Below are 43,731 nucleotides of genomic sequence, written 5' to 3'. Positions count from 1 at the left end.
GACAACACCGGTCGGTCTCTGGTTGCCGCTGGATGAAAGGCGGGGGTCACGTCACTCCGACAAAGGACCTGCCAATCCTGCACACGCACTTATTCTCGGGATGCCCTTCAAGGACGCGGAGAATGGCGGTTTCGTCGGTATGGTCGCCGCCGATATCCTCGCTCGGAAGGTCGACGCCGCTCACCTGCACGACGCGGTCAAAACCTTGACGCCATCCACTCGATAATTAGGCGGGATTTGGTCTCCTAATGCCGACGCCGACTGCCGCAGTCCGTATTTTCCTCTACCCCTACCCTCGTCTGGGAGGGCGGTGATTTAGTGTGCTGAGGTGCCGAAGGTGCGCTTGGCGGCGACCGCTGCGCGGGAGATTGATGGCAGCTATTGTCGCGGCCAGCCCTGCTAAGGGTAAGTGTCGTCGCAGCGCGAAATCGCCCTGTCCAGCTGCTCGGCGGGCCAACTCGCCGCGAGGCACCGGTTAAGGGGCTTGGTAGCGCAACTGCGTCAGATCAAGCGAGCGAATGAACCCAAAAAACTTAGAAAATATAGCGCGATCGAACGGCACATTATCGCATTAGCTGTGGCGTTTATCCGAAAATAGGGGTGTCACCCTTGTCGAGCGAACCGGGACCCGCGCTCGTCCTCACCATATTGGATTTGTGACGCTGCCCGTCTGTGACCGTATTGTGTTGGTCTCGGCGTTGGCACAACAAGCGACGGTGCATCTGCTGCTGCTCTGCGGCATGATTTACCGGATTATTACCGGAAAGCTCACACCTTCGCCGCTAAGCCATTGAGAAATGGCGCACCCGACAGGATTCGAACCTGTGGCCTCTGCCTTCGGAGGGCTTGCCAATAGTGGAACTGGCGCAGTTTTCCGCCGCTTTGCCCGCGTTGACTGGCGGAACAGGACGTGAATCGACGTTCGTTGCCCGGACATAGCCCGGACGCTTACCGCTCGTGCGCACGTCGAGCTTCTTCCATGTATTCTGGGTGGTGGTGAGCGTAGAGTTGCGTGGTACGCGCATCGGAGTGCCCAAGCCATCCGCCGATCTGGTGCAACGGCACGCCCTTCTGCGCCATCCACGTCCCGCAGGTATGCCGCAGGGTGTGCGGCGACACCTTCGCCAGCCCCGCGCGCTTTACCGCGCCGCCAAAGCTGCCGTTGTTGCTATCGCCTATGTCGAGGATTGGACGGCCCTTGTCGTGGATGACATGCCCGAGGTCGCTACCACGCCGACGTGCCAGGCGCAGGAAAGTCAGCAGCCCGCGCGGGATCGGCTGGCGAGCGCGGCGCTTCCCCGTCTGTGTCTCGCCTTCACGCGCAAAGTTAATGCGCCCACGCACTAGGTCGATCTGAGGCCAGCGGAGCGAAAGGATCGCTTCCTTGCGCGCCCCTGTGTAAAGCCCGATCAGGATGAACAGCGGCAGGTACAAACGCACGTCCGCCCGTCCGGTGCGGGCAGCGTTCAACAGCGCAGACGCTTCCGATCGCGTGAGCCATCGCTCTTTGCCGTCTGGCTTCTCGGGTAGTTGGACGTGCGGTGCGGACGTGAGCCGTTTTTCCTCCACGTACAGATTGAGCGCGGCGCGTAAGGTCGTCAGCTCACGGCGAATCGTTGCGGGTGCCCGGCCGCGTTCTTTCGCATAGGCCCGGCACGTGCTTTTGGTGATGTCGCTTACCGGCCGCTCACCCCAGTAGGGTAGGAGGGCGGCGATGGCGTACCCGATGCGCGCCGGGTCTTTGGTTTCGGGTGCGTGTTCCTCGCCGTAGAAGTCGAGAACGTCCGCGATCAGGACTTTATCGGGATCACGCGGCCGGTCTGGTCGCTCGATCCGGCGCCGTTCGCGCAGGAAGTCCGCGAGAGCTTCTTCAGCTTGGATGCGGTCTGTTGTGCCAGTCGAACGGACACGCTCGGCCCCCGCCTCGTACCAGACGATGTAGTACGCCTTACGCTTGGCGACCCATTTGAGTGACGGTCCTCGGTTGGCGCGGGGCATGTCGTTACCTTGGCGTTTCTGATGTGCTGCTCCACGTCAGCAGCTTCGAACAGGAAGGCTTTGCCGATGCGCACGGCAGGAAGCCCATTGGCGCGCATGGTGCGCAGGGTGCGAGCGGACGGCAACCCGTATTCAGTCGCTACCTCTTCGGCTGTCAGAAGCTTCATCGGGCCTGCTCCTTGAGGATGCGATCGGCATTGGCCAGTTCGAGCAGCACGTCGGCGTGGCAGGGCTTGCCGTCATCCCGACACCAGCAAGCGAGATTGGAGCCGCGGAGACGCGGCAAATCGCGCATCACGGCGGCTCGATGCTCCAGCTGACGGGCGACGCTCACCTTCGAGGTGAGGCAGACGCGCCCGTCCAGCAAGTGGCGGTAAAGAAACACGCACTGCTCTCGCGTGCCATCCTCTCCGACGACAAACGGGTTGCCGAGCAGTAAAGGACGCGCGACCGACACGGTGTTCGCCGGCATCCGCCACCCCTTCTTGCGGGACAGCTGCACCCGGCGCGGACGCTCGTCATCTACCATGTCATGTATCCCTGATACGGAGGATGGAGGAGTCATGCGGCGAGGCTTTCGGCCGACAGTTGCTCGACCTTGTCAATCCGCTCACCAATCCAGCGCATCACCGGCACTGCCATGCTGTTGCCGAGGGCCTTGTAGCGCGGGCCGTCTGCCATCGGCTTTCCACGGTGCGGCACCAGCGTGTAGTCGTCGGGGAAGCCTTGGAGGCGTTCGCACTCGCGCGGGGTAAGGCGACGGACTGCGGATGTGGCAATATACGTCTGTTGCTTCATGCCGGGTTCTGCCGCCAGTGCGCCCGCGACGTGCATGGTTCGCACCTCGTCACGCTGATTCTGCGCGAAAGCGATAGCTGGCATAATACCCGCGTTGGCGTGACTGCCGCTGTGGCCACCAGCGCGGAGGGTCGGTGCGATCTCGCCAGCGTCTGCGCCATAGTCCTTAGCGGAAAAGCAAACCGCCTGGACCTCCGCCCGCGCCTCTAGCGTGTAAGCGCAGTCCCGTTGAACCCCGATACCATCCGGGCCGCTGTTGATGTTCTCTCGAAGTGCGCCAGCCTGAATAGCGTGCACCGGCACGAGCGGCGTTCCGCGTCCCGTACCATCTTCCGACGCATCAAACCCCTCACCTCGCAGCGCATGGGCTAAGACAGGCTGGAGATACCCTGCTGCCGCTTCATCGGTTCCTGCTCCCGGTCCTCCCCCACCGCCGCTAGCGCGGCTTGTAAGGACACCGGCAACGTCTTGCCCCGCTTTTCGGCGCGGCGCAGGATGCCCCGACAGGCTGTGGCGCTCAGAAAGTACCGCTGCGGCACCTCGCCAGTTTCCAGCACATCCGACAACGAACACGCGTCGGCGTCGCTGTGGAACTCCGAAGAACTGAGCGTCCAGAACTCGGTAGGCGAACCCATACCCGAGTTCCCCCAGCCCCCCGAGGATGGCTCCAAATGCCCTCCCTCCGTCAATTGACAGGACGCCGGGGACGTTCTCCCAGACCACCCAGCGGGGCCGTGTGCGATCAGCAAGCCGGAGAAACTCAAGCGAGAGGTTGCCACGGTCGCCATCCAGTCCAGCTCGGAGGCCGGCGACGCTGAAATCCTGGCAGGGGGTTCCGCCCACGAGAAGGTCGATTGCTCCATATTCATCGCCTCGGATGGTTGTGAAGTCGCCATGCAGCGGCGTATCGGGATAGTGGTGCGCGAGGACGGCGCGGGGTGCTGCCTCAATCTCGCTGTAGGCAGCGGCGATCCAGCCGAGCGGCTTCCACGCGACCGTGCTGGCGCTGATGCCCGCGCACACGTCCAGGTAGCGCAAACCGCTCACTCTTCACCCCCATCCTGATCGCCCTGCTCGATAGAGAGGCGGCGGATGGCGGATGGCTTCCACATGCCGAAGGTCAGGACACGCAGCCCAAGGCGCTTGGCATCCCGCCACGCTTCTACGACGCTGGCGATCTCGGCCGCGTCTTCCTCCACCGCTGTATTATCGAGTGCGGGCGAGAGGGCTTCAGCCGCCTCGGACAGCAACCGTCTGACCTGCATCGGCATGTACTGATAGGTGACGGCCGCGCGGATGCGTTCAGCCAGATCGCCGCTGTTCCGCGCCCCCTCGTTTCCTACAGAGGTGGGGATAGGGGATGCAGGGGCAGCGGAGAGCATGGCGGACCAGATGCGCCGACGCTTAGCGAATAGCGGGCATTCCTCGGTGTCGCCCTCACGCCCTGGCAGGGGCGTCGTCTCCTGCATGGGTCTGCCGGGCCGATGCTTCTCGCACGCGCCTTGCAGCATCGCCTCTGTCGGCTCACGCGGCACCATCACCATGTCCCCGAGAGTAGGGGTGGTGGATGTCAGGTGGTGACGAGCGAAGGCGACCATCGCGTCGAGGCAGACCTGCCCGCCATCCCGGTGCGATATGCGCCCCTCGCGCACCGCCGCAGCTTGGACGACGAACCCGTTCTTCTCACACTCAACGGCGAAGAACTCGCGCGCCTCGTCCAGCAGGTCGGGTTGAATATCGGTGGTTGAGGATGCCGGGCACGCGTTCGTGCTTTCGGGTAGGTTATCCACGGTCGGCCTCCCCGGTGAAGGTTTCGCCGTAGTCCTCGTCGGGGCGCCCGAACGGCACGTCATCGCTGATCGTCGCGACCTCGTCCGCCACTCGGCACAGCGCCTGAATTTCGTCCATGATCGGCCGCACGACCGGGCGCACCGCCTTGCCGTCGTCGCTGTTCCACCACGCCGTGAACGCCTCGGTGCCCTCGCGCGCCTTGTCGCGGGCGCCATCCATAATGGCCTTCTGCTCCTGCGCTTCGCTCTGCCCCCGCGCCCACTTCGCCATCGCAGCGCCGGTGTACTCACCCATCGGCCGGCGCGGGTCGAACAGGCCCTTGAACTGATCCGCGACCTTGATCTGGTGGACCGGGCAGCCCGGCGCCGACGGGTCGAGGATCACCATCGCGGTCATCTCGAACATCAGGTCGCCGTCGCTCGCGGGATCCCAGGGCACGTCCTCGCGGCGCGTCTTCGTCGGGCGCGCGTTCTTCGCCTTCGCGCCAAACCCGGCCTGCATCACCGGCTTGGCGCGGGTGCAGATGATGATGTTGGTCTTCGCGCGCACGATGCGGTCAATCAGGCGGCGGTAGCGCGGCTTCACCTCCGCCCAGGCGAGCTGGCTGTATTTGGCCGGGTCGACCGGCGAAGTGTTGTTGTACCGTGCGTTCTGCGCCTCCTTGTCGCGCACCAGCCGGTCGAGCACCTGCGCGTGGAGGTCGAGCACCCCGCCGACGCCCTCCCAGGCGTGCGAGAAGCTGTCCATGATGAGCACCGGCAGTTCGGCAGCCTCCGCCGCGTCGATCACCTCGATCCAGCGTTCCGGTCCGAACCCGACGACCTCGCCCGCCTCGTTCGTGGCGGCGAAGTCGAAGTGCATCATTTCCGGGAACGCCTCCTTGTAGTGCAGCGCGCGCTTGTTCTCGGTGTCGACGTAGCCAATCGGCGCGCCTGACTTGCCGACCATCTCCTGAGCCATGCCGCGGGCGACCAGCAACGCGCTGTAGGTCTTCCCGGTGGCGCTGCCGCCCGACAAGCCTAGCGCGATCGTGAGCGGGTCGTTGATCTGGGTGACGGGGATGAAGCGGATGGACATTATGCGGCCTCCTTGTATTCGCGCTCGATCAGCCACGCCGGGGCATCCACCTCGTGGACACCCGCCGGGTAACCGGGCCAGTTGTTGGTGGTCAGGCACTCGCCCCAAAGTCGGCGCGCGCGGGCTGCGCGGCTCTCGCCGATGTCACGGAACGATCCCGACAAGCGAATCAGCGTCACCTCGTGGGGTGCCGGCTTCTCCTGGAAGATGAAGGTGAAGGCGCGGTCCTCGCCGGTGACCGCCTTCCACACTGCAAGGTAGTGCGCCGCCTGAACGTCGTAGCCGTAATTGACGATCGACCGCAGACAGGCCTCGGGGCTCGCGTCCTCACACGTCTTGTAGTCGTACAGCGGCAGGCGCGAGTCAGCGGGCGCGTTATCGAACAGCGCGCGACACCAGATGCCGTCGATCTCAGCGAACGCCGCCATCTCCGATCGCGCAGGGTCGAGGCGGATGCCGTAACTGTCGAGCTTGGCGATGGCAGCCGAGCGCATGGCCTCTACCTGCTCGACCTCGTCCCACTTGAGCGGCGTGCGGCCGGTTGCCCGCGCGTCGGCGATGAACGCCTTGGCCTCCTTGGTGCTCGCCGCGCCGTTCGCCGCCAAGAACTCGTCGGGGATGGCGACATAGTCCTCGCCCACGCCGAGCAGCGCCCGGTGCGCCGCGGTGCCCATGTCAAATGTCTTCCGCTCAACCGACACGTGATCGGGATTGAGCCGACGACATGCGTGCCAGGCATGGAGCGGCGACTTGCTGGTGATCACCTTGGCGATCGTCGACGACAGGCTCGGCAGCGGGGCCGGGTCACCATGATAGGTGGCGGCGTCCATCTGGTGGAGGCCGGCGCGGAAGGTGGTCGCCTCGCCTACCCCTGCATCGGTGCAGGACGGCTCAGGCTCGCGATAATCCAATGCGAATGGGTTGTCGGTCATCGTCAGAACCTCAGCGTGACGTTGGGGATTTCACCGGCAAGAATGGCCACCACGATCTTGCGCGCGGTGTCCTCATCGGCGCCGCAGGTGATGAGCGCCTGCTTGGCGGCGGTCTTCACGCTGGTGCGGTGCTGCTGATCGGCATCGCGCTTTGCCTGCGCGGCAGCTTCCTGCTCGGCCTGCTTCCGACGCGCGGCCTCGTCGGCAGCGATCCGGTCGCGCTCTGCCTGCGCAGTCTGCTCGGCTTCCTCGGCACGGCGACGTTCGGCGGCAAGCTGCTGGGCGTGCTCCCGATCGCGGCGTTCCTGCTCAGCGCGCGCGGCAGCCTCGGCTTCACGCTGCGCGCGCTCGGTAGCTTCACGCTCGATCCGCGCCAGACGATCAGCCTCGGCTTTCTCGGCGGCTACGCGACGCTCCTCAGCGGCTTTCGCTTCAGCCTCTGCGCGTTCCTGCTCTTCGCGAGCGACACGCTCCTGGCGCTCACGTTCGGCGCGCTCCGCAGCCTCTGCGCGCAGCTTCTCCAGCTCGGCGCGATCAGTCTCTTCCTGTGTCAGTCGGGCCAGCGCCGTTTTCAACAGGCTGACGGTGTGATCCTTGGCGCTGGTGGCCTTCTCGAACAACCCGCCGAACCGATCCGCGTCGATTTCGGTCTGCCATATGGAGGCGCCGCGCTCGCGAACCGTAGCGGCGGTGTCGTCCAGCGTGACAGTTCCGGCAGAGACGATCTGCGCAATTGTCGCCTCACATTCGGCAACGCGCGCCTTCTCGGCCTCCTCCCAGGCGGTCAACGGGCGGCGCACGTCCTCGGCAAGCTGGTCCAGCCGGTCACGCGCCACACGCCGCGCCGCATCGACGACGTTGATCTTGGCGCGCGCGTCCTCGTTCAGCTGCTTGCCAGCCGCGTCGATCGCGGTCTTGGTGCGGGTGATCTTGTACGCCAGCGCCTTGATCGCGTCGCGACCCTTGACAGTGGTCAGGTCCGGCTCGAACGCGTCGATCTCGCGCTGAATATGGTCGAACAGGTCGTCACGCTTGCCAGCGTCGAGCAGCACAATGGCGGGCTCGTGCTGGACCTGGGTGGCAATGTCGGTGCGCCCGGTCAGGGGCAGTTCTGCTACGGCGGTGCTCACAGGAAGGCTCCCATCAGGACGAGAGAGATGAAGGCTGCGCCGAACATGGCCGCGCAGACGACTGCATCGACAATCCGCCGCATCCGATCCCGGTTGAGGCTGTCGAGCATGGGGAGGACCGGCGTTGCGCGGTCGTCGGGGAGCAAGCGCGGGCGGGTCATGCTTCACCTCGCGCTTTGGCGATGGCGAGGTCGGCGTTCGCCAGCAGCGCCAGCAGCGTGGTCGGCTTTGGTGCGCCGGACAGGTGATTGCGAAGGGCGTCCAGCGCGGCGAGCAGGTCAGGCGCGGCGGCGATCAGGCAGGCATTGGCCTCCGCCTCATGCTCATCCTTCATGTGCGTCTTGGCCTTCGGCCCACCCTGATTGCGCAGAATGGCGTTGCAAATCTGAATGCCGTTCGCCGTCACGCGACGCTGCTTCTTTTTCGATACGGCCCAAGGCCCCGGAGTGTGCCCGCTCATGCTCGCCCCTCCGCTTCCTCAGCAGCCCACCGCGCAGCCTGGCGCGCACGCGAGGCAGCCATGCCGCGGTCGATCGCAGCGTTAGCGAGCGCGCGGTTCTGCGCCGTCTCCCGGTCGAGCTGATCCCGGTATGCAGGGTCGTTCCAGTAGCGCTCCAGCTCGAAGAAGTCGGTTTCCGGCGCGGGCACACCCTGCCACGGGTCGAAGCTCTCCAGCGCGTTGGCATATGGACGCATCCAGCCGGCCATCAGCGCGCACCCCCGAACATCGCCAGCATCGCCTTGTCGGCGCGGGCCTGGTGGTCGGGCGACCCGGGGTACATGCCCGCGGACAGCTCGGCGCAGGTCTGGCTGCTCAGCGGCTCATGCGCGCGCGTGCCGGTCAGCGGGTTGTGGGCGCGCGCCTCGGGGAAGGTCTGGCGGATCATGCTGCGGCTGCCGGCTTGCGGATAAACACGCAACGTGTCTCGATCGCAGTGCCGCTCTCCTTGAAGGCCCCCGCCGGGATCGTCGTCACCTCTGCACCGACCTGCGCAAGCCAGTCGCGCCAGTCCTGCGCTTCACGCTCAGTGCCGATGAAGCCATGTGCGCTGGTAATCGCCACCATGCGTCCGCCGTCAGCGAGACAGTCATAGGCGTGGCGAACGTGCCGCACATCCTGATTGCGGGTGAACGGCGGATTCATCGCGATCGCAGTCGCGCGCAGAACAGCCGGACGCTGATCGAGAAAGTCGACGACCAAGATGTCGTTGGCTATGCCCTGTGCGATCAGGTCAGAGCCGTTATCGCCATCGATCTCGACCGCAATGATGTGGTTGGCTCCGGCCTCGGCAAGCGCGGCGACGATGCGGCCTCGTCCGGCGCTGGGCTCAAGGCAGATGTCGTTATCGGTGACACCCAGCATGGCGACGATCTGCGCCGCCAACGCGGCGGGCGTCTCGAACAGTTGCAGCCTCTTTTTACGAGTCAGCGCATCGTCGATTGCGGCTCCAGACGAGATCGCCGCAGCCACCTTCTCCGACGGATCAACCGGGAATAGATGCGCGCGCCGTTTGGTGTTCCACTTACCGCCAAGCGCCTGCAAAGCCTTGTCGGTGGCTGCATACAGCGGACGAGGAAGCTGGCCCTCGGGCAGCCTCAACTCGACACCAGAGATTGTGGATCGGCGGAGGACGTCAGCTACGTCGTCTGCGATCCGAACGGTTGCGGCAGATGCCATGTCTCGCTCCCATCGCCGGGCCGCGGGGTGCGAGCCGGTGTGAGGGAGCAATATGCGTGTGGCGCATAACCCTGTCAACGGGTAATATGCGCTACATGCATTATTCTGGCGAGGTCATCCTTCGGTGCCGGTGCGCGTGAGCGTGCGGGCGACTTCCGCGATCTGCTGACGCTGGCCTGGCTTCGCTTGATCCCAGATCGACCACATGCCTTCGGGGTCGCTTGGATCTCGCATGAGCAGGTCTGCGGGACTGCATCCGTACAGCGCCGCCAGCGCTTCAAGCAGGTCCTGGTTGTAAGGCTGATCGCCGCGCTCGATCCTGCCGAGCTGAGGCTGCGAAATATGCAGCTCTTCCGCCACAGCTTCGAGCGTGCGGCCGGGCTTCACCTTACGCCATTCGCGTAGATAGGTCTTACGGCGGGCCTTCTTTTCCATGCGCTCGCAATGCGCCGCGCGCATATGCCGCGCCAGTGTCGGCGATGCATACTCATGCTTGACACGCATATGCACCACACGCATATTCCTTGAATGACACTCGACAGCTACCTCGCTTCGCAGGCGCTTACCGAGGCGAGTTTCGCCGCGAAGGTGGGCGTGGATCAGTCCACCATCAATCGCGTGCGGCGCGGTCACAGGCCGTCACCCAAGCTGATGGGGGCGATTGCGACCGCCACCGATGGCGCCGTCACACCGAACGATTTCTTTGGCCTGCCGCCTGTCTCTGGCGTCGATACGCAGGCAGCGGCATGATCTACTGCATCACAGCACCTTCGCTCGGGCTGGTGAAGATCGGCTTTTCCGACAATCCGCGCGGTCGTTTCAGCAAATTGCAGTCTGACAGCCCAGTCGCGCTCACGCTTGAGCGTGTTACGGAGGGCGACGTTGCAAGCGAGAAGGCTTTGCATCGCCGGTTCGCAGCCTTCGCCGTTCGTGGTGAGTGGTTCATGCAAACGGCTGAAATCGTCACGTGGATGGCATCTCTTGACGAGCCGAAAGCCAAGGTTCGCGTAACGCCGGTCAAGGACCTGTGCGCGGCGGTGCCGATCAGCAAAGCCTACGCAAGCATGATCCTTTCGGGTCGGCAAATTCCGTCGCGGTCGCTCGCGATCCACATCTTTCGGAAAACTGGTTGGCGTCATCCGCTGATCGCCGACCTGAGTGACGAGCAGATCGCCACGCTCGAAACGATCGAGCCGTGGACCGCCCGCGCCGACGCGCAGGCAGCCGCCTGATGGCCTGCCACAAGGAACCGCCGTTCACTGCGGAGCAGGTGGCGTGGATCGACCAGCGGATCGCGGCGAGTAGCCAAACCGCATCCGGTTCTGCAATTCTTGATCTGCTCGAACGGCTTCACGCGCGAGACCTCCAAGTTCTGCGGCTAGAAGATTTGCTGGCGAATGCGGTGCGTGGTGCATCGCCAGAACAGCTTCTTGCAGCGCTAGGTACACTGAGGCGCGAGCGTTCGGCAGAACGACCTCTTGCCCGATGGTCTGAACTGCTTGGCGGATCGCCGCAGCCCACTGCTGCTCCATGTCCATTGCATGCTCCGGTGATTGGTCGCTCCAACACCGTAGCCGGACGGGGGAATGCCGCAAGCGTCTCCCCGGAAGGGCTGTCTGCATGACCGCCCCGCTGATCCTCGCCATCGCCGTCGCGGCGGCTTTCCTGCTCCTGCTCGCGGTCGGCTTCACCTGCGACGTGGTGCGCGCCGTGCGTCGGCACCGGGCGGAGCGCTGAGAGATGACCCACCTCACCGACTTCGCCGACGACGAGGGCATCGACGACCTCACCCTCTCCCCGCTGCTCACCCTGCTCGGCGCCGCCCTGCTCGCCGCGCGCGCACTCTTCCCCGGCCGCTCGGCGCGTCAGTCGCAGGTGGGTGGTCGCTTCCATTACTCATCAGCTATCGTTTCGGAGCCGCATCATCATGCGTGACGCTAATACGATCGTTCGCGACCGCCAGCTGCTGATCCGTCGCCAGATGGACGATCGCGGCATCAGCCTGAAGGCGGTGTCGCTCGACAGCAAGATTCCGTACGCGACGGTCGTCTCGTACTTCCCGGGCGAGCGCGACCGCCAGCCCGCCGTGATCCCCGGCGCCGCGATCTACACGCTGCTGACCACCAAGGCGCTGCCCGTCGACCTGCTGTCGCTGCTGCTGCCGGACGGCTTCCAGATCGTCCGCGCGGACGAAGGGCTGGATCACGACGAGATCGAGCGCCAGTGCCGCGACTTCCTCGCCACCAAGGGCGAGGCGCATCGGCCTGACAGCCCCGGTGGGCGCGAGATCAGCGACTGCGAGCGCGTGGCGCTCGACGGCAAGGTCGTTGCGATGCGGGGGCGGGCGTGACCACCTGCAGCACCTGTTCCGCCACGCTCGGTGACCGCAACCGCTCCGGCCTGTGCCGGTCCTGCGTCGCCAAGCGGAACAACGCCGACCCGTCAACGCGCGCGAAGCAGATCGCCGCGGTGAAGGCGCATCACGCCGACCCCGCCGTCAAGGCGGGCTACGCGCAGCGCTGCGCCGAGCGGAACCGCAACCTCTCCGATGCCGAGCGCGAACAGCGCCGCGCGCATGGCCGCTGGCTGGCCGAGAACGTGCTGACGCGCGCCGACGTGCGGGCGAAGACGCTGGCGCCCGAGGTTCGCGCGCGCGCTGGTGCGGCCCGGTCGGCGACCGTGCTGCGCGACATTCCCGAGGCGTATCGCGACGAATACCGGGCGCTCTGCCGCAGTGGCAACATGTCGGCCCCGGAGGCGAAGGCCGCAATCCTGGCACAGGTGAAGTCCGACGAGCGCGCGCGGCTCGCTGCGATGTCGCCGCTCGAGCGGCAGATGGAACGCCTGAACGCGGGCGCTGCGCTGGTCGAGGTCAAGCCGCGGCGGTCGGCCGAGCACGCGATGACGCTCGGTGGCGTGGTGGCGTACCTGTGAACGCGCCCGCTCGCATCCAGCGCGAGCAGTGCGCTTCCAGCCCGCCCGCGTCATTACGCGAGGCGCGCGGGGAGAAACTGGCACGCGCATACCGCGCGACGATCTCGATGCACTGTCCGAACCAAGACGAGATGACGATGGCGGCGCGTCTGGAGCTGGCGGTGCTGCGTGACCAGGCCAGCAAGGGCATCGCGCACGCCAGCCATAGCGCTGCGATACTCTTGATGCAGGTGTCCAGCCTGGCGGCAGAGGCGGTCTACGCACCGCTCACATTTCGCAAGCTGAGCAGTCTGGTGACGGCGCTCAACCTCACCATGCTCGCCGCCCGCTCGATCGAGAGGTGTCATCGTGATTGAGCTTCGCGACTACCAGCAGGCGCTGATCGCCGGCATCCGCGCCCAGTTCAAGGGCATGGACCGCACCGTCCTCGTCCAGCTCGCCACCGGTGGCGGCAAGACCGTCACGTCCGCCTACATGGTCAAGACCGCGGCCGCGCGTGGGCGGCGCTGCTGGTGGGTGGTCCATCGCCGCGAGATCATCCTGCAGGCCAGTCGCACGTTCTGGTCGATGGAGATCCCGCACAGCCTCGTCATGGGCGGCTCGATCTCTGACGTCGACGCGATGGTGCAGGTCGGCTCGGTGCAGACGCTCGCGCGCCGGCTCGGCAAGCTGCCCCCGCCCGACCTGATCATCTTCGATGAGTGCCACCACATGGGCGCCGCGCAGTATCAGGCAATCTTCGAGGCGTGCCCGCGCGCGCAGATAGTCGGCCTTACCGCGACGCCGTGGCGGCTCGACGGTCGCGGGCTCGGCACCTGGTTCGAGAGCATGGTTCAGGGCCCGTCGGTCGCCGACCTGATGGAGCGCGGCGCGCTGTGCGATTACCGGCTCTACGCGCCGTCCTCGACCGACATCACCGGTGTCGCCAGCCAGGGCGGCGACTTCAAGCGCGACGAGCTCGCCAAGGTGATGGACAAGCCGTCGATCGTCGGCGACGCGGTTTCGCACTACCGCAAGCTGGCCGATGGCAAGCGCGCAATCGCCTTCGCGGTGTCGATCGAGCACAGCCGCCACATCGCCGAGCAGTTCCAAGCGGCGGGCATCCCGGCCGCGCACGTCGACGGCAGCATGGACAGCGGCGCGCGCGACGCGATCGTCGCCGACTTCACGACCGGCGCGATCCAGGTGCTGACCAATGCCGACCTGTTCGGCGAGGGCTTCGACGTGCCGGCGGTTGAGGCGGTGATCCTGCTGCGCCCGACGCAGTCGCTGTCGCTTCATCTACAGCAGATCGGCCGCGCGCTGCGTCCCGCCGCGGGCAAGCCTCATGCGATCATCCTCGACCATGCCGGCAACGCGATGCGCCACGGGCTGCCTGACGACGAGCGCGAATGGACGCTGGAGGATCGGCCGAAGAAGAAGCGCGGCGCGAAGACAGAGGTGCCGGTCAAGCAGTGCCCGACGTGCTTCCGCGTCCACCAGCCGGCGCCGCAATGCCCCGGCTGCGGTCACACCTACGCGGTGCAGTCGCGGGAGGTCGAGCAGGTCGATGGCGAGCTGGAGGTGGTGGACCTCGACGCGATCCGCGCGCGCAAGCGGCACGAGCTGAAGTCGGCGCGGACGCTGGAGGACCTGATCGAGCTCGGGCGGCAGCGGCGGTACAAGCATCCGGTCGCTTGGGCAGGGCACATTATGCGTCAGCGCCAAGAATGGCGGGCTCGGGCGTGACGCGCGATCTACGCATCGCCCGCTGGTGGGCTGCCGGCGCCGCATGGTTCTTTGGCCTCGCCCTGTCAGGCGCGCTCGATGTGCCGTTCTGGCGTGACGCCCCGCGCGGCGACGGTTTCGACCTGTCGCTGACCGCGGCGGTGACGGTCTGGCTCCTTGTCGGCGCGCTCCAGCGGCCTGCGCGCGTGATCCGCGTCGACGTCTCGCGTGACGGTATCGTCGTGCACGAGGCTGAGCGGTGACCCACGCCGATCTCGTCAATCGGCTGCTGCTGGCAGTTTCGCCGCTTGGCCTCGCTTGGCCGAACAACACCGGCGCGCTGAAGGTCGACGGGCGGCTCGTCCGCTACGGCCTGCCCGGTTCCAGCGACATCCTGCTCGCCGCGCGCCCCGCCGGCCGCATGTTCGGCATCGAGGCCAAGGTTGGCCGCGACGCGTGGCGCCCGCTGCAACGCAATTTCGCCGACGCTCTGACCAGCGCCGGCGGCATCTACATCCTCGCACGCTCCACCGATGGCACCGGTGACGACGCGGTCGCGCACACGCTGGAGATCATCCGTGGCAGCTGAGGCGATACAGCTCAACGCTTGGCGGGGACGTCTCCAGGTAGGCGCGAAGGGCGAGCGGAAGACGCTCTACAACCTGATGCTGTACCTGCAGAACCTTCCAGGGCTCGGCGCGACGATCCGGTTCAACGAGCTAGCGGGCATCGTCGAATGGAAGGGAGAGCCGCTGCGCGACGCCGATTACGTCGACATTCAAATCTTGGTCGAGAAGGCCGGGTTCCAGCCGAACAAGACCGACATCCCCGCCGCGGTCGCGCGCCTCGCGTTCGACCACGCGTATCACCCGGTGCGGCAGTATCTCGACAACCTTAAGTGGGACGGCATCAACCGGCTCGACCGGTTCCTGCCGATTCTGTTCGGCACGCGCGACACGGCATACGAGCGCGCGATCGGCGCACGGTGGATGATCGGCGCAGTCGCGCGCGTCTACCAGCCCGGCTGCAAGATGGACACGATGCTGGTGCTGGAGGGTCCGCAAGGACTCAAGAAATCCACCGCCCTGCGCACGCTGTTCGGCGCGCAGTTCTTCACCGAGATGGTCAACGAGCTGCGCGACCACAAACGCTTTGTCGAACAGATCGCGGGCAAGTGGGTGGTGGAGTTCGCCGAGCTATCCGCGCTGCGCAAGGCGGACGTCGAGATGGTCAAGGCGATCATCACGATGCAGATCGACAAGACGCGGCCGTCATACGGGCGGCACACGGTCGAATATCCGCGTCAGTGCGTGCTCGCCGCGTCGGTCAACCCGAAGGCCGGGCAAGGCTATCTTACCGACCGTACCGGGAACCGCCGTTTCTGGCCGGTCGCATGCACCGCGATCGACCTCGCCAAGATCGAGCGCAAGCGCGACCTGCTGTGGGCCGAGGCGCTGGTGCGATACCGCGACGGCGAGCAGTGGTGGTTGACCGATGAGGAAAACGCGCTCGCAGTCGGTGAGCAGGACGCCCGCATGCAGCGCGATGCTTGGGAAGAGACGATCGCGGCGCACCTCACGCCCGGGTTCACATACACCTCGACGCAGTTGCTGGTTGAAGCGATCAAGATGCCGCTCGACCGTCTCGATCAACGCGCCAAGGAGCGCATAGCCGAGATCATGACCGATCTCGGATGGGATCAGGCGTGGGGTAAGGAGCGCCAGGCAGACGGATCGCGTAAGAGCGCGCGCGTGTGGCGGCTGCCATCGTGACGGTGTCCACACCAACCACCCGAACGCGTGGACAATCGACGGACCGTGTGGACACTCCACGGCCGGTTCGGACCTGCGTCCACGCCCGTGTCCACGGCATGTCCACGCCAGGGTGTGGACACCAAATTCCGCAGTTTTCTGCGGCGTTCTCTACCCTGTCCACACTGTCCACACCTTATGTTGTAAATAAAGGGAAAAGCGGTGGAATGGGGCTTACGACCCCCGTTTCAGACCGCGAACGGTTTCAGGGTGAGGGTGTGGACACCCAACCTGTGGACACCCCGGACAAAGCGGCAGCGGCATGACCCGCTTCCCCCTCACCGACTTCCTCATCGCGGCGCTCAAGGGCGAGGTCGGCACCGATCCGATAGCTGCAGCGGCGAAGTACGGCATCCGGGCTGACTGGGCGAAATTCTACATGGAGGAGACGGGGCGTGGGTGAGGTGGATCTGACGCGGCCGATCGAGGCTGTGCACGTGAGTGGCGCGGTTGTGCCGACGACGCGGAACGAGCGCGGACATGTTCTGTGGTCGCATGGTCTGGTGCAGCACTGCGTGTTCTACGACCCTGCTGGCATCGAGGCCGAGCGCGGTGACTGGACGCTGCGGAATGTCGAGAGCGACACGGAGGAGCGCGACCTTGTCGAGGTAATGGCGCGTGCTGCAGCAGCCGAGATGGGCTGGCAGTGGGATGGTGCACACATGGTTGAGCATGCGTGGGAAACGCCGCGGTCGCGAGATGCTTGGCGCCGGTCTATCCGCGCTGCGCTGAAAGTCGCGCGCGATCAGCAGGTGTTGCTATGACGGCGAAAGCGACCCTCCCCGCATACCTCGACGACCTCGTCGCAACGCACCGCCGCGCGACCAAGGAAGCTCGGGGGATCGTCTACCGCGCGCTGTTCCGCGCCGCTCGACGTGGTGAACGCTGTCCGACTGCGGACGACCTGTGCGACATCACGGGGATGAGCCTGACCGGCACGGTGTACATCGTGCAGAACCTGGAGGCGCGCGGGCTGATCCGGGTCTGGCGGTTTCAGAAATCGCGCGTGGTGGAGATCGTGGCGACCGGCGAGCGCACCGCGGCGTCTGGCGAGACGATCCCGCATCGGGCGAGGGGCACGCGGCAGATTCACAAGCCGCGGGCGCAGCGTATGGTGATGGCATGAGTGGTCGCCCGACATCGTTCAAGCCCGAGTTCGTCGAGCAGGCGCGCAAGCTGGCCGCGCTCGGCGCTACCGACCGTGAGGCTGCCGAGTTCTTCGACGTGGCGGAGAGCACGCTGTACCTGTGGAAGCACACCCAGCCGGAATTTTCGGAGGCCCTAAAAGTTGGCAAGGATGCGGCGGACGAGCGCGTGGTGCAATCGCTGTATCGCAAAGCGGTCGGCTACAGCTTCGACTCGGTGAAATACCATGCGTTCGAGGGCTGCGTGACTGAGACGCCGTGCGTTGAGCATGTACCTCCCTCCGATACTGCGGCCATCTTCTGGCTGAAGAACCGCAAGCCGGCTGAGTGGCGTGACAAGACCGAGGTGGCGGTCGATGTGACCGATCGCGCCGCGCTGCTGGCCGAGCGCCGGCGCCGGGCTGCCGAGGCGGGCAATGCCGACGAAACCTGATCCCGAGTTGGAGCTGATCGACGACATCGCCAGCTTCACGCACGACCCGCTCGCGCACTCGCTCTACGCCTACCCGTGGGGCGAGGGCGAGCTACAGGGGGTCAACGGCCCCCGCACGTGGCAGGCGGACGTCATGCGCGACATCCGGGATCACCTGAGCAACCCAGCGACCCGGCACACGCCCTGCCGCGTCTCTGTGGCGTCTGGGCACGGCATCGGGAAGTCGGCACTGATCGGCATGCTGGCGGGTTGGGGCATCGACACCTGCGAGGATTGCAAGATCGTCCTGACCGCGAACACCGAGCCGCAGTTGCGCACGAAGACCATGCCCGAGATCGCGAAGTGGCGGCGCCTGTCGATCACCGCGGACTGGTTCAAGGTCACGGCGTCCGCGCTCGCGTCCACCAGTCCTGGTCACGACAAGTCCTGGCGGCTCGACGCGGTCACCTGGTCGAAGGAGAACACCGAGGCGTTCGCCGGCCTGCACAACCTCGGCAAGCGCATCATCGTGATCTACGACGAGGCCTCGGGCATTGACGACAAGGTGTGGGAGGTGACGCTCGGCGCGCTGACCGACGAGAACACCGAGATCATCTGGATCGCGTTCGGCAACCCGACGAAGAACACGGGCAAGTTCCGCGAGACGTTCGGTCGGCTGCGCAACCTGTGGAAGACGCGCCAGATCGACAGCCGCACGGTGGAGGGCACGAACAAGGCCTATCTCGACGAGCTGGTGCAGACCTATGGCGAGGACAGCGACATCGTGAAGGTACGTGTCCGCGGCATGTTCCCGTCGGCGTCGTCCATGCAGTTCATCGGCAGCGACGTGGTGGAGGCGGCGCGCTACCGCCCGCTGGAGCATACGCTGCTGTCCGATCCGGTGATCTTTGGCGTCGACTGCGCGCGGTTCGGCGACGACCACTCGACGCTCGCCATCCGGTGCGGTCGCGACGCGCGATCGCGGCCGTGGAAGCGCTGGCACGGCGTCGACGCGATGACGCTGGCCGGCGACATCGTGCTCCAGGCGCGGCAGTGGCACCCGGACGCGATCTTCATCGACGCGGGCAACATCGGCGCGGCTGTGGTCGACCGCGTGCGCCAGTTGCTGCCCGACACGCTGGTGGTAGAGGTGTGGTTCGGCGGGAAGGGCAGGGACGTGGTGCTCGCCAACGGCATGCAGATCCGCACCGCCAACAAGCGCGCGGAGATGTGGTCGAGCGTCAAGGCGTGGCTGCCCGGCGCATGCATCCCGGACGATCAGGAACTCGCCGACGACCTGGTCGGACCGGAATACGGGTTCAATGCCGAGCAGGCGATCCAGCTTGAGAAGAAGGAGCACATGAAGGCGCGCGGGCTGAAGTCGCCAGACGATGCCGACGCGCTCGCCTGCACCTTCGCCGAGCCCGTGATGCCGCGTGAGGTGCCGGGGTATCTCAACCCGGACGTGTACGATGGGGGCGGTGACTATGAACGCTACGCCTGATCCGCGGCGGGTGCCTGTCGAGCGGCCGAAGACGGCCGAGGAATTGCGCAAGGAGCAGATGGACCGTGCGATCGACGATGAGCTGGCGCGGATGGCGTCGAAGTGGGACTATGAGCGGTATTGAGGAGGCGATGATGGCAGACGCTGAGCAAATCGTACCGACGCAGGAGGAGCGCGAGATCGTCGCGGGGTACATCTACGATGCCGGTTACATGAACGGTGCTTACGCAATCAGGCAGGGCGAGGTCGACAAGCAATACCAAGAGGATTTCGCGAAGCTGCGCGCCTACCGTGCGAATGCTGAAACTGAAATCCGTGGCGAAATAGCCGCGTGGTATCAGCGCGAAGGATACCTCCTGGACGAAGACGATGTGCCTGCTGCAATCCGCGCTGGCTCTGCAACCATCGGTGCGCCGGTAGTTCTGTAGGGCTGCTCAGCGACAAGCAGTAATCTTCCGCTGATTCAACGCCCTTCCACCACGTCGTACCCCGCCTACAAGCGGAGGTCTGACGACAATGTGCATGGGCGGAACACCGGAGATGCCGACCGTGCCCGAGCGGCAGGCGGCGAAGCTTCCCGACGGCGGTAGCGCGACCAACACCGACACCCAGGCAGCCGCCCGTCGCCGCGCACTGATGGCGACCGTCCTGACCAGCAACAACGGCGCGATCGGCATGCCGTCCGTGTCGGGTGCCGGCACCAAGGCGGCGCTGGGATGACGACCCCGACGCTGCGGGAGCGTTGCGAGAAGCGGCTGGCCGGTCTGAAGGCGATGCGCACGCCGCGCGACGCCGAATGTGCCGAAATCGCGCGCCTCGCTGCACCCGCGCGCACGCGGTTCCTGACCACCGCGACAAACCAGGGCCGGCGCAAGGGCCCGACCGTGCTCGACAGCCACGGCAGCCGCGCCTTCCGCACGCTGACGGGCGGCATGACGTCGGGCCTGTCGTCGTCGTCGCGTCCGTGGTTCGCGCTCGGCACCTACGACGCCGACCTGATGCAGGACGAGGACGCGAAAGCGTGGCTGCAAGAGGTCGAGAAGCGGATGTACAGCTTCCTCGCCTCGTCGAACTTCTACGGCGCGGTGAAGACCGGCTACCAGGAAATGGGGCTGTTCGGCACCGAGGCCTGCGTGATGGTCGAGGACGAGCGACAGGGCATCGTCTGTCACGCGCTGACCTTCGGCGAATACTGGATCGCGTGCGGCCGCTCGCTGATGCCCGACACGCTGTACCGCCGCGTGCCGATGACGGTGAAGCAGGCGGTCGACACGTTCGGCACCCGCGTCTCCACCACCGTCCGCAACCTCTACGACGCGTCGAACTACGAGGCGATCGTCGAGGTCATGCATGCGATCGAGCCGAACGACACGCGCGTCGAGGGCAGGCTGGACGCGTCGGGCAAGGCGTTCCGCTCGGTGTGGTGGGAGACGGACAGCAGCGTTAAGACGACGCTGCGCGAGTCCGGTTACGAGGAGCAGCCGTTCTGGGCGCCGCGCTGGGACACCACCGGCTCGGACGTGTGGGGCTCATCGCCGGGGCAGGACGCATTGCCCGACCTGCGCGAGCTCCAGCTGCAGAGCAAGCGCAAGGGCGAGGCGATCGACTGGCTGATCCGGCCCGAAAAGGTGCTGCCGTCGACCATGAAGCTGCGCAACCAGCCCGGCAGCGTCGTTTACGCGGCGAGCATCGACAAGGACAAGGTGCTGGTGCCTTACCAGGTGCCGTATCAGGCGGTCGCTGCCATCGCGGACGACATCGAGCGTTGCAAGGTGTCGATCGACCAGGCGACCTACGCCGACCTGTTCAACGCCATCACCAACATGCCGGGCGTCCAGCCGCGCACGGTCGAGGAGATCGCGTCGCGCAACGAGGAGAAGCTGACGCAGCTCGGCCCGGTGATCGAGCGCGTGAACAACGAGAAGCTGGAAATCGCGATCGACCGCGTGTTCGGCATCATGTCGCGCGGCCAGATGCTGCCGCCCGCGCCGGAATCGCTGCACAACGTCGATCTGAAGATCAATTTTGTGTCGATCCTGACCCAGATGCAGCGCATGATCGGCATCGGCCAGATCGAGCGCACCGCGGGCTTTGTCGGCAACCTCGCGGCCGTGTTCCCGGAAGCGGTCGACAAGCTCGACGTCGACGCGATGATCGACGACTACGCCGATCGCGCCGGCACGCCGAAGAAGATGATCCGCAGCGCCGACGACGTGAAAGCAATTCGCGACGCGCGCGCGCAGGCACAGAACGCCGAGAAGACCGCAGCGATGATGCCGGCGGTCCAGCAGGGCGCCGACGCCGCGCGGCTGCTGTCGGAGGCTGACACGGGAGGCGGGCAGAACCTGCTCGCGCAGATGATGCCGGCATGAGCGACAAATCCGAACAGGCGGACATGGAGAAGCTGGCCGCGCAGCCGGAGTTCCTGCGTTTCCTGGGACGCGTCGTCGCCGCGTCGGGCCTGCACGCGGCGACCACCACCGGCACCGACGGGCAGCGCTGGGTAGGCGAGGGGCGGCGTGACCTGGCGCTGACGATCCTGCACGATGCGGCGCGCGGCGTGTCGACCGACAACCCCGCCGGGCCTTTCTCGGATCTGCTGATTCAAGTGCTTCGCGAAGAGGGGCAAACGGCGATCTCGGAAACGGTGCGATCTCGGCGATCGCGATACGATGACGGAGATCGGGACGATGGATAACCAGCACCGCAAGATTGCAGGCTATCGCGAGTTGTCGCCCGCCGAGGTCGCGCTGATGAACGAGGCCAAGGAAATTGAGGCACGGTTCAACGGGTTCATCGACAAGCTGCGTGGCACGTCGGGGATTGACCAGCGGCACGTGTCGCTCGCGCAGACCCATGGCGAGGACGCGTTCATGCGTGCGGTCCGGGCGGTGGCGCAGCCGGCGCGTCTCACAAGCGATGACGCGATCCCGAACCCCGTGGTCGCCAAGCCCGCCGACATGGACCGCTTTATCGGCACCAAGATCGTCGACGCTAAGCCGATGACGCGCAAAGCATGGTGTGACCTGCGCGGCTGGACCGTGCCCGCGGACGAGAATCCGGACGATGCCGGCTACATGGTCCAGTACACCGACAAGGTGCAGCCGATCGTCGAAGGCTATGACGGCTACGTTTCGTGGTCGCCGGCCGGCGTGTTCGAAGCCGCCTACAAGCAGGTTGGTTGAGCATGATCCGTCATCGCTCCCGTCTGCTGAACACTTTCATGATGACGGCTGCCGAGCGTGCGCGTGGTCGGTTCATGCGTGCGCCGGACGGGCATGACGCGACGCCGGCTGCTGATCCCGCGCCGGCCGATCCGACGCCCGACGCGTCGCCTGCCGATCCCGCACCGGCAACCGATCCGGCACCGGCTGATCCCGCGCCCGACGCGACGATCCTGGGCGGCGACGCGCCCGCGACCGATCCCGCCGAGCCGGAAGCTCCTGCCGAGCCCGCCGGCGCGCCCGAGGCATACGACCTGAAGGCGCCCGAGGGCATGACGCTCGACACCGACGCGCTGGCGATCGCCGAGCCGGTGCTGCGCGACCTCAACCTGACCAACGAGCAGGCGCAGAAGCTGACCGATGCTTACGGCCAGATCCTGCCCAAGCTCGCCGAGCGCTATCAGGCACAGCAGACGACGCAGATCACCGAGCAGCGCGCCGCGTGGGCCGCAGAGGCCAAGGCGGACCCGGAGATCGGCGGTGCCAACTGGGACGCGTCGATCGCAGCGTCGGCCAAGGCACTCGACCGGCTCGGTGCGCCCGCTGGCTCCCCCTTCCGCGCGCTGCTGAACGACAGCGGGCTCGGCAATCACCCCGAGATGATCCGCATGTTCGCGAAGATCGGCAAGTCGATCGGCGAGGACGCGGATTTCGTCTCGTCCAGCGCGCGTCAGCCGCAGTCGCGCGAAGAGAAATATTACGGTTCGCGCTCGGCGTAGCGACGACAAACGGAGGAAACGACTATGGCAGTTCTCGGCGTTGCCGTCCCCACGCTGGTGGACGTGCTTGGTAACCTCAACCCGGACGGGTCGCAGGCGGATATCGCGGAGGTCCTGAACAAGACCAACCCGATCTTGGCGGACATGCCCTTCTACGAGAGCAATCTGCCGACCGGTCACAGCGTGACGATACGCTCGACGCTCCCGCAGCCCAACTACCGCGCGCTGAACGAGGGCGTGCCGCTCACCAAGTCGACCGCGACGCAGTTCGACGAGCCGTGCGCGCAGCTCGAGGACTTCAGCCAGGTCGATCGCAAGCTCGCGATGCTGTCGGGCAACGTCGACGCCTATCGCCTCAAGGAGGCCCGCCCGCACATGGAGGGCATGAACCAGCAGATGACGAAGTCGCTGGTCTACGGCAACACGCTCGCCAACCAGAAGGAGTTCACCGGCTTCATGCCGCGGTACAACTCCAAGTCGGGCGTCACCGGCGGTCAGGTGATCGACGCGGGCGGCACCGGCTCCAACCTGCGCTCGATCCTGCTCGTCGGCTGGGGCGAGGGCAAGGTCTACGGCATCTATCCCAAGGGCACGATGGGCGGGCTTCAGCACGAGGACGCCACCAGCCCGAGCGGCACGCAGATCCCCGGCACGCCCGCGGCGATGGTGCTGCGCGACGCGAGCGGCAACCCGTACATGGGCTACATGGACCACTGGGAGTGGAACACCGGCCTGGTCGTCGAGGACTGGCGCTACGTGGTCCGCATCGCGAATATCGACGTCTCGGCGCTGACCGTGAACCACGCGACCGGCGCGTACCTCCAGGACCTGATGATCCAGGCGGTCGAGACGATCCAGGACACCGCGGGCGTCAACCCCAAGTTCTACATGCCGCGCATCATCCGCCAGTTCTTCCGGCGCCAGCTCAACGACACGAAGAACACCTTCCTGTCGATGGAAGACAGCGCCGGCCAGAAGGTCATGGCGTTCGGCGAGGTCGAGGTGAAACGCCTCGACGCGATGAACGTCGCCGAAGCCCGCGTCATCTGACGCCTCGAAACGGAAAGGATACAGGTATGATCACCGACGCACAGACCCGTTTCGCGCAGGCCCAGGCGGTCACGGCCGCGGCGACGACCATCACGCAGAACGTGTACGACACGCTCGTCGCGAACCGCAACATCGGGCGCGGCGAGCCGCTGCGCCTCGTCGTGAGCGCGGACACCGACTTCGTGGGCGGCACCGACGTCAAGTTCACCTACGAGCAGTCGCCCAACCCGGACGGCTCGGGCTCGACGGTGCTGGCGACCAGCCCCACGACCGTGGCGGCGAACGCCAAGGCCGGCGTGCCGCTGTGGGATATTCACATCCCGCAGAACACCCAGCGCTACGTGTTCCTGCGCGTGACGTCGACCGGCACGTTCACCGCCGGCGCGTTCTCGGCGAGCATCGTGCACGACTCGCCGTACCCGAACAACGCGCCGGCCAACACCGGCTACTGAGGAGGATCACGATGGCGAAGGTCAAGGTACGGCTCACCGAGGAGTCGTTCATCAACGGGTGCTTGCGCCCGATCGGCTACGAGGTCGAGGTCGACGAGGCGGAGCTCGGCGCCAAGGTCGGCGCGAAGGCGGAACCGGCGGTCGATGCACCCAAGGAGCCGGTCGAGCTCACGCCCAATCTGGTCAAGGTCGGCAAGGGAGGCGGTGATGAACCGATCGCATACGAGGTCGCCGCCATCGCTCCGACCGGTCCGAGCCCGACGGCGCCCCAGGCGCTGCCGCCTGCCACGACCCAGACCACCGGCGCTTTCGTGGCACCGGCGGAGAACGACGCCGACAGCGCGAGCGTGGCGGTGGTGCCGCAGGGTGGCGAGGCGCCCGCGCCCGCCGCGAAGCGCCACAAGTAACGGATAGCGGGGGCTCCGGTCCCCGCGCCCTCATCGAAGGGGTGAGAGATGGCGCAGAACAACGGACGGCTTCCGGCATATCAGCCGATCGACGAAACCGGTGCCATCATCGGCGGCTCGTTCACCCCCGCCGGCTATCGCCAGGTCACCGCCACATCGTCCGTGTTCACGCTGCCGTCGCCGCCCGCGGGTGTGCGGCGCACCGTCATCCAGGCCGAGGCGCAGGCGCTGCGCTGGCGTGACGACGGCAACGACCCGAGCGCGACCGTTGGCATGCTGATCCCCTCGGGCGGCGAACTGCGCTATGATGGCGCCTCGCCCGCCGCGCTGAAGCTGATCGCTGCCGCGGCCGGCGCAATCGCGAACGTGAGCTATTATGCCTGAGACGGCGCCCGGCATTGGCGTAGGCGAAATTCAGGCGCTGATCGACAAGTCGATGCCGCGCCCGTCGACGGTCACGCCGTCATCTGAGGCCGTGGCTGGCTCGGCGGGCAGCAACACCGCCAAGTACGCGCAGGAAGGGCACCAGCACCCGCGCCTGACCAGCACCACGCTGGCAACGCTGGGCGCAGACGCCACCGCGATCGTCACGTTCACGCGCTCGTTCAAGAACAAGCCCGGCGTAGTGATGACCGAGATCGACGCGAACACCAGCCAGCCGCTCGTTATGGTGGTGCAGTCGTTCGTACTGACCGACGGCGCGTACACCGGCTGCGTGGTGAAGGGCTACCGCTCGCAGCCGCTGCCGTCGCAGTCACAACTGAGCGTCGCCTCGCTGCTCTCGGGCGTCATCACGACACTGAACGCGATGGCCTCATCCCTGACCGGGTTCAACGTTTTCGGCGGGACCGCAGCGGGCGCTGCTGTGTCCGTGATCGCCATTGCCAGGAGCGACGTCTGATGGCCGACTACACGACCCCGTTCAACGGTACCGAGCGCATCGTCGGCATGCAGAGTGGGCAGCGTGTGGATTTCTCGGCTGCTGATTTGGCGGCTTACTTCGGTGCAGCAGGTGTCACGGCACCTGATCCTGCGGCACGCGCGGCGGTCGCTCTGCCGACGCTATACACTGCTGTTGGCAATAGCATTGCGAGCGGCACGACCGAAGCAACAAAGGTCGGCTGGACTAGCTACATCCCTTGTATTGAACCTGGGTTGCAAATGATACGTCGCGAGGCGGCAAACTGGGCGTTCGCCAATCCGGGTTACACCATCCAGCAGATGATCAACGCTGATTTCCACACGTCAGCAGCGGCGTCGGCGGCTCATGTTGTTATCTTCGGTAATCTTTGTGCCAACGATTTTCCAACGGCGTCAAATTATCTTGTGATCTACAATAAGATACTTATCTTACTTGCGCCCTCAGTTGCCGCGCGCAAACGAATTGTTATCATCGCCGACACCCCGCGTGGTAACGGGACAACTCAAGGCAATGCCGAAAACCGGCAGTATCAGGCGCAAATTAACTTGATGCTGTCTAAGTTGTGCGCTGACAATGGCTATGCTTTCGTCGACGCCCATACGGCAGCAGTGGAACGCGCGACGGGGAATTACGACGCCACCTGCACCCCCGACTATGTGCATCCAAGCGAGGCTTATCACTGGTACATCGCATCGCTTGTAGCAGCAGCGATTAAGCCGCCTACTTCAACCCGTCGCTTGCTTATGCCGACCGGCGGGGTGCTGACCACCAACCCGCTGCTCCAGAACCCGACGAACAATCTGGCGTCGGGCTGGACGCTCAATGCTGCGACCGGCTTCACCCGTGACAATCCCGGCCCGCTCATCAGGGGGCAGAGTCAGGGCATCACCTCGACTGGCGCGAACAGCCAGATCTACCGCACCGATGGCGGCGTCCAAGCCGGAAAGCTGCTGCGCGCGAGCGCCGTGGTGGAGGTGCTGGCGGGCCAACCGGTCCAATCCATCGGCTTGTACATGAAGCTGTACATGAGTGGCAGCAGGCAGCAGGACGCCAGCTTCGGCTCGGGCAACAGCAGCCTTGCCGCCGCGACCCCGCGCTTTTCGATGGCACCAGGCATCTACTGGCTGCCGGTGGAGATGATGACCGAGGACGCAGGGTCGTCGCAGCTCACGGTCGCCTTCCAAGGCGACAGCTTGGTCGTGCATCACGCGGCGCAGTATCACCCGGCGTGACCATCACCCCCACGTCTCAGGTGTAGGAGAGCAGAGATGAGCGGTATTGCCTCAGCCTGATTCAACCCGCTCCGCCATGCCCGTACCCCCGCGGGCATGGCGGACCAGATCAGCATCTGCAACCAGGCGCTCGCCGAGATCGTCGCGGAGCCGATCGAGTCGCTGAACGAGGAATCGCTGGGCGCGCGCGAATGCGGCCGCTACTACGAGCAGAGCCTGCGTTCGATGCTGGAGGCGCACCCTTGGGGGTTCGCGACGCGCCGCGCCACGTTGCCAATCTCGATCAACGATCGCCCGGCTGAATGGGCCGCAGCCTATGCGCTGCCGATCGACGTCGCCAAGCCGCTCAAGGTCATGTCCGCCGCGACGATCACCGGGCTGGGCGCAACCATCGGCTGGTGGCTCGACGACGATTTGCCCGGCGTCACCTACGCGATCGAGAACAACCTGATCTACGCGCAGTCGACCGACGCCGTGCTGGCCTACACGACGACCGACGTGAACGCCGCGACCTTCCCCGCGCGCTTCGTTGACGCGTTTGCGTTCGAGCTCGCCAGCCGCATCGTCATGCCGATCAAGAAAAGCCGCGAGATGAAGGGCGATCTGATCAAGCAGGCCGAGGCGGCGAAACAGCGCGCGATGGCGGACGATCTGAACCGCCAGCCCGCGAACGACATGTGGATCAACCGCGTGCAGGCCGTGCGCGATGGCGGCGACTTCTACGGCATGGGCTGGGCGCGCTGATGGCATTCCGCGCGGCGCTCCCGAACTTCAGCAAGGGCGAGCTGGGGCCCGAGCTGGTCGCGCGCACCGATGTCGCGTCGTACCAGGCGGGGGTACGGCGCGGGCGCAACGTGTTCGTGCGCAAGTACGGCGGGCTGTCGAAGCGGATGGGCACGCGGTTCGTGTCGGAGGTGCTGGACGCCAGCAAGCCGGTGCGGCTGATCCCGTTCCAGTTCTCGATCGAGCAGGCCTATGCGCTGGAGATGGGGCAGGGGTACATGCGCCCGGCCGCGAATGGCGGCATGCTGCTTGAGCAGGCGCTGACGATCACCAGCATCGACCGCGGGCAGACGACGACGGTGCGTTCGGCGTTCCACGGCTATGCGGTCGGTGACATCGCCTATTTCCGCGACGTGGCGGGGATGGTCGAGATCAACGGGCGATCGGGCAAGGTGGTCGCGGTGCCGGACAGCGGCACGGTGGTGGTCGACATAGACAGCCGCGGGTTTCAACCGTTCACCGGCGACGCCGGCGGAGTGACCAACACCGCGCCGCCAGCGCCGACGCCGACACCTCCGCCGGTCAATCCGCCCACACCAACACCGACGCCACCCTCGACCGGTGGCGGCGGTGGGGGGGGCGGTGGGGTCCGCAACCCGAACTACGTGCTGCCATGAGCATGGCCCGCTTCTACCGCGTCGGCTCGCCCTACAACGGCGTCGAGCTGGACGAGGTCGATTACGAGCAGTCGGCCGACACGATGTACCTGGCGCACCTCGACCACGCGCCGACCAAGCTGCTGCGCTACGGGCACACCGATTGGCGGTTCGTCGGCATCACGTTCGGCCCGACGATCAGCGCGCCGACCGGCGTCACCGCCTCCGCCACCACGCCGAACACCGACGACGAGAACGACGGCGCCGCATTCTTTCCGCAGCCGGCGACCTACGCCGTCACCGCGCTGAACGAGGCGACCGGGCAGGAAAGCCGCGCATCGGACGGCTCGACCGTGTCGAACGACCTGACGCTGAAGCGCAACTACAACTCGCTCACTTGGGCGGCTGTGGAGGGCGCGACCGCGTACCAGGTGTACCGCGCCGACAACCAGCTCAACTACGGCTACGTCGGCACGACGCGCGGCACCAGCTTTACCGACGACAACATCGGCCCGGACCTGACGCGCGGCCCGCCGCAGGGCAGCAACCCGTTCGCCGCGGCGGGCGACTGGCCGTCGACGGTAGCGTTCTTCGAGCAGCGACTGATGTGGGCGCGCACGCGCAACGCGCCGAACGCGGTGTTCGGGTCGAAATCGGGGCAGGCCAACTACGAGAACCACGACGCGGCGTCACCGCTGAAGGACAGCGACGCGTTGTCGCTCGCGATCGTGTCCGGCCGGGTCAATGCAGTGAACCAGCTCGTGTCGCTGTCGTCGCTGCTGGCGCTGACCACCGACGCGATCTTCAACATCTCGGGCTCGGGCAGCGACGCGCTGACGCCGACCCAGATCAACGCACGTCGGCAGATCGGGCGCGGATCGTCGCGTCTCAACCCGCTGATCGTCGACAACGTGGTGTTCTACCGCCCGAGCACCGGCAATGCGGTGCGCGCGCTCAACTACTCGTTCGAGGCGGACGGCTTCAAGTCGGACGACGTGTCGATCTTCTCGCCGCACTTCTTCGACGGGTTCACGATCAAGTCGTGGGCCTACGCGCAGGAGCCGAATTCGCTGATCTGGGCGGTGCGCAACGACGGCAAACTGCTGTGCTTCACCTGGGAGCAGGAGCAGCAGGTCTGGGGCTGGACGCTGTGCGAGACGGACGGCGAGGTCGATAGCGTGTGTTCGATCTCGGAAAACGGCGAGGATCGGCTGTACCTGACGGTCTGGCGCATGATCGGGGGCGTGCGGAAGCTCTACATCGAGCGCATGGCGTCCGCACGCTGGGCGACGATCGGGGAGGCGTGCTTCGTCGACAGCGGCAAGACCTACCAGTTCGACGAGCCGACCACGCTGATCCTGGGGCTGGAACACCTGGAAGGCCGCACGGTGATCGCGCTGGTTGACGGGTCGGTGATCGAGAACATGGTCGTGCAGGGCGGGCGGCTGACGCTGCCGACGCCGGGGCTGCTGGTGACGATCGGGCTGCCGTACACGGCGCTGATCGAGACGCTGCCGCTGTCGATCGGCGCGGACGGCACGAACATCGGCAAGAAGCAGCACGTCGGCGAGATCGTGATCCGGTGCGTCGACACGCGCGGTGTGCTGGCGGGCGCGAACGAGAAGAACCTGTTCGAGATCAAGCCGCGCGGCAACGAGAGCTACGGCTCTCCGAACCGGCTGATGAACGGCGACTACACGCTCGACAGCGCGCCGGTCGCGGCGGAGCAGTCCGTGGCGGTGCTGAAGATGCCGTACCCGCTGCCCGCGACGATCACCGGCATCCTGCTCGACCCAACCGTTACGGGATGAGGCTGGTCCCCGCGTCGCGCGCGCACGTCGGGCCGATCGCTGTCAGGATGCGGGCGCACGACCGCGCCGAGTGCGCGGCATTCGGTTGCGATCCGAAGACAGCGCTGCGACGGTCGCTGGCGGCGTCGTCGATTGCCGTCACCGCTCTGATCGACGGCAGGCCCGAGGCGATGATGGGCATGGAAGTGAGGTCGGCGGTGGAGGGGCTGGGCGCGCCGTGGATGCTCGCGACCGACGAGGCGTACCGGCATGGCCGCGACATGCTGCGCCTTGGCTCGCCGCTGCTGGACCACCTCGCTGATTCAATGCGCCGGCTAGTGGGCGTAGTCGGAGCCGATAACGCCCGCGCCATCCGCGTCTTGCGACGGTGGGGCTTCACGGTCGAGGGCGGCACGATGATCGGCGGTATGGCGTTTCTGCGATTCGAGATGGAGCGCTAGGATGTGCGGCCCGCCCGCTCTGGCGCTCGCTGCCGCTGGCCTCGCTGCTGCCGGCACGATGGCGTCCGGCATCTCGGAAGCGAACGGGCTGCGCTACCAGGCCAAGGTCGCCGATCGCAACGCCACGCTGGAGAACCAGCAGACGCTCGACGCGATCCAGCGCGGGCGCACCGAGCGCGTACAGCTCGACCGACGCTATTCTGCGTTGCAGGGTCAGCAGCAAGCGGCGATGGCGGCGAACGGGATCGACCTGGGGTTCGGGTCCGCGGCGGATGTGGTGCGCGACACCACCATGCTGCGGAACGAGGACGCGCTGGCGCTCTACAAGAACCAGGACACCGAGATCCGCGGGCACGACATCAACGCCAGCAATTACGTTGGCGAGGGGCGGGCGAAGCGGTCCGCCGCGAAGGGCGCGATCGTGTCGGCCGCGTTCAGCGCTGGGTCGACGCTGCTGGGCGGGGCGCAGCAGTATACGAAGCTGAAGAACCCGAAGCAGTACGGCAGCAACTAAGGGACGCGCTTACTCAGCACGGCTGCAATCGCCTGACGCTTAACCTGCTCGCGCTGCTCGGGTGTCAGGCTGGGCTCTGTCGCAGCACAAGCCCCCATCGCGCCCTCTGCGATGATATCCGCCGCCTCGTTGTTTCGGGACCACTTCTGCGCAGTCGAGATGACGCAGGTCTGCCAGTCCTGAGCCGCGACGGCGAGAACAAGGGCGAGCAGCATTAGCGATCATCCATGTGAGCGAGCTTTCCTTCTTGGAATGCTTCATAGTGGGTAGCGGCTAATCCGGCGAAAACCAGCGCGAAGGCGAAGCAGCCAGCCGCGAAGCTCCAACCCTTGGCACGCAGGCAGTTGATGGTGGCATACAGGAGCAGCGCTGTTGCTAGAGCGCTAATTCCGAAACACATCAGGCTGACTGCCGACGCCATCGCACCCCTGATTCAACGCCCCACCTGCCGCCCATAATACGGCACCATGCCGAGAGTGCCAGTCCCCGCCGGAAACCTGGTCGAGCAGCGCCCCACGACCGACGCCAAGTTCCGGGCAGCGAACGACGGCGGTGGTGTTCTGGGCGGCCTGGGTGAAGGTCTTCAGCGCGCTGGCAACTTGCTCGCAAACTTCGCCGACGCGCAGGACCGCCTCGACCAGCAATTCGACGAGGCGGCGACCAAGCAACAACTGACCGCCTACGCGACGTTCCGGTCGCAGATGCTGTCTACCGGCGAGAACGCTTTCCTGACCACGCAGGGGCAGAACGCGCTCACCGCGCGCCCTCTGACCGAGAAGGCGCTCGACGACAAGATCGCGGAGCTGCGCGGCGGGCTCAAGTCGCCGCGCGCGCAGCAGATGTTCGCGCAATCGGTCGGACTGGAGCGGATGCGTGACGGGGAGGCGATCGCGTCGCACTCGGTCCGCCAGCTCGGCGCGTGGCACGACGCGACCGACTCGGCGTTGCAGGCGACCGCCGGGCAGGACTTTATTGGAGCGACCCTGCGTGGCGACGCAGACGCGGCCGACTTCGCGCGCGGCACGCTGACCAACTCGCTGCGGGCGCAGTACGCGCGCAACGGACTGACCGGCGAGCCGGAGACGCTGGCGCTGAATAAGGCGATGTCGGCGCTGCATAGCTCGGTGATCGACGCGAAGAGCCAGGCAGACCCCGTTGCGGCTGCGGCGTATCTCGACGCCCACGCCGCTGAGCTTCTGCCGACCGATCGCACGAAGCTGGCAGACAGCCTGTATGGTCCCCTCGTCGAGCGGTCCGGCATCGCCGTCGTCGATAGCTTTGCCGAACACCTGTCGATGGAAGCGCCACCACTGGTCGTGCCGGCGGGCGGTGGCGCGCTGCTCCCGCGCATGATCGCGATCACGTTGTCGACTGAGAGCGGAAACCGCGATTACGTGAACGGCAAGATTGTCACCTCGCCGAAGGGCGCGCAGGGCGCGATGCAGACGATGCCGGGCACGCAGCGCGATCCGGGGTTCGGCATCAGGCCCGCGCAGGACGGCAGCGTCGCCGAGAAGAACCGAGTCGGCCGCGACTATCTGGCCGTGATGACCAAACGCTATGACGGCGACGCGGCGAAAGCCTGGGCGGCGTACAATGCCGGGCCTGGGCGAGTCGACGCGGCGCTGAAGCACGGTGACGCGTGGCTCGCGCACATGCCCGCCGAAACGCAGGGCTACGTCCGCAAGAACATGGCGATGCTGGGTGGCAACGACACGCCGACCTATTCGCCGCGACGCGACGACCTCGCGGGTATCTACGCGTACATCCAGGCGCAGAACCTACCGTTCGACGTCGAGAAGGCAGCGCTGGCAGAGGCGGACCGGCGCGTCGCGCGCAACGACCGCTTGCTGAACCGCCAGCAGGACGACGCGAAGGATGCGGCCTATGGCGTGATCGACCGGATGGGCGACGGTTTCACGTCGATTAACCAGCTGCCCCCGTCGATCCGCCGCGGCTTGTCGCCGGAAGCGCTGCACTCGCTACGCGCGACCGCCGAGCAGAACGCACGGCCGAAGGCGGTGGAGGCGAATGGCGGTGCGATCGTCAACCTCCACCAGCTCGCTAATCTCGACCCGGACGCGTTCAAGAAGCGCGACCTGCGACTGGATCGCCCGAATATGACGGCCAGCGAATACGATCAGATCGCGACGCTGCAATCGCAGATGCTGGCGAAGGTCGACTCGCCCGCGCAGGTTTCGCACTCGCGCATCTGGAGTACGATCTCGCGCTTCGCGGCGGACGTCGGGCTCGACCTGAGCACGAAGGGCGGAAAGCCGAGCAAGCCCGAGGACCGCGCCGATTCGATGCGGCTGTTCTCGATCATGCAGGGGACCTTGCAGACGATCACCGAGGGCAAGCGCGCGCCGACCGACGACGAGATCAAGAAGGCGTTCGACAATGCCGTGATGCCGGTCGTCCGCGAGCGCTCCGGGTGGTTCGGCAGTTCGAGCGAGACGGTGCCGCGTTTCCGTGATGCCAGCAAGCCGACGAACAGCGTGGCGGTGCCGAGCGCCGCGGCGGATCGCATCCGCGCCGGCCTGCGCGCGCGCGGGCTGCCGTCCGACGACCAATCCGTGGCCCGGTTCTACATTCAGGCGAAGCGTTGATGGATGAGTTCGACGATGCGTTTCGGCGCCTAGACCAGACGCGCGCGCTCACTGCGCTGACCATCGACCGCCCTGCGCCGGACGCAGCCGGCCGCGCCAATGCGATTGCGCGGCAGACCGGCGTTCCAGCCGAAACCGCCGACCGCAACCTGCCGAGCCTGGAGCAGCAGGTGCAGATCGCCCGGGCGCGCCGGGCGATGGAGCGGGAGCCGACGGTCGCAGCCTGGGCGAGCAACCCGCGCCACGCAGCGGTCGGCGCCGACGATATGGACGCGCTCGCCAAGAACGCGGCATATTGGCGGCGGGTGAGCGACGGCCAGTCGCTGCGCAGTCAGGAAGCGCCCGACGGCACGCTGTGGAACAGCGTCACCGGCATCGGCACCTCGCTCTATGAAGGCGTGCGAACGGCGGGCGCGCAGATTCGCGGCGTGCTCGACGACTGGCTGCCCGGCATCTCGGCACCGTCCGCGCCGGGTACTCCCACGCTCGGCAACTACGGCGCGATCAACGACCGGCGCCTGCGCGCCCAGTCGGCAGCGCGCGTCGACGCCGCCACGCCGCAGTTCAAGTCGAAGTTCGCGTCGGGTCTCTACGGTGGGGTGTCGTCGCTCGCGCAGACCGCGCCATCCATCCTCGTCGGCATGGCGACTGGCAGCCCCGCGGCTGGCCTCGCCGTGGCCGGATTGCAGCAGGGCGTGCCGGCGTACAACAAGTACCGCGATCGTGGCGGCACGCGCGGTCAGGCGCTGGCAGGCGGCGCGCTGGAGGGCGGAATTGAAGTCGCGACCGAGAAGCTGCCAATGGAGTTTCTGGTCAAGCGGCTGGGCAAGCTGGGCGCAGGCGACTTTCTTTCGGGCTTCCTGGGACGGGAGCTTCCGGGCGAGCTCGTCGCCACGGTTACGCAGAACGCGGTCGATACCGCGATCGCCAACCCGGACAAGACGTGGGGCGAGTATCTCGCCGAGCAGCCCGACGCGCTGGTGCAGACTGCGATCGGCACTCTGGTTGCTGGTGGGTTCTTTTCTGGCGTCAACGCTGCCGCCAATCGGTACGGTGGGCGTGCTGTGGAAGGTGCGCGCGCAGCAGAGGCAGGCGACGCACTCAATGCGGCGATGGACGGCGCGGCGCAGAGCAAGGTGCGCATACGCGATCCCGAGGCGTTCAAGCAGTTCGTCGCCGCGCACACCGACGGCAGCGCGATCGAGAACGTGTTCATTCCGGCCGAGAAGGTGGCATCGTATTTCCAGTCGCAGGACATTGATCATCGCGACGACGAGTTCTGGGGCGGGTACGCCGACCAGATCGACGAAGCGCTGGCGACGGGCGGCGACGTCGTAATCCCGACCGCGGACGCCGCGGCCTATCTCGCGGGCACGCCGGCGTGGGACGCGCTGAAGGGCGACGCGCGCACCTCACCGGGCGGCATGTCGCTGGCCGAGGCGCAGAGCCTGGAGGGCAGCCGTGCCGAAGCCATGGAGCAGATGGGCGCGCAGGTCGCCGAGCAGATGGCGCAGCAGCAGGGGGCGGATGCGCCGCGCCAGCGCATCTATCAGGACATTCGCGACAAGCTGACCAATGCCGGCTACCTGCAGGACGCCGCGCACCTGAATGCTGAGCTGGTGGCAGCGCGCTATGCCACGCGCGCGGAACGGCTCGGGCTCGGATTGGTCGGCGATGAGACGTCGCAGATCGAGGTCAACTCGGTGCTGCCCGCCAACCTCGCGCCGATCGTCGCGAAAGACGCCGGCGACGTCGCGTTGCAGAGCGTTATCAACGTCATGCGGCGCGGTCTTGGTGCAAAGTCTGACCGTCAGCTATTCGGCGACAGCTTGGTCGAGTGGATCGCGAAGAACGGCGGGATCGAGGACAAGGGTGGCGATCTGGCGTCGATGGGCGCGGCGGACTGGCACCGCGGCAAGCCCGGTCGACGCAAGCTGATCCGCCCGCACGCCGATGCCGGGCAGGGCTCGATGCTGGGCGGCACCGGGCAGCAGAACGCGAACACGCCGGACGAGCTCGCGTACCGCGCGATGGAGGCTGGCTATTTCCCGGCGGGCGCGCGACCGGACATCGGCGACCTGATGGCGGCGATCGACGCGGAGCTGCGCGGCTCGCCGGTGTACGCGCAATATGCCGGCGGGTTGACGGAAGGCGATCACTCGCGCGCCGCGGCCGATGAGTTGTCGCAGATCCTGGAGCAGCGCGGCGTTGATCCGGCGACCGCGACCGATGCCGAGATCAAGGAGACGCTGAACCAGTTTCGGCAGGAGCAGGCTGAAGGGTATCAGCAGACCTTCGGCAGCGGTCCGCGCGGCCAGATCAGCTTCCAGGCAGACGGCCGATCGGTCATCGATCTGTTCCAGTCGCGCAATCTCTCCACCTTCGTGCACGAGATGGGGCACCAGTGGCTGGAGGAGCTGCGGCAGGACGCAAGCAACCCGGATGCACCGGACAGCCTGAAAGCCGACTGGCAGGCGGTGCAGGACTGGTTCACCGACAACGGTCATTCGCTTGCCGACGGCGCGATCCCGGTAGATGCGCACGAGCTGTGGGCGCGCGGGGTCGAACGCTTCGTGATGGAGGGCAAGTCGCCGTCGTCGCTGCTCCGCCGTGTGTTTGATGCATTCCGCGGATGGATGCTCAACATCTATCAGGTGGTCGAGAACCTGCGCGCGCCGATCACGCCCGAAATCCGCGACGTTATGCAGCGGCTGGTCGCGACCGATGCCGAGATCGCCGACGCGCGCGAACGCGAGTCGCTGTCGGCGCTGTTCACCGACGCGGCGCAGGCGGGCATGACGGAAGCGGAGTTCGCCGCCTACAGCCAGGTCGCGTCCGACGCGCGCAACGAGGCGCACGACGCGCTGCTCTACCGCACGATGGAGACGATCCGCCGTCAGCGCACGAAGGCGTGGAAAGATGAAGAGGCGGGCGTCCGCTCCGACATCACCGCGCGCGTCGCCGCCCGGCCCGAGTTCCGCGCGCTTCACCTGCTGCGCACCGGCCGGATGCTCGACGATCTCGACGCGCCCGCGCTCAAGGTCCGACTCGACAAGCAGTGGCTGATCGACACCTATGGCGAGGGCGTGCTGGCATCGCTGCCGAAGAGCGTCCCGCCAATCTACGCCGAGACGAACACCACCGCCGCGGACGACATCGCCGAGATGGTCGGCTTCCCGACCGGCGACCAGATGATTCGCACGCTAATCACCATGCAGGAGCGCACCGCGACGCTGCGTGCGGCGGGCGACAAGCGGTCGTTGCGCCAGGCGCTGATCGACGAAGAGACGGCAGCCGAGATGCGCGACCGTCACGGCGATCCGCTCAACGATGGCTCGATCGAGCAGGAAGCGCTCGCGGCCGTCCATAACGAGCGGCAGGGTGAGGTCATCGCGGCCGAACTGCGGTCGCTCGGCCGACGCGCGGGCAACCAGCCGACGCCGTACCAGCTGGCGAAGGATTGGGCGCGGACGAAGATTGCCGAGAGCACAGTGCAGGATGCGGCGAGCGGGTCGGCCATGCAGCGCTACGCGCGCGCCGCGGCGAAGGCGGGGAAGGCTGCCGAGGCGGCAATGCTAAAGGGCGACATCGACGAGGCGTACCGCCAGAAGCAGGCGCAGATGCTGAACAACGCGCTGATCGCGGAAGCCGGGCGGATGCGCGATGCGGTCGCGTCCGCGCGAGACCGGCTGGCGTCCTACGCGCGGCGCCGCACGATTAAGTCGATGGATCAGGACTATCTCGAGCACATCCACGACCTGCTCGAACAGGTCGAGTTCAAGCCGCGCACGCAGAAGTCGCTCGACCGGCAGCAGTCGTTCGCGGAGTGGGCCGCGGCGCGCGAGGCAGAAGGGCATGACGTGGTCGTGCCGGCATCGTTCGGGCAGTCGCTGGGCACGACGCACTGGTCGCGGCTGACGGTCGAGAAGCTGCTGGGGCTCGACGACACAGTGCAGCAGATCGCGCACCTCGGGCGGCTCAAGCAGCGGCTGATCGACGGCGCTGAAGAGCGCGCGCACGAGGAAGTCGTCGGCGAGGCGTTGGCTGGCATCGAGGCGCTACCGCAGCGCGAGCCGGTGAAGTTCGACCCAACCTGGACCGACCGCATCAAAGCGGGGATCGAGGGGGCCGATGCGGGGCTGCTCAAGATGGAGACGATCGTCGATTGGCTCGACGGCGGGAATAGCAACGGCGTGTTCAATCGCATGGCGTTCCGCCCGATCGCGGAAGCGCAGGCGCGCGAGCAGGACATGACGGCCGATTATTTCGCGCGCGTCCGCCAGGCGATGGAGGCGGTGCCGAAGGTCGAGCGGTGGATGGAACGCGTCACCGTGCCCGAGCTCTACGACCGCGAAACCGGCGAGCAGTTGACGGTCACGCGCCAGCGGTTGGTCGCGATGGCGCTCAACATGGGCAACGAGGGCAATATCCAGCGCCTGACCGACGGCTACGGCTGGAACCGCGACGCCGTGATGACGGTGCTGAACCGCGAGCTGACCTCGGACGACTGGCGGTTCGTGCAGACGATCTGGGATACGATCGACACGCTGTGGCCGCAGATCGCGGCGATGGAGCGGCGGGTGAACGGCGTGGAGCCGGACAAGGTCGAGGCGGTGTCTGTCGAGACCTCGGCGGGCACGCTGCGCGGCGGGTACTACCCGGCGATCTACGACACCGCGCGCGACCTGCGCGCCGAGCGGAACGCCGGCGCCGGCGCGGACCTGCTTGACGCGGCGTACACCCGCGCGACCACGCGCGCGTCGGCCACCAAGGATCGCATGGAGAAGGTGAAGCGCCCGATCCTGCTCGACGTCGGCGTCATCAATCGGCACCTGGGCGAGGTCATCCACGACATCACGCACCGCGAAGCGATCATCAACGCGCACCAGTTCCTGTTCGACAGCCGGGTGCAGAAGGCGATCAACGACACGCTGGGCCCAGCCATCCGCAAGCAGATGCGCCCGTGGCTGAAGCACGTCGCGAACCAGTGGGCAGCCGAGCGTGCGGGCAACGAGGGCATCGGGCGGTTCATGGGCAAGCTGCGCGCGAACACCACCGCCGTCGGCATGGGGTTTCGCCTGTCCACCATCATCACCCAGGCCGCGGGCTATGCGAACAGCCAAGAGGTGATCGGGGGCAAGTGGATGGCGCAGGCGATCGCGCAGGCGGGGCAGCATCCGATCGACAGCTTCCGGTTCGTCATGGAGCGGTCGGGCGAGGTGCGGCACCGCATGGACACGCTCGACCGCGACATCGGCGCGCTGATGCGCAGCCTCGACGTCAACCCGCTGGAGAAGGGGCTCGGCGCGACGCGCGACGCCATGCGGTTCATGTACCACGGCATCGGCTATGCCGACCGGGTCGTCGTGGTGCCGACCTGGATCGCGGCCTACAACAAGGCGCTGGCGGGCGGGGCTGAAGAAGGAGACGCGATCTACGAAGCGGACAAGGCAGTCCGCCAGTCGCAGGGCTCGGGCGGCGCGAAGGATTTGGCGGCGATCCAGCGCGGCACGGGAACATGGGGCGAGGCGCTGAAGCTGTCGACGATGTTCTACAGCTATTTCTCCGCGCTCTATCAGCGACAGCGCAACCTCGGGCGTGATGCGCTCGGCAGCAGCGGAAAGCCGCGCGACATGCCGGCGTTGCTGTCGCGCGCGCTGTGGCTGGTGGTGATCCCGCCGGTGCTGTCGCAGTTGCTGGTCGGCAAGGGGCCGGGCGACGATGAGGACTGGGGCGTCTGGTCGTTCAAGCAGATGCTGTTCAACGCGCTGGCGCCTATCCCGTTCGTGCGCGATCTGGTGCAGCCGCTCTGGGACAAGGCCGCGGGCAACAAGTCGTTCGGATATCAGCTCTCGCCAGTGCAGCGCGCGGGCGAGACGATGGTGAACGTCGCGGGCGACACCGGCCGTATCGCGCGCGGCGAGGATACCAAGCGCGCGACCCGCGACGCGCTGGAGGCGACAGGTTACGCGACCGGGTTGGTGCCGGGGCAGCTCGCGACTGCCACGCAGTTCCTGGTCGACGTCGGCTACGGTGAGCAGGACCCGGAAGGGGTGATGGAATGGTATCGCGGGCTGACGACCGGCAAGACGGAGCCGCGCAAATAGCGGCCTGATTCAAGCTCCACCGCTCGCCCGATAACGCTGCTGTCTCGAAGGAGATCGCGGCCCATGACGGTTGAGACGACCAGCACCTACGCCGGTCCTTACACGACGGATGGTGCAGCGGTCGCGTTCCCGTTTGGCTTCAAGGCGCTGTCGCTCGGCGAGGTGCGGGTCGAGATCGGCGGGCAGGTGGTCGACCCGTCGCTCTACGGTGTGACGCTGGCGGCGCAGGGCGGCGCGGTCACGTTCTACGCTCCTCCGCCGGCCGGTCGCACGCTCTACGTCGTTTCCGACCCGACGTTCAAGCAGGGCATCGCGTTCTCGAACCAGTCGGCTTTCCTGCCGAACAGCCACAACGAGGCCAACGACCGCGGGGCGATCCGCGACCAGGTGCTGGCGGAAGGGTTGGGGCGTGCGATCCAGTTGCCGCTCGGCGAAAGCGCGCCGGTGCTGCCCCCCGCTGCCGAGCGCGCGGGCGGCAACAAGATCATCGCACCCGACCCCCTGACCGGCGCGATCACGGTGCTGGACGGCAGCGCGTTCAAGGGCAACCCAGGCGGCAACACGATGGCGATCGGACTGTTCGCAATCGCGGCGACGCTGCTGATCCCGCTCGGCACCGACCTGGTGCAGACGAGTGGGTACAGCAAGAACGGCGTGGGCAAGGCGCGCTACGTCGCCGACCCGACCGTCACCACCAACACGCGCTCGACGTTCGTGTCGGCGAACGGGCGCGGCTTTCGGCTGGGTGAAGTGGCGGTCGACGTCACGATGCTGGGCGCGCTCGGCGACAATGTTCAGGACGATCGTCCGCCGATCCAGGCTGCGATCGACTTCAAGGAGTTGCAGGGCGGGGGCGAAGTCTGGTTCCCTGACGGCACCTTCAAGGTCAGCCTGACGAACCGACCCGACATGTTCCAGCTGTTCGCGCTCACGCAGCCGGGCGGGATCAGCCTGGTCGGCCAGGGGCGTACGCGCAGCATCATCCGGTTGCAGGACGACGATCCGATCGCGGGCGCCGGCGCGGCGATCCGCATCATCGCCACGCCGCCCGGCAATCACAATGGGCTCGGCTGCTACACCTTGGGCGTCGACGGCAATCTGCCGAACCAGCCGAAGCTCGCAAACTCTCCCGGCAATGGTGGCAACATCGTCTACGGGCTGTTCGAGGGCATCCCCAACAACGTCGTCATCGACAATTGCGCGAGCTACAACGCCTACGGGCAAGGCATCCAGGTCGCGGGCTATGCCGACTACGATGCGATCAACGGCGCCTACCCGAACGTCGCGGTGAACGTCCGCATCACCAACAACGACGTCTATCGCTGCTCGTTCATCGGCATCCAGGTGGCGCATTTTAAGAGCCTGCACGTCGTCCTGAACAAGGTCGCGCTGACCGGCGACAATGCGATCGATCTCTACGGCTTCAACAACAACTTCGCGGCACCGGGCATCACCTCGGGTCGCGGCACGATCATGTTGAACCAAGTCGACCGGGCGGGTGGCGCTGGCGTCTTCCCCGAGACGGTGAGCGACCTCGATGTGTCGTACAACCAGCTCGAGGGCTGCATCAACGGCGTGCAGGCGAACTGCATCGCCGGCACGATGCAGGGCGTCAAGGTCTCCAACAACACCGCCACCAATTGCCAGAACGGGTTCGCGCATACCGGAGCGCACACCACCCGCTGGGTCGGCAACAAGGCGCGTGGCTTCACCTACGGCGGGTTCGTGCTCGGCACCGTGAGCGGTGAGGCGAGCTATGCCAGCTACGACGGGTTCGAATTCAAGCCCTCGTCTCACCTGATCCCGCTCGTCGTCGTGCCCGACGGCGTGATCGGCGCCAATTTCAACGATCCCGGCATCTGCCACTTCATCGTGCAGGCGGACACCGCCAACCCGACGCCGCGCGTGCTCTGGTTCTTCAGCACGACGGCCACGCTGTTCGGGACGCGCAAGCCGATCTTCGGATCCGGCACTGAGGACACACCGAACGCGCGGCTACGCAACGCGGTGGTCGACGGGCGCTTCGAATATTCCAACCCGCTGCTGGTCTTCGCGGACAACGCGTCGGCGGTCGCAGCGCTCGGTCCAGGTCGCGAATATAAGCGCGATCCCGATGGCCCGAAGTACGAAACCTTCTGACGGGACCTGAGATGGCAGACGCACCCAAAGGCATCAACGTTCGCATCGCCGAGTACGTCCGCGATGGCGGCGCAGAGGTGAACCACCTGGCGCTTGGCTACCAGCAGGCCGGACGGTTCGGCGGGGCAGATCCGTCGTGGACCGAGGCGCAGCGCAACGCTTTCGACGCCGGCGCGGAGGGTCGACGCGAGGATAACGCGATGGTGAAGGCGCGCGCGCCGATGCCTGCTTCGGATGAGGCGAATGGGTAACGTGACGGCCATCGACGACGCGCTGCACCCGCGCATGGCCGGGTCGACAGAAGGCATGACGCTTCAGGTGCTCGCCCAAATTCGCGACAGCCTGAGCGCGATGAGCCGCGACGTGCGATCGGCAAACGAGGCGACTGCTGACGTTCGTGAGCGTGTGATCCGCCTGGAGGAACGCGACAAGCGCCTGACGCAGGTGGAGGCATCCGTGGCGGTGCTCGATACCCGCGTCGACGTCCTGCTGAAGGACAAGGACCGCCGCGATGGCGCGGTCGGCATGCTTGGCGTCCTGCGCGTCTGGGGTCCGGTCGTGTTCAGCGCGCTGGCCGCGCTGTGGCTATTCGGCCGCTCGCTCGGGATCACGCCGGCGCCGCCTGCTGCGCCTGCGCGCGTGGAGGCAACGATTCAGCACGACGAACGCAGCATCGAGGGCACCGTTGGAGGGAAGCCATGACCGTCAACCAGATCATCGACGCCACGATCGGCAAGGAGGGCGGCTACAGCAACCACCCGGCCGACAAGGGCGGGCCGACCCGCTGGGGTGTCACCGAGCAGGTTGCACGCGCTTACGGTTATGCTGGCGATATGCGTGTCCTGCCTCGCGCCACGGCGTTCGACATTTACCTGAAGCGCTACTGGACCGAGCCGCGGTTCGCGGACGTGGCGGCGGTCTACCCCGAACTCGGGCCCGAGATGTTCGACACCGGCGTCAACATGGGCACGTCGATCCCGGGTGCGTTTCTGCAACGCGCGCTCAACCTGCTGAACCGCGGCGCGACGGACTATCCTGACATCGCGGCCGACGGACGGATCGGCACCATGACAATCGCGGCGCTCAAGAAGTTCGCGGCCGTGCGCGGCGCGGCTGGCGGCAAGGTGCTGCTGAAGACGATCGACGGTTTCCAGCTCGGTCGATACGCCGACATCACCGAGGCGCGGCCGGCGAACGAGGCGTTCTTCTACGGCTGGGTAGCGAACCGGGTGGGGATCGAGGCGTGACCGGCCCCGGCTGGCCGGATGCGCGCGGCTGGGTCGGCGTCGGAAGCTTCGTGCTGACGGTGGTGGTGCTCGGTATGCTCGCCTTCGTCCCGGAGCTGCGGAAGGACGAGTTCTTTAAGACGATCGCCACGCTGATCATCGGCACCGGCTTCGTCAACGGCGTGGTCAACTGGGCTTACGGTGCCACCAAAGGCGGGGGCGACCTCGCCGATAACAACGCCGCCATCATTCGCAAGCAGGCGGAGAATAGCCCGCCTATCGAGAAGGACGCTACACGATGAACATCGGCAAGCTGCTCGGCAAGGTCGCGAAGGCGGCGAAGAACAACCCGGAGATCGCGCTCGCGGTGGTCGGTCTGGCCGCGCCGGGGCTGGTGCGGAAGGTGACGCCGGTGATCATGGCGGCGTCGCCAAAGCAGCCCAAAGCGTGAACAAACAGGAGTAGCCCGGACATAACCCGGACACGTCTGCTGAACACCCAAGTCGACTGCTTGTAAGTTGTTGATTTCTGGCGCACCCGACAGGATTCGAACCTGTGGCCTCTGCCTTCGGAGGGCAGCGCT

Annotated in this window: 58 protein-coding genes and 1 pseudogene; 43 read left to right on the top strand and 16 right to left on the bottom strand. The window is 66.4% G+C overall.

Annotation, left to right across the window (positions count from 1 at the left end; translation table 11 throughout):
- Together ACFDS6_RS10365 and ACFDS6_RS10360 are read left to right on the top strand one after the other, a co-directional pair.
- A partial coding sequence (locus ACFDS6_RS10365; RefSeq protein ID WP_375272090.1) for a hypothetical protein occupies positions 1-226 on the top strand: 226 nt, incomplete at its 5' end.
- A 430-nt stretch (positions 227-656) separates the two neighbouring features.
- Positions 657-794, top strand: coding sequence for a hypothetical protein (locus ACFDS6_RS10360; protein WP_375272089.1), 138 nt, complete (start codon positions 657-659; stop codon positions 792-794).
- 154 nt (positions 795-948) lie between these two features.
- Here ACFDS6_RS10360 and ACFDS6_RS10355 read toward each other — a convergent pair whose 3' ends face one another.
- From ACFDS6_RS10355 to ACFDS6_RS10290, 14 genes and pseudogenes are all read right to left on the bottom strand, one after another.
- Positions 949-1,998, bottom strand: a complete 1,050-nt coding sequence (locus ACFDS6_RS10355; protein WP_375272088.1) for a tyrosine-type recombinase/integrase — start codon at positions 1,996-1,998, stop codon at positions 949-951.
- A 26-nt stretch (positions 1,999-2,024) separates the two neighbouring features.
- Positions 2,025-2,165 (bottom strand): annotated as a pseudogene (locus ACFDS6_RS10350) (helix-turn-helix domain-containing protein); the annotation flags it as partial.
- Positions 2,162-2,527: a DUF4326 domain-containing protein gene (locus ACFDS6_RS10345; protein ID WP_375272087.1), complete on the bottom strand. Its 366-nt coding sequence runs from the start codon at positions 2,525-2,527 to the stop codon at positions 2,162-2,164. The pseudogene ACFDS6_RS10350 and the gene ACFDS6_RS10345, both read right to left, overlap by 4 nt.
- Positions 2,528-2,559: 32 nt before the next feature.
- The gene (locus ACFDS6_RS10340) at positions 2,560-3,843 is read right to left on the bottom strand and encodes a DNA cytosine methyltransferase (RefSeq protein WP_375272086.1); all 1,284 of its coding nucleotides are present in this window, start codon (positions 3,841-3,843) and stop codon (positions 2,560-2,562) included.
- Positions 3,840-4,586: a hypothetical protein gene (locus tag ACFDS6_RS10335; RefSeq protein WP_375272085.1), complete on the bottom strand. Its 747-nt coding sequence runs from the start codon at positions 4,584-4,586 to the stop codon at positions 3,840-3,842. Before ACFDS6_RS10335 ends, ACFDS6_RS10340 begins: the two co-directional genes overlap by 4 nt.
- Positions 4,579-5,664, bottom strand: coding sequence for a hypothetical protein (locus ACFDS6_RS10330; RefSeq protein WP_375272084.1), 1,086 nt, complete (start codon positions 5,662-5,664; stop codon positions 4,579-4,581). The genes ACFDS6_RS10335 and ACFDS6_RS10330 overlap by 8 nt, the downstream gene beginning before the upstream one ends.
- The gene (locus ACFDS6_RS10325) at positions 5,664-6,596 is read right to left on the bottom strand and encodes a PD-(D/E)XK nuclease-like domain-containing protein (protein WP_375272083.1); all 933 of its coding nucleotides are present in this window, start codon (positions 6,594-6,596) and stop codon (positions 5,664-5,666) included. Before ACFDS6_RS10325 ends, ACFDS6_RS10330 begins: the two co-directional genes overlap by 1 nt.
- 2 nt (positions 6,597-6,598) lie before the next feature.
- Entirely contained in the window at positions 6,599-7,726 is a 1,128-nt protein-coding gene (locus ACFDS6_RS10320; RefSeq protein ID WP_375272082.1) for a hypothetical protein, read from the bottom strand.
- Positions 7,723-7,887 (bottom strand): hypothetical protein, encoded by a 165-nt coding sequence (locus ACFDS6_RS10315; RefSeq protein WP_375272080.1) that lies wholly within the window; start codon positions 7,885-7,887, stop codon positions 7,723-7,725. Before ACFDS6_RS10315 ends, ACFDS6_RS10320 begins: the two co-directional genes overlap by 4 nt.
- The gene (locus tag ACFDS6_RS10310; protein WP_375272079.1) at positions 7,884-8,186 is read right to left on the bottom strand and encodes a hypothetical protein; all 303 of its coding nucleotides are present in this window, start codon (positions 8,184-8,186) and stop codon (positions 7,884-7,886) included. Before ACFDS6_RS10310 ends, ACFDS6_RS10315 begins: the two co-directional genes overlap by 4 nt.
- Entirely contained in the window at positions 8,183-8,434 is a 252-nt protein-coding gene (locus ACFDS6_RS10305) for a hypothetical protein (RefSeq protein WP_375272078.1), read from the bottom strand. Before ACFDS6_RS10305 ends, ACFDS6_RS10310 begins: the two co-directional genes overlap by 4 nt.
- Positions 8,434-8,613 (bottom strand): hypothetical protein, encoded by a 180-nt coding sequence (locus ACFDS6_RS10300; RefSeq protein WP_375272077.1) that lies wholly within the window; start codon positions 8,611-8,613, stop codon positions 8,434-8,436. The genes ACFDS6_RS10305 and ACFDS6_RS10300 overlap by 1 nt, the downstream gene beginning before the upstream one ends.
- Positions 8,610-9,404, bottom strand: a complete 795-nt coding sequence (locus ACFDS6_RS10295; protein ID WP_375272076.1) for a hypothetical protein — start codon at positions 9,402-9,404, stop codon at positions 8,610-8,612. Before ACFDS6_RS10295 ends, ACFDS6_RS10300 begins: the two co-directional genes overlap by 4 nt.
- 114 nt (positions 9,405-9,518) lie before the next feature.
- Complete coding sequence (locus ACFDS6_RS10290; protein WP_375272091.1) at positions 9,519-9,908, bottom strand: helix-turn-helix domain-containing protein; 390 nt, start codon at positions 9,906-9,908, stop codon at positions 9,519-9,521.
- Positions 9,909-9,932: 24 nt separating this feature from the next.
- On the opposite strand from ACFDS6_RS10290, the gene ACFDS6_RS10285 reads away from it, so the two are divergent.
- From ACFDS6_RS10285 to ACFDS6_RS10125, 33 genes are all read left to right on the top strand, one after another.
- The gene (locus ACFDS6_RS10285) at positions 9,933-10,154 is read left to right on the top strand and encodes a helix-turn-helix domain-containing protein (protein WP_375272075.1); all 222 of its coding nucleotides are present in this window, start codon (positions 9,933-9,935) and stop codon (positions 10,152-10,154) included.
- Positions 10,151-10,636 (top strand): GIY-YIG nuclease family protein, encoded by a 486-nt coding sequence (locus ACFDS6_RS10280; protein WP_375272074.1) that lies wholly within the window; start codon positions 10,151-10,153, stop codon positions 10,634-10,636. Before ACFDS6_RS10285 ends, ACFDS6_RS10280 begins: the two co-directional genes overlap by 4 nt.
- Positions 10,637-11,144: 508 nt before the next feature.
- Complete coding sequence (locus ACFDS6_RS10275; RefSeq protein WP_375272073.1) at positions 11,145-11,339, top strand: hypothetical protein; 195 nt, start codon at positions 11,145-11,147, stop codon at positions 11,337-11,339.
- On the top strand, positions 11,332-11,754 hold the full coding sequence (locus ACFDS6_RS10270; RefSeq protein ID WP_375272072.1) for a hypothetical protein: 423 nt from the start codon (positions 11,332-11,334) through the stop codon (positions 11,752-11,754). The genes ACFDS6_RS10275 and ACFDS6_RS10270 overlap by 8 nt, the downstream gene beginning before the upstream one ends.
- Complete coding sequence (locus ACFDS6_RS10265) at positions 11,751-12,338, top strand: hypothetical protein (RefSeq protein ID WP_375272071.1); 588 nt, start codon at positions 11,751-11,753, stop codon at positions 12,336-12,338. The genes ACFDS6_RS10270 and ACFDS6_RS10265 overlap by 4 nt, the downstream gene beginning before the upstream one ends.
- On the top strand, positions 12,335-12,694 hold the full coding sequence (locus ACFDS6_RS10260; protein ID WP_375272070.1) for a hypothetical protein: 360 nt from the start codon (positions 12,335-12,337) through the stop codon (positions 12,692-12,694). The genes ACFDS6_RS10265 and ACFDS6_RS10260 overlap by 4 nt, the downstream gene beginning before the upstream one ends.
- A complete protein-coding gene (locus ACFDS6_RS10255) occupies positions 12,687-14,066 on the top strand; it encodes a DEAD/DEAH box helicase (protein ID WP_375272069.1) in 1,380 nt (459 codons plus the stop codon). Before ACFDS6_RS10260 ends, ACFDS6_RS10255 begins: the two co-directional genes overlap by 8 nt.
- Positions 14,063-14,308 (top strand): hypothetical protein, encoded by a 246-nt coding sequence (locus tag ACFDS6_RS10250; RefSeq protein WP_375272068.1) that lies wholly within the window; start codon positions 14,063-14,065, stop codon positions 14,306-14,308. The genes ACFDS6_RS10255 and ACFDS6_RS10250 overlap by 4 nt, the downstream gene beginning before the upstream one ends.
- The gene (locus tag ACFDS6_RS10245; RefSeq protein WP_375272067.1) at positions 14,305-14,634 is read left to right on the top strand and encodes a hypothetical protein; all 330 of its coding nucleotides are present in this window, start codon (positions 14,305-14,307) and stop codon (positions 14,632-14,634) included. Before ACFDS6_RS10250 ends, ACFDS6_RS10245 begins: the two co-directional genes overlap by 4 nt.
- On the top strand, positions 14,624-15,817 hold the full coding sequence (locus ACFDS6_RS10240) for a VapE domain-containing protein (protein WP_375272066.1): 1,194 nt from the start codon (positions 14,624-14,626) through the stop codon (positions 15,815-15,817). Before ACFDS6_RS10245 ends, ACFDS6_RS10240 begins: the two co-directional genes overlap by 11 nt.
- 301 nt (positions 15,818-16,118) lie before the next feature.
- Positions 16,119-16,259 (top strand): hypothetical protein, encoded by a 141-nt coding sequence (locus ACFDS6_RS10235; protein WP_375272065.1) that lies wholly within the window; start codon positions 16,119-16,121, stop codon positions 16,257-16,259.
- Positions 16,252-16,620, top strand: a complete 369-nt coding sequence (locus tag ACFDS6_RS10230; RefSeq protein ID WP_375272064.1) for a hypothetical protein — start codon at positions 16,252-16,254, stop codon at positions 16,618-16,620. Before ACFDS6_RS10235 ends, ACFDS6_RS10230 begins: the two co-directional genes overlap by 8 nt.
- The gene (locus tag ACFDS6_RS10225; RefSeq protein ID WP_375272063.1) at positions 16,617-16,982 is read left to right on the top strand and encodes a MarR family transcriptional regulator; all 366 of its coding nucleotides are present in this window, start codon (positions 16,617-16,619) and stop codon (positions 16,980-16,982) included. Before ACFDS6_RS10230 ends, ACFDS6_RS10225 begins: the two co-directional genes overlap by 4 nt.
- Positions 16,979-17,434: a helix-turn-helix domain-containing protein gene (locus tag ACFDS6_RS10220; protein WP_375272062.1), complete on the top strand. Its 456-nt coding sequence runs from the start codon at positions 16,979-16,981 to the stop codon at positions 17,432-17,434. Before ACFDS6_RS10225 ends, ACFDS6_RS10220 begins: the two co-directional genes overlap by 4 nt.
- Positions 17,418-18,917, top strand: a complete 1,500-nt coding sequence (locus tag ACFDS6_RS10215; protein WP_375272061.1) for a terminase — start codon at positions 17,418-17,420, stop codon at positions 18,915-18,917. Before ACFDS6_RS10220 ends, ACFDS6_RS10215 begins: the two co-directional genes overlap by 17 nt.
- On the top strand, positions 18,901-19,041 hold the full coding sequence (locus ACFDS6_RS10210; protein ID WP_375272060.1) for a hypothetical protein: 141 nt from the start codon (positions 18,901-18,903) through the stop codon (positions 19,039-19,041). Before ACFDS6_RS10215 ends, ACFDS6_RS10210 begins: the two co-directional genes overlap by 17 nt.
- Positions 19,028-19,345 carry a hypothetical protein gene (locus tag ACFDS6_RS10205; RefSeq protein ID WP_375272059.1) on the top strand — a complete coding sequence of 106 codons (318 nt, stop codon included), beginning with the start codon at positions 19,028-19,030 and terminating at the stop codon, positions 19,343-19,345. The genes ACFDS6_RS10210 and ACFDS6_RS10205 overlap by 14 nt, the downstream gene beginning before the upstream one ends.
- Positions 19,346-19,439: 94 nt before the next feature.
- Positions 19,440-19,637, top strand: a complete 198-nt coding sequence (locus ACFDS6_RS10200) for a hypothetical protein (RefSeq protein ID WP_375272058.1) — start codon at positions 19,440-19,442, stop codon at positions 19,635-19,637.
- Complete coding sequence (locus tag ACFDS6_RS10195; protein ID WP_375272057.1) at positions 19,634-21,289, top strand: portal protein; 1,656 nt, start codon at positions 19,634-19,636, stop codon at positions 21,287-21,289. The genes ACFDS6_RS10200 and ACFDS6_RS10195 overlap by 4 nt, the downstream gene beginning before the upstream one ends.
- On the top strand, positions 21,286-21,615 hold the full coding sequence (locus ACFDS6_RS10190; RefSeq protein ID WP_375272055.1) for a hypothetical protein: 330 nt from the start codon (positions 21,286-21,288) through the stop codon (positions 21,613-21,615). Before ACFDS6_RS10195 ends, ACFDS6_RS10190 begins: the two co-directional genes overlap by 4 nt.
- On the top strand, positions 21,590-22,102 hold the full coding sequence (locus ACFDS6_RS10185) for a hypothetical protein (protein ID WP_375272054.1): 513 nt from the start codon (positions 21,590-21,592) through the stop codon (positions 22,100-22,102). Before ACFDS6_RS10190 ends, ACFDS6_RS10185 begins: the two co-directional genes overlap by 26 nt.
- Positions 22,103-22,176: 74 nt before the next feature.
- Positions 22,177-22,860, top strand: coding sequence for a hypothetical protein (locus ACFDS6_RS10180; protein WP_375272053.1), 684 nt, complete (start codon positions 22,177-22,179; stop codon positions 22,858-22,860).
- 24 nt (positions 22,861-22,884) lie between these two features.
- A complete protein-coding gene (locus ACFDS6_RS10175) occupies positions 22,885-23,910 on the top strand; it encodes a major capsid protein (protein WP_375272052.1) in 1,026 nt (341 codons plus the stop codon).
- A gap of 26 nt (positions 23,911-23,936) precedes the next feature.
- Entirely contained in the window at positions 23,937-24,362 is a 426-nt protein-coding gene (locus ACFDS6_RS10170) for a Bbp16 family capsid cement protein (RefSeq protein WP_375272051.1), read from the top strand.
- 11 nt (positions 24,363-24,373) lie between these two features.
- Entirely contained in the window at positions 24,374-24,769 is a 396-nt protein-coding gene (locus tag ACFDS6_RS10165) for a hypothetical protein (protein WP_375272050.1), read from the top strand.
- Between the two features lie 48 nt (positions 24,770-24,817).
- Positions 24,818-25,153, top strand: coding sequence for a hypothetical protein (locus tag ACFDS6_RS10160; RefSeq protein ID WP_375272049.1), 336 nt, complete (start codon positions 24,818-24,820; stop codon positions 25,151-25,153).
- The gene (locus ACFDS6_RS10155) at positions 25,146-25,670 is read left to right on the top strand and encodes a hypothetical protein (protein WP_375272048.1); all 525 of its coding nucleotides are present in this window, start codon (positions 25,146-25,148) and stop codon (positions 25,668-25,670) included. The genes ACFDS6_RS10160 and ACFDS6_RS10155 overlap by 8 nt, the downstream gene beginning before the upstream one ends.
- The gene (locus tag ACFDS6_RS10150; RefSeq protein ID WP_375272047.1) at positions 25,670-26,923 is read left to right on the top strand and encodes an SGNH/GDSL hydrolase family protein; all 1,254 of its coding nucleotides are present in this window, start codon (positions 25,670-25,672) and stop codon (positions 26,921-26,923) included. The genes ACFDS6_RS10155 and ACFDS6_RS10150 overlap by 1 nt, the downstream gene beginning before the upstream one ends.
- 96 nt (positions 26,924-27,019) lie before the next feature.
- Positions 27,020-27,667: a hypothetical protein gene (locus ACFDS6_RS10145; protein ID WP_375272046.1), complete on the top strand. Its 648-nt coding sequence runs from the start codon at positions 27,020-27,022 to the stop codon at positions 27,665-27,667.
- Entirely contained in the window at positions 27,667-28,323 is a 657-nt protein-coding gene (locus tag ACFDS6_RS10140; protein ID WP_375272045.1) for a hypothetical protein, read from the top strand. The genes ACFDS6_RS10145 and ACFDS6_RS10140 overlap by 1 nt, the downstream gene beginning before the upstream one ends.
- On the top strand, positions 28,320-30,113 hold the full coding sequence (locus ACFDS6_RS10135; protein ID WP_375272044.1) for a hypothetical protein: 1,794 nt from the start codon (positions 28,320-28,322) through the stop codon (positions 30,111-30,113). Before ACFDS6_RS10140 ends, ACFDS6_RS10135 begins: the two co-directional genes overlap by 4 nt.
- Positions 30,110-30,553, top strand: a complete 444-nt coding sequence (locus ACFDS6_RS10130) for a hypothetical protein (RefSeq protein ID WP_375272043.1) — start codon at positions 30,110-30,112, stop codon at positions 30,551-30,553. Before ACFDS6_RS10135 ends, ACFDS6_RS10130 begins: the two co-directional genes overlap by 4 nt.
- Before the next feature lies 1 nt (position 30,554).
- Entirely contained in the window at positions 30,555-31,067 is a 513-nt protein-coding gene (locus tag ACFDS6_RS10125) for a hypothetical protein (RefSeq protein WP_375272042.1), read from the top strand.
- Here the strand turns inward: ACFDS6_RS10125 and ACFDS6_RS10120 are convergent.
- Both ACFDS6_RS10120 and ACFDS6_RS10115 read right to left on the bottom strand, forming a co-directional pair.
- On the bottom strand, positions 31,064-31,282 hold the full coding sequence (locus ACFDS6_RS10120) for a hypothetical protein (RefSeq protein WP_375272041.1): 219 nt from the start codon (positions 31,280-31,282) through the stop codon (positions 31,064-31,066). The genes ACFDS6_RS10125 and ACFDS6_RS10120 overlap by 4 nt on opposite strands.
- Entirely contained in the window at positions 31,282-31,488 is a 207-nt protein-coding gene (locus ACFDS6_RS10115) for a hypothetical protein (protein WP_375272040.1), read from the bottom strand. The genes ACFDS6_RS10120 and ACFDS6_RS10115 overlap by 1 nt, the downstream gene beginning before the upstream one ends.
- Positions 31,489-31,534: 46 nt before the next feature.
- Here ACFDS6_RS10115 and ACFDS6_RS10110 point away from each other — a divergent pair, with 46 nt between their 5' ends.
- The 8 genes from ACFDS6_RS10110 (at position 31,535) to ACFDS6_RS10075 (ending at position 43,599) form a co-directional block, all read left to right on the top strand.
- Positions 31,535-33,676, top strand: coding sequence for a transglycosylase SLT domain-containing protein (locus tag ACFDS6_RS10110; RefSeq protein WP_375272039.1), 2,142 nt, complete (start codon positions 31,535-31,537; stop codon positions 33,674-33,676).
- Positions 33,676-39,783, top strand: coding sequence for an acetyltransferase (locus ACFDS6_RS10105; protein WP_375272038.1), 6,108 nt, complete (start codon positions 33,676-33,678; stop codon positions 39,781-39,783). The genes ACFDS6_RS10110 and ACFDS6_RS10105 overlap by 1 nt, the downstream gene beginning before the upstream one ends.
- A gap of 63 nt (positions 39,784-39,846) precedes the next feature.
- Positions 39,847-41,922, top strand: a complete 2,076-nt coding sequence (locus tag ACFDS6_RS10100) for a glycosyl hydrolase family 28-related protein (RefSeq protein WP_375272037.1) — start codon at positions 39,847-39,849, stop codon at positions 41,920-41,922.
- An 11-nt stretch (positions 41,923-41,933) separates the two neighbouring features.
- A complete protein-coding gene (locus tag ACFDS6_RS10095) occupies positions 41,934-42,173 on the top strand; it encodes a hypothetical protein (protein WP_375272036.1) in 240 nt (79 codons plus the stop codon).
- Entirely contained in the window at positions 42,166-42,624 is a 459-nt protein-coding gene (locus ACFDS6_RS10090; RefSeq protein WP_375272035.1) for a hypothetical protein, read from the top strand. The genes ACFDS6_RS10095 and ACFDS6_RS10090 overlap by 8 nt, the downstream gene beginning before the upstream one ends.
- Complete coding sequence (locus ACFDS6_RS10085) at positions 42,621-43,169, top strand: glycoside hydrolase family 108 protein (protein ID WP_375272034.1); 549 nt, start codon at positions 42,621-42,623, stop codon at positions 43,167-43,169. Before ACFDS6_RS10090 ends, ACFDS6_RS10085 begins: the two co-directional genes overlap by 4 nt.
- A complete protein-coding gene (locus tag ACFDS6_RS10080; RefSeq protein ID WP_375272033.1) occupies positions 43,166-43,450 on the top strand; it encodes a hypothetical protein in 285 nt (94 codons plus the stop codon). The genes ACFDS6_RS10085 and ACFDS6_RS10080 overlap by 4 nt, the downstream gene beginning before the upstream one ends.
- A complete protein-coding gene (locus ACFDS6_RS10075; RefSeq protein WP_375272032.1) occupies positions 43,447-43,599 on the top strand; it encodes a hypothetical protein in 153 nt (50 codons plus the stop codon). The genes ACFDS6_RS10080 and ACFDS6_RS10075 overlap by 4 nt, the downstream gene beginning before the upstream one ends.
- Positions 43,600-43,731 lie beyond the last annotated feature (132 nt).

The sequence above is a fragment of the Sphingomonas sp. genome (assembly GCF_042095875.1).
Classification (GTDB): Bacteria; Pseudomonadota; Alphaproteobacteria; order Sphingomonadales; family Sphingomonadaceae; genus Sphingomonas.
Note: the sequence above shows the minus strand (reverse complement) of the source record. Positions and strands in the feature narration are given on the sequence as shown.

Coding starts and splice junctions, on each gene's coding strand:
- ACFDS6_RS10355 (WP_375272088.1), bottom strand. CDS start 1,998: ATGCCCCGCGCCAACCGAGGACCGTCACTCAAATGGGTCGCCAAGCGT.
- ACFDS6_RS10345 (WP_375272087.1), bottom strand. CDS start 2,527: ATGGTAGATGACGAGCGTCCGCGCCGGGTGCAGCTGTCCCGCAAGAAG.
- ACFDS6_RS10330 (WP_375272084.1), bottom strand. CDS start 5,664: ATGTCCATCCGCTTCATCCCCGTCACCCAGATCAACGACCCGCTCACG.
- ACFDS6_RS10325 (WP_375272083.1), bottom strand. CDS start 6,596: ATGACCGACAACCCATTCGCATTGGATTATCGCGAGCCTGAGCCGTCC.
- ACFDS6_RS10315 (WP_375272080.1), bottom strand. CDS start 7,887: ATGACCCGCCCGCGCTTGCTCCCCGACGACCGCGCAACGCCGGTCCTC.
- ACFDS6_RS10310 (WP_375272079.1), bottom strand. CDS start 8,186: ATGAGCGGGCACACTCCGGGGCCTTGGGCCGTATCGAAAAAGAAGCAG.
- ACFDS6_RS10305 (WP_375272078.1), bottom strand. CDS start 8,434: ATGGCCGGCTGGATGCGTCCATATGCCAACGCGCTGGAGAGCTTCGAC.
- ACFDS6_RS10300 (WP_375272077.1), bottom strand. CDS start 8,613: ATGATCCGCCAGACCTTCCCCGAGGCGCGCGCCCACAACCCGCTGACC.
- ACFDS6_RS10295 (WP_375272076.1), bottom strand. CDS start 9,404: ATGGCATCTGCCGCAACCGTTCGGATCGCAGACGACGTAGCTGACGTC.
- ACFDS6_RS10290 (WP_375272091.1), bottom strand. CDS start 9,908: ATGCGTGTCAAGCATGAGTATGCATCGCCGACACTGGCGCGGCATATG.
- ACFDS6_RS10285 (WP_375272075.1), top strand. CDS start 9,933: ATGACACTCGACAGCTACCTCGCTTCGCAGGCGCTTACCGAGGCGAGT.
- ACFDS6_RS10280 (WP_375272074.1), top strand. CDS start 10,151: ATGATCTACTGCATCACAGCACCTTCGCTCGGGCTGGTGAAGATCGGC.
- ACFDS6_RS10275 (WP_375272073.1), top strand. CDS start 11,145: ATGACCCACCTCACCGACTTCGCCGACGACGAGGGCATCGACGACCTC.
- ACFDS6_RS10270 (WP_375272072.1), top strand. CDS start 11,332: ATGCGTGACGCTAATACGATCGTTCGCGACCGCCAGCTGCTGATCCGT.
- ACFDS6_RS10235 (WP_375272065.1), top strand. CDS start 16,119: ATGACCCGCTTCCCCCTCACCGACTTCCTCATCGCGGCGCTCAAGGGC.
- ACFDS6_RS10225 (WP_375272063.1), top strand. CDS start 16,617: ATGACGGCGAAAGCGACCCTCCCCGCATACCTCGACGACCTCGTCGCA.
- ACFDS6_RS10220 (WP_375272062.1), top strand. CDS start 16,979: ATGAGTGGTCGCCCGACATCGTTCAAGCCCGAGTTCGTCGAGCAGGCG.
- ACFDS6_RS10215 (WP_375272061.1), top strand. CDS start 17,418: ATGCCGACGAAACCTGATCCCGAGTTGGAGCTGATCGACGACATCGCC.
- ACFDS6_RS10210 (WP_375272060.1), top strand. CDS start 18,901: ATGAACGCTACGCCTGATCCGCGGCGGGTGCCTGTCGAGCGGCCGAAG.
- ACFDS6_RS10205 (WP_375272059.1), top strand. CDS start 19,028: ATGAGCGGTATTGAGGAGGCGATGATGGCAGACGCTGAGCAAATCGTA.
- ACFDS6_RS10200 (WP_375272058.1), top strand. CDS start 19,440: ATGGGCGGAACACCGGAGATGCCGACCGTGCCCGAGCGGCAGGCGGCG.
- ACFDS6_RS10195 (WP_375272057.1), top strand. CDS start 19,634: ATGACGACCCCGACGCTGCGGGAGCGTTGCGAGAAGCGGCTGGCCGGT.
- ACFDS6_RS10190 (WP_375272055.1), top strand. CDS start 21,286: ATGAGCGACAAATCCGAACAGGCGGACATGGAGAAGCTGGCCGCGCAG.
- ACFDS6_RS10185 (WP_375272054.1), top strand. CDS start 21,590: ATGACGGAGATCGGGACGATGGATAACCAGCACCGCAAGATTGCAGGC.
- ACFDS6_RS10180 (WP_375272053.1), top strand. CDS start 22,177: ATGCGTGCGCCGGACGGGCATGACGCGACGCCGGCTGCTGATCCCGCG.
- ACFDS6_RS10175 (WP_375272052.1), top strand. CDS start 22,885: ATGGCAGTTCTCGGCGTTGCCGTCCCCACGCTGGTGGACGTGCTTGGT.
- ACFDS6_RS10170 (WP_375272051.1), top strand. CDS start 23,937: ATGATCACCGACGCACAGACCCGTTTCGCGCAGGCCCAGGCGGTCACG.
- ACFDS6_RS10165 (WP_375272050.1), top strand. CDS start 24,374: ATGGCGAAGGTCAAGGTACGGCTCACCGAGGAGTCGTTCATCAACGGG.
- ACFDS6_RS10160 (WP_375272049.1), top strand. CDS start 24,818: ATGGCGCAGAACAACGGACGGCTTCCGGCATATCAGCCGATCGACGAA.
- ACFDS6_RS10155 (WP_375272048.1), top strand. CDS start 25,146: ATGCCTGAGACGGCGCCCGGCATTGGCGTAGGCGAAATTCAGGCGCTG.
- ACFDS6_RS10150 (WP_375272047.1), top strand. CDS start 25,670: ATGGCCGACTACACGACCCCGTTCAACGGTACCGAGCGCATCGTCGGC.
- ACFDS6_RS10145 (WP_375272046.1), top strand. CDS start 27,020: ATGGCGGACCAGATCAGCATCTGCAACCAGGCGCTCGCCGAGATCGTC.
- ACFDS6_RS10140 (WP_375272045.1), top strand. CDS start 27,667: ATGGCATTCCGCGCGGCGCTCCCGAACTTCAGCAAGGGCGAGCTGGGG.
- ACFDS6_RS10135 (WP_375272044.1), top strand. CDS start 28,320: ATGAGCATGGCCCGCTTCTACCGCGTCGGCTCGCCCTACAACGGCGTC.
- ACFDS6_RS10130 (WP_375272043.1), top strand. CDS start 30,110: ATGAGGCTGGTCCCCGCGTCGCGCGCGCACGTCGGGCCGATCGCTGTC.
- ACFDS6_RS10125 (WP_375272042.1), top strand. CDS start 30,555: ATGTGCGGCCCGCCCGCTCTGGCGCTCGCTGCCGCTGGCCTCGCTGCT.
- ACFDS6_RS10120 (WP_375272041.1), bottom strand. CDS start 31,282: ATGCTGCTCGCCCTTGTTCTCGCCGTCGCGGCTCAGGACTGGCAGACC.
- ACFDS6_RS10115 (WP_375272040.1), bottom strand. CDS start 31,488: ATGGCGTCGGCAGTCAGCCTGATGTGTTTCGGAATTAGCGCTCTAGCA.
- ACFDS6_RS10110 (WP_375272039.1), top strand. CDS start 31,535: ATGCCGAGAGTGCCAGTCCCCGCCGGAAACCTGGTCGAGCAGCGCCCC.
- ACFDS6_RS10105 (WP_375272038.1), top strand. CDS start 33,676: ATGGATGAGTTCGACGATGCGTTTCGGCGCCTAGACCAGACGCGCGCG.
- ACFDS6_RS10100 (WP_375272037.1), top strand. CDS start 39,847: ATGACGGTTGAGACGACCAGCACCTACGCCGGTCCTTACACGACGGAT.
- ACFDS6_RS10095 (WP_375272036.1), top strand. CDS start 41,934: ATGGCAGACGCACCCAAAGGCATCAACGTTCGCATCGCCGAGTACGTC.
- ACFDS6_RS10090 (WP_375272035.1), top strand. CDS start 42,166: ATGGGTAACGTGACGGCCATCGACGACGCGCTGCACCCGCGCATGGCC.
- ACFDS6_RS10085 (WP_375272034.1), top strand. CDS start 42,621: ATGACCGTCAACCAGATCATCGACGCCACGATCGGCAAGGAGGGCGGC.
- ACFDS6_RS10075 (WP_375272032.1), top strand. CDS start 43,447: ATGAACATCGGCAAGCTGCTCGGCAAGGTCGCGAAGGCGGCGAAGAAC.